The following is a 57,671-nucleotide window of genomic DNA, read 5'->3' as shown; positions in this document are numbered from 1 at the left end:
CAAACGGTAAGCCCGTTGTGCTCGAGTAATATCTTCCCCGAGGAAGGTACCAGGATGCGTTTTAGAACGGTTCGGCAAAATTCCATGTTCAATGAGTTGCATCACCCATTCCGGACTTTGGCCACATGCTTCAGAAAAGTGGAACAAATCAAAGGTACGATCATCCATGATTTCAGAGGGGATATAACCGTTGGAAAAGTTTTCTCTATATTGAATTGTAGTCATAGCTCTACTCCTTAAACAGCCAGGCTTGAGACATTCAGAAAGGAAGGTCGTCCTGAAGTAGGGGAATGCCATAATATTTTATGGCCGCTGCGCTGTGCCCTAACGGTATGGGATGCTATTTGAACCAGCATCCTACCTAGAAGAGGAACTCTTATCCTATGGAAATCCTGCTTGAACCTGAACAGCTCAGTCTGAGCAGGGAAACAAAGATCTAGGCGGGCATCTGTTTTTATAGTTTTATCTGTCATTTGCAAACCATCCGTTGTTTGCAACACACATTTACCCATGCCTATCAATTGAGGAATACATGTTGCATGGATACTCTGTTCCAGAGTCCGTAGCAGATTGAATTGCAGCTGAAGATAGATCATTGTGTGAATAAAAAATAACCGTCTTCGATTCATTATTATGAGTTTGGGCTAAGGGAAACAGTTTTTATTTGTACTTAATTGTTTCAAATCATAACCATTAAAAAAGCCCCTGAAACAGGGGCATGGAAAACTGAAAAAAATTAGTATTTTATCCAGGTAACACTGCGTCCGATAACCGAAACGCCTACATAACCACGCAGGGTCAGGCGTTTGCCATTAGCGCTTAAACGTGCTTTACCTTTGTAAACTTTACCGCTGATTGGATCAAGTACCTTGCCATCATGGAATTCGCGAGGTTTTTTTGGGTCTGCCTTAAAATCCCAGATAAATGGCAAGCCAATAAATGGTTTATTCTTAAGCTGTCCTGGACATTTGCTACAGATTCCCAGTTTTTCTGCACCTGGCAGGCTGCGGGTTTCTACGATAATTCCCTCATAGCTACCATCTGGTTTTTTGCGGATTTCGACATCAGCACGAGAATAACCGGATTGATCATCGATAGTCTTCCATTTCCCCAGTAGTGGATCTTCAGAAGCAAGGCTTAAACCTGCTACTGTTGCCAATGTGATCCCCATCATTAAGCGACTTAAAATTTTCTTCATAACATGCCTGTTGATCAATGATTATTCATATTAGACTTATTACTCTAATTTATTTATAAATTGTAACAAAATCAATAGTATAAATTGTGATGAGATTGGCATAAAATTAATGAATACATGTGAATTATCACATGAGATAAAAATAAAAAAGCTCCTTAGGAGCTTTTTTTCTTAATAGTCTGAATTCGAAACTAGTTTTTAATCCAGGTCATATTGCGTCCGACCGTTGCACCTTCAGCGCGGCTATGAATGGCGAGATGCCTGCCATTATTTTTCAGGCGGGCACGGGCCTGATAAAGCTGACCAGAAGCCGGGTCGAGCAGAGTGCCGTTGATAAATTCATTGCTATGGTCGGGATGACTACTCAATCCCTTGAGCATCGTCAGTCCAATGAGAGGCTGATCTTTCAATGCGCCTTTGCATAGAGTGCAAGTCTGCTGTCGAGCTGCCCCAGGAATCTCACGAACATACACAATTTTGGCAATATAGCGGTTCTGGGCATCCTTACTAATTACCACATCTGCCAAGGAATAACCGGTACGGTCATCAATGGTTTTCCAGTGGCCAAGTAATGGGTCACTGTTGGCGAAAGCAGATAGACTGATGGTGCTTGCTGCTGTAAGAATGATAGAACAAAGCAGTTTGAATCTCATTGCCACATTACCCCATGTTATTGAAAATATATTTAATTTCTTAAAGTCATAAAAAAATTATGGGATTAATATAACGTGAAAAATACACTAAATACCAGTCAATCATCACATTAAATTAAGAAAAATGAATATGAGTTAAAAATTACGTTCATTCATCCTAATGAGAGGGGGGAATATTTTCGTGATAAGGAATGGAATAAAGATAATGATTTTAAGCTGTCCAAGCCTTTGATCTGGTCAGACAGCTTACAGATGAGAATTTATAAAAAAATGAGGTTTATTTGACTTTCACCCAGGACACTGTACGTCCGAGCATGGGTGTACCTACATAGCCACGAAGCGTCAGCACATTGCCTCGGGAATTCAGCGTTGCCTTGCTTTTATAGACATTGCCGGTTAGTGGATCGAGAATTGAACCATTAACGAATTCATTTTTCTTTTCTGGATTTGGCTTTAGACCTGATAAGACAGAGAGACCCAGAATAGGTACATCTTTCAGTGCCTCCTTACATTTAGAGCAATGGGTATGTGCAGGACGATTTGGAATGGCATGAATACGAATGACTTTACCTTGGTAGGTACCATCATTGAGTTTACTGATTTCAACATCAGCACGCGCATAGCCCGTTTTGTCATCAATGGCTTTCCATGTGCCCGTGATTTCGGCTGCATAGCTGAAGCTCTGCACAGCACATAACATCACACCCATTAAATATCGAAATTTCATTTAAAATATTCCACTTATTTTTTTGATTTTTTTTACTTTGAAAATACCGTTGATCTTCTGATTCTATCGGTGTGCAAATTTTAATCATGGGGCAAGCTTGAAATTAAGTACATTTGTCTTTTTTATGAGAAATTTTGGTCAATATTTTATGAAAATATAAAATGAAAAAAGCACTCAATATTGAGTGCTTTTTTGAGTCGAACAGGGGCTGTTATTAACTGAGGTGTTCGCCAAACAGGCTCAAAGCTTCTTCAGCCGTAAAAATATAACGGCTATTACAGAACTGACAGTCCATCTCAATTGGATTCTGGAATTCTAAAGTTTCACGAACCGATTCTACACCAATCTGCTGTAAGGCAATCGCACAACGTTCTTTAGAACAGGTACAGCCAAACTGTAAATGTTCTACTTCTGGTAAGCGCACTTCTTCTTCGTTATATAAACGATAGAGAATTTCATTGGCCTCCAGAGTGACCAGTTCTTCTGTTTTTAATGTTTCAGTCAGCATAGTCAGACGTGGCCATAAGTCTTCATCGACACGGCGTTGTTCTTCTTCACTGTTACGCGGTAGCAATTGAATCAGCAAACCACCTGCACGGTTGTTGTCACTGGCCAGCACGATACGTGTCGGAATCTGGGCAGACAGGTCATAATATTGCATCAGACAGCCAGCCAAATTTTCCTGATCAAGCGGAACAATACCTTGATAACGCTCACCAAATTCAGGCTCGATATTGATAAACAGCACTGGATTAGTCAGTGATTTTAAAACTGTGCTGCTATCTTCTGCTGCCTGAAAATGCGGATCTTCTTCATAATCCGCCAGTGCACGTACTTCACCGCGATGGTTACATTCAGCCATTGCCCATTTAAATGTGCCTGAAGCCTGAATTTGCAGGCTGATACGCCCTTTAATTTTCAGGGTACTGGCCAATAGTGCAGTGGCACTCAGCATTTCACCTAACAGGATTTTTACTGCAGGCGCATAATCACGCTGGGCCAAAATTGTTTGTAAAGCTTCTTCAAGATGCACCACTTCACCACGAACAGGGCTATCTTCAATAAAAAAGCGTTGGCGTAAATCAGACATAAAATTCTCCATAACCCTGCTTTAATGGTGGCATTATTGTAAAACACAAGTTATGCCAGATCATCTCTTATGACATCAATTCCTGAAGCGTTGTTGTCCTGTTACGTGTCCGTATCCTGTTCCGATACTTTTTTTAGCTGATCCTGAGCAAAAAGATGCTCCAGTTCTGCCAGTGTACTCCTTGAGCCTGCGGAATTAAACGGGCTCTCCGTATCCGGATGAAATTGACTATTGAGCAGGTTTTCATCGTGAGTATGAAACTCATGGATCTTTTGTTGCACCTGTTCTTCAGACAACCCACTCAGCTGACCTAGCAGACCCTGACTTAGTTCTAGTGCAGAAGCATAGGTTTCTCGCCAGATTCGTTCCACGCCCAGCTCCTGAAGTAAATGGACATGATGCCGGTCACGTGCCCGTACCCATAAAGACATATCAGGATAATTTAATCGCAGATGTCGGACGGTCAGCAGTGAATCTTCAATATCATCAATGGCGACAATCGCATGCTGAACCGTATCCAGATGTGCCTGAGCTAAAGCCTCTGGCTCAGTCGCATTGGCCTGATAGAAGGTAATACCGTAAGAGGTCAGCAATTCAGTTGCTTCGATATTGCTGTCCATTACACTGAATTTTTGCTGTTGTTGCAGCAAAATACGGGCAATAATCTGGCCAAAACGGCCAAAACCGATTAATAAAATTGGTGCAGTATTTGGTGGAAGGCTTTCAATGTCAAAGGTCGCTGCCAAATGATTTTGCCGATCCAATCGTGGCAGAATCTGGTCATGCAATAACCAGTAAAATGCCGGTGTGAGTAGCATGGATAAACTTGCCATCCACATCAATGGGGAGAGCAGGGCGGGAGTAATGATCTGCTGTGAAAGTGCAATGATGAGTGCCAGAAAAGCGAACTCACCACTTTGTGCCACACTGGCAGCCAGTAGCGTACTGTTGCGCCAACTATGCTGATAATAACGTGCCAATCCTAAGGTAATCGCAAATTTAATCAGGATCAGCGAAAGTGTTCCAGCAATAATCAATCCAGGTTGCGTTAGTACATCGGCAAACTGCAATGACATGCCCAGACTGATGAAGGCTAGCCCAATCAATAATCCACTAAAAGGCTGCAGACTCTTTTCAATCGAAATCCGGAAATCAGAATCTGCTAGTAACATACCGGAAAATAATGCCGCCAGGTACAGATTCAGTCCCAGCGTATCCATCAGGACTAGTAAGCCCAGGAAAATGACAATAGCAACAATGCTGTGCAATTCATGACGACCACTTTTGGCAATCCAGCGATAAAGCGGCTGCATGAAATAGCGGTTACATAGAAATAAGCCAGTAAAGGTAGCCATCATGGCAGCAAAATAAGCTATGCCATGTTCTGTTGAACTGACGCCTGCAAAGAGCGGAATTGCTGCAATGACAGGAATTGCAATCAGTGCATGAATCAGGGTGTTGGCATAAGCGGATTGACCATAACTGGTCGCCAGTTGTTGCTGATTGTTTAAAAACTGCGTGACCAACGTCATGGCAGAGAGGCTGCCTGCCAGTCCGATAACAATACTGGAAACCAGATTATGATCGAGAAAGAACCAGGCCAGCAGGCCAAAAATCAGGGTCGTGCTCAGTACCTGTAAAATGGCCATAAACCACAGGGATTGTCTAAGCTGAAGAATTCGTTGTGGTCTGAGTTGTAGACCAATCCAGAACATTAGGGCCAACAGGCTGATTTGAATAAAAGTCTGCATCACCTCAGGAGCAGAGATCAGTGCTAAGGCACTCGGCCCAATGATTAAACCTGTCAGTAAATAGCCCAGCACTGTTGGCAGTCTGAGTTTATAGCTCAGTGGCACCATTAATAGTGCAATCACCAGAACCAGCGCTATTTGTAACAGTATCGACATTTTTCCGCCTTAAATTTTATTTTCATCCAGTCTTAAAGTTGAGCCTTTCTCAAATGAAGATGGGCTCAATATTTTTAGCTGAGTTCTTGTGGATCGATATCCAGTGTCAGCTTCATATTGGATGGCTTATCTTGTAACAGGTTTTGCCACCAGCTACGGACATAATAATGCAAACGGGCACGGTCTGCGGACAATAGCACCATATGGGATTGATAGCGTCCGGCCTTGCGTTCCATCGGAGCAGGAATAGGACCCCAGATGTCCAGCACCAGATCGGGATATTGCCTGAGCAGAGCAGCATGTTTCTGTAAGAATTCGGTATTTTGTACCTGATCTTTGGATTCACAGCGAATCAGCACGGCATAACGAAAAGGAGGCATCTGGGCGATTTGCCGTTCGGTCAAAGTCTGCTTGGCAAAGGCACGGTAATTTTCAGTGACTAAGGTATTCAGCAGCGCATGATCAGGTCTTAGGGTCTGTAAATATACATCCCCTTTATGTTCCCCACGTCCTGCACGACCTGCGACCTGTATGATCAATTGTGCTATACGTTCTGTGGCCCGGAAATCGACACTGAGAAGACCAGAATCGATATCCAGAATTGCAACCAGCGTGACATAAGGAAAATGATGGCCTTTGGCGAGCATCTGCGTGCCGAGCAGAATCGCAGGCTCACTTTTCTGAATCTTGTCATAGATCTTTTGCCAACTACCGACCCGGCTGGTTGAGTCACGATCGACCCGGATCACTTCAAAATCTGGAAAAAGCTCATTCAGATGTTCTTCAACTTTTCCAGTCCCCATGCCTAAAGTGGCCAACTCCTGATGCTGGCATTGCGGACACTGTTCAGGCATACGATGAATGGTGCCACAATGATGACAATGCAGATGCTGATAAGGTTGCCGGTGTACAGTGAAATTGGCATCACAGTTCGGACACTGCGCCTGCCAGCCACAACTGCCACAAATCAGTACGGGCGCATAACCACGACGATTCAGGAAAATGAGTACCTGTTCTTTTTTAGCCAGGCGCTTTTTGATTTCTTCAATCAGATGCAGGCTGATGCCATGCTGCTTTGGCGCTACTTTTAAATCCAGAATATGGATTTTCGGCATTAGCGCTGTACCCGCGCGTTGATTCAGTTCCAGTACCTGCATTTTACCTTGCTGCACCAGTGCATAACTGTCAATGCTGGGTGTTGCCGAACCCAAGAGTACTGGACATTGCTGTAAATGTCCCCGGTACAATGCCACATCACGGGCATGATAGCGAAAGCCTTCCTGCTGTTTAAAAGACAGGTCATGCTCTTCATCCAGAATGATCAGGCCTAGATTCGGCATCGGTGTATAAATCGCAGAACGGGTGCCAAGTACAATGGACGCTTTACCGGTTTCAGCGGCTTGCCAGGCTTGTAAGCGTTTACTGTCATTCAGGCCAGAGTGAAGCAGGGCGATATGACAATGGAAGCGGGATTGAAAGCGGCTAATGGTTTGTGGCGTCAGTCCGATTTCAGGCACCAGTACCAGCACCTGCTTGCCCTGTTTGAGTACCTGTTCCATGATCTGAAGATAGACTTCAGTTTTGCCACTGCCAGTCAGGCCATCGAGTAAAAAGGCCTGATATCGCTTGCGGTATTTCAGCACTTGCTGAATCGCATGCTTTTGTTCCGCATTGGCCGTTAATGGCATCTGGGCCAGTTGTACAGGTTGCGGGCTAAAATCCTGTGCTTCCAGTACACATTCGCAAATCCCTTTTTTTTCGAGTGCTTTTAAAGTCGCTGTTTCTATTCCGGCCAGATTTAAGAGATTCTCAGTTGTTCCCACCGGATGCAGTTTTAGAATCCGATAAGCTTCCTGTTGCCTCTCGGAACGGCGAACTTTGGCTTCAGCCTCATGATCCAGCAATTTCCAGTTTCGGGCCAGCAGGTTATAAGGTTTGCCCTGACGCAATAAGGTCGGCAAGGCAGTCTGGATCACTTCCCCAATGGGAAACTGGTAATACTGTGCTGACCAGGTCAATACACTTAAAACTTGGGAATTGATAATGGCACGGTCATCTAAAAGCTCGGTAATGGCTTTCAGTTTGAAACTGGGATCAATCGGAGCATCTAGCGGTAATTTTTCAGTAATTACGCCGACCAGATTTTGCCGGCCAAAAGAAACCGCGACTCGGGCACCCACTTCTGCCTGCTGATATTGTTCCTGACTCAAGCTATAGTCAAAACAGTCAAACAGATGCACCGGCACTGCAACACGAACACGATAAACAGGGGCAGTAACGGGAACAGAATTTGGCATAGTAACAGAGTGGGTCCTGATGAAATTTCGTCGTGCTCAAAGTTCAGTTATGTTAGAGTGAGCAGATAATTTATATTGAAGAATATGAATGATTTTGATGGTCTGACGCAACAGCGTTAAGCAAAATTTTGGAAAATTAGAGCATTACAATGCCTGCATATCAGTTTACTGCGCTTGACGCTTCAGGGAAGCAGCAAAAAGGCGTGCTTGAGGGGGATTCAGCACGACAAATCCGGCAACAGCTTCGGGATCAGGCGCTGATTCCGGTCTCTGTAGATCCAGTTGAGAAAAAAGACCAGCACTACCGTCGCAAATGGTTTGAAAAAAGCATTACTGCTTATGATTTGGCTCTTATGACCCGACAACTCTCGGTACTGGTCGCTGCCGCAATTCCGCTGGAAGAAGCTATTCGCGCCGTCGGCAAGCAGAGCGAAAAAGTTCATGTGCAAAATCTGCTGATGTCAGTACGTTCTAAAGTGCTGGAAGGACATAGCTTGGCTCAGGCGCTACAACAGTCTGGACGTTTTCCAGAGCTGTATATTGCCACTATTGCGGCTGGTGAACGTTCTGGTCACTTGGACCTGATCTTGGATCAGTTAGCTGACTATACCGAAAACCGTTTTGCTATGCAGAAAAAGATTCAAGGGGCGATGATCTATCCGATTATTTTGCTCTTGATGTCTTTTGCAATTGTGATGGGTCTGATGACCTATGTAGTACCGGATATCGTCAAGACCTTTGATCAAAGTAAAGATGCCTTGCCTTGGATTACAGTGACTTTAATGAAAGCCAGCGATTTTATCCGGATCGCGTGGCCATTTTTATTGATAGGGAGTGCGGTAGGTATTTTTCTTCTGGTACGGTTTTTAAGAACAACGGCTGGGCATTATGCTTTTGATCGCCTGACGCTGAAACTACCTTTATTCGGAAAATTATCACGTGGCATTAATGCTGCCCGTTTTGCCAGTACTCTATCGATTCTGACCCAGTCCGGTGTGCCATTGGTGGATGCCTTACGTATCGGGGCAGCGGTAAGTAATAACTGGGTGATTCGGGATTCGGTTAATCTGGCTGCTGAAAAAGTCACTGAAGGCGGGAACCTGGCTACCCAGCTGGAACGTAGTGGTTATTTCCCCCCGATGATGGTACAAATGATCAAAAGTGGTGAAGCCTCGGGGGAGCTGGATCGTATGCTGGAACGGGCATCGACCATGCAGGATCGGGAAGTGACCACGCTGATCTCGACATTACTCGCACTTCTAGAGCCGCTGATGCTGGTATTCATGGCCAGTATTGTGCTGGTAATTGTGATCGCAGTGATGCTGCCAATCGTGAATATGAATAATATGATTTAAATAACATGTGTAACGTCTACAAAGAATTGAAAGTGCCTGAAACTTTCTAAAGATGAATGAGAGATATTGAATGAAAAGGAATCCAAATCAAGCCAAAGACCCTTCAACTATAGCGGTTGAACCTACCGTACGTGTGAGCCAGTTACGTGCCCATCGTGCCTCAGGTTTTACCCTGATTGAAGTAATGGTGGTTATTGTTATTCTTGGCGTACTTGCAGCGCTGATTGTTCCAAATGTAATGGGACGCGGTGAAAAAGCTAAAGTGGATACTACCGTCATCAAATTGCAGAGTATTGCGGGTTCACTGGATCAATATAAGCTGGACAATGGCAAATATCCAAGCATGCAAGAAGGTGGTCTGGATGCACTGGTAAATCAGCCAGCAACAGCGAAGAATTGGTTGCCAGGTGGCTATGTGAAAGGAGGTTACCCAAAAGACAGCTGGGATAATGACCTGCAATACGTGATTCCAGGAACCAATGGTCGTGCTTTTGATTTGTACTCTTTTGGTGCCGATGGACAGGTAGGTGGGGAAGGAACTGATGCTGATATTTATTACCAACCTTAACTGATAATTATTATAAATTAGTAGGTTATTGAATATATCACTTCACTTGATTGGTTGTTTCAATATTGGGTGAAGTGATAATAACTCTCAATCATAAAATATAATATAAGTAGATGAATTTAATAATATTATTATAATATTGATGATTTGATAGTTATAATAAGAATTATTCCCATATTTATCTATTACAATTATCGTAAAATGTGAATAAATATAGACTTTCTATTTACAAAAAATAGCTCATAATATTCTTAATGGCCCTTTTTTAGCCAAAGGAGAATGGTATGAAAGCATTAATATTATCGGATGAAATAAACCAGTTTCATTGGTCGATGCTGAAATCTGTTCTTTTGGTTTTAAGCATTCTTCCAGCCAGTCAGGGAATTTTGCATTTATGGCAGACCACTGAAGGCAGCAGCCAGATTATGGTGGGTTTTTTTGCCATTAGCATGATGAGTACCTTATTCGTACTATGCTTCTGGTCAGCATTAAAAGCGTCTGTCGTACAGTTTGAACAGGAACAGGCTTCTGCATTTGAAAACGGAATTGTACAGGTCTATCGCTATATTCCAATGCTGTCACTGGCGAGCATGTTATCTTATCTGGTGATCCAGTTTTAATAACATATAGATAAAAAACCGAGGCATGAACCTCGGTTTTTTATAGCTCCTCCTTTTTAAAAGAGGGACTTTTGAGAGAATTATCTTCTCGACTTAAAGCTGATATCCACCTTACGTGGGCGGAAGCGCCAACCCAGTAATAATAACAATACGGAGAAAATCAATACTGGCCAGTCGCTAAGTTTCATGTAAAGCGTTTCACCCTGCATGGCGGGTAACTCACCGCGGAGTATAGCTTCTTTATCCATAGGTGCACGTTTCACAATATGGCCATTGTGGTCGATGAACGCAGTTACCCCAGTATTGGTAGCACGAATAAACCAGCGACCATTTTCCTTGGCCCGCATTTGTACCATCTGTAAATGTTGCTGTGGACCGGCAGTGCCAGTAAACCAGGCATCATTAGATACGGTCACCAGAAAATCGCTTTGGCTGGCATTACGACGAGTCAGGTTTGGATAAGCCACTTCATAGCAAATCGCTGCACCTAAAGGATGGTTTTTCACATTTAATGGTTTCTGGATATCCGCACCACGCGAGAAACCACTCACCGAAGGGTCGTTTTGCAGAGCTGGAAGTACCCAACTGAGTGCGCCAGAGAGTGGAATATATTCTCCAAAAGGCACCAGACGCTGCTTCTTATAAAGACCACTCGACTCATCACCAGTGGCCATGATGCTATTGTAATATTTTGGCGTGCCTGCTTCCTGTGACTCAGCCAGATCCCAGAACGGAATACCTGTGACCCAAGCTGTTCCAGATTTTTCTGCCTGAACTTTCATGGCATCCAAGAAAGGTTCGATATCAGTCTGGAACATCGGAATCGAAGATTCTGGCCAGACAATCAGGTCACGTCCCCATTCTGTCTTGCTCAGATTTGCATAGATCAGTAAGGTTTTTACCTGATATTCAGTTAACCATTTCAGGTCCTGAGGGATATTGCCCTGAATCAGAGAAACGGTGAGCGGCTTTTCATTTTTTTCTTGCACAAAAGTCAGTTGTGCAGCACCCCAAGCCCCCAATAACAGGAATGCAGAAGGAACGATCCAGAAGACCTGTTTACTTAAGATTTCAACCAGTGCACAGGCCAGAACAATCACTACAAAGGACACCCCAAATACACCGAATAAAGGCGCGTAGGCATCCAGATAGAGCTCAGTAAAAGCATAACCTGCAAAGAGCCATGGGAAACCGGTAAATACCCAGGTTTTGGCCCATTCAAAGATCACCCAAAGTGGTGCGAAGGTAAGAGGTGTTTCCGGGAAAAATCGACGATAAATGCAAGTCTGAAGCGCAGTAAACAGTCCCATGACAATCGCCATGATCAGGATCATGATTACGCTCAGGAAAGCACTGGTATCGCCATACACATGAATAGAGGTATAGAGCCAGAATGCACCCACAAACCACAATCCAATTCCATAAGCCCAGCCAATACCAAAGGCCTGTTTCGCACTACGACCACGGACGCAAGCATACAGTAAGGCAGGAGAGAGAATCGCCAGCCACCAGTAATGATAAGGTGCCAAAGCCAGGCTAAAAATAGCGCCGGCAAATAAGGCAATCAATACAGGATAAATTAAGGCTAACTGCTTTTGCTGCTGGGCTGGATTTAATAGCTTATCGAAATATGCTCTCATTGGCGCACAGCTCGAATTAAACGAATAGAACGTGAATCTGCCTCAAGAATGGTAAATTGCCAGTTTTCCAGTTCAATCGTCTGACTTTCCAGATCATTTACCAGACCGATTTCCTGCAATAACAAACCGCCCATGGTTTCAACTTCATCATCGGAGAAATTGGCATCCAGCATATTGTTAAAATGCTCGATTGGTGTCAGCGCTTGTACTACCCATGTATTGGCTGTTTTCGGGTCTTGGTCTGGAACAATATATTGTGCTTCTTCATCAGCAATATCATGTTCGTCTTCAATTTCACCCACAATTTCTTCGAGAATATCTTCTAGGGTTACCAGGCCTGAAGTTGTACCGTACTCATCAATTACTACCGCAATATGAGTCTGGGTATTTTTCAGCATACGCAGAACCTGGTCGGAACGCGCACTTTCCGGTACAAACAATGGCTGACGCATCAAGGCACGAATATCGACTTTGGAAGAAGGCTCGGTCAGGAAAGGAAGCAGATCTTTGGCCAGCAAAATACCAACTACATTATCCGGTTGATCCGATGAGAACACAGGGAATCGCGAATGCGCAGATTCAACTAAAACATGCAAAATTTCGAGAAGTTGGTCATCTTCCTGCAAGCTAATCATGGACGTTCTTGGCGTCATGACTTCACGAATTTTGGTGGCCGGCAGATCCAGTACGCCTTCCAGCATTGCAACAGTATCGGGTTCTAAAAATCGACGTGAATCTTGTACTAATTTTAGCAGTTCGTCGCGAGTTTCGGGTGCAGTTCCCAGCCATTTACGTAAGCCGCGCATACCCCACGACGGGCCTGATTCCTCGTGCATGATCTTTCCTAAAGACTCTTAATATCTAAAAAAACGTGATTTTATCATACCGCAGAAAATACGCTTGTCTATTGTAATTATGCTGCGCAGACTTGATCTTACGGGTCAGTCTGGTTTTGTGAACTGGCTCAAAGCGTGGGCTGCAATGCCATAGCCGCTTTATGCTAAAATAAGGCTGATCTTGAATTCCTGAGTCTGTCGATGTCTGAAGCCGAAATTACGCCAAGCCTGCAATTGAATACCCGTGGATTACGCTGCCCTGAGCCAGTCATGATGTTGCATCAAGCCATCCGTAAGTCTAAAGCTGGTGATGTAGTTGAAGTTTTTGCTACGGATAATTCGACCTCTTGGGATATTCCAAAATTCTGTATGCATCTCGGCCATGAACTACTGCTCCAAGAAGAGCGTCTGGATGAAAATGGCAATAAAGAGTTCCATTATCTGGTGAAAAAAGGCGGTTAAAAGATTTTTTTGGGTAGATGAGTGATTCATTTGCCCATATTTTTGAAAGATTAGGGTCTGTTGACATTTACTGTTCATAATTAAACCTATAAAGGTAGCCATAAAAATATACAGGCTAAGGCAACAGCACTTTGATAATTTCTTTTGAGCTTGTCATATCGAGTAGCTATTCCTCTAAATTGCTTTAATCTACAAAACATATTTTCAACTAAATGCCTGATTTTATATAAATACCAGTCCATATGATCATTGTTCGATTGGCTATTTATTTTCTTTGGTATATTCGCTTTTGTCCCTGTTTTTCTGACCTGTTCACGCAGTGGTTCTGAATCATAGCCTTTATCTGCGCAGACCACTTTTGTCTCTTTTAAGTCTAATGTTGATATTAAATCAGGTGCAACTTTGACGTCATGTGTGGTTCCATCGGTAATCATGAAATCAACAGGATTGCCATTTGCATCAACAATCAAATGTATTTTTGAGGAGTTTCCTCCTACACTTTTAGAAATGGAACGCCAATCTCAACTTAAAATAAGATTTTCGAATTGAATTGGTGAATGACCAAGCTTTTTATTTAGCACCACACAAATTGTATGCGACAGAATTTTACGAGTTATGCGGTGGGTTAAATGCCATAGATCTTTTGCCCTCACTTTCTGAATGTGAAAGCGATCTGTTAATTGACCAATCACTGTTTCAATCTTTCTTCTGGCTTTCATCAGTATTTGCAGTGTCTCTTTAGGTCTGAAATCTATCATGTTTTTTCTAAAGGGTGTTTGTAAATCAATACCCTGATATTCATAATATCGTTTCAATTCTGGTCTTAAATAGCCCTTATCTGCTCCCAGTAAACCGTAAATATCATTCGTAATTTCAGGTGCAACATCTCGCTCATCACAATGAGCAGGTGCAAAGGTATAACCCGAAATCATGCCTGAAAGATTAATGACGATATGAGCTTTGAAACCATAATATTTTTCTTGTTTTGCAGCACAATAACTAAAACCTGCGTATTCTTTAAAGTTTTTATGCTTTCTAGCTCTGGTATAACTACAGACAGGGAGTGGGAAGCCATCAATAAAGTGAATGTTATCTGAACCATAACGCTGAATGAGCTGTGCCATAATGGATTGACTGACATGCCACAGGTTTGCACAATGTTTACAGAAATTGGGATAAGATCCTAATTTTGGAAACCATTCTAACCAATTGTTTTTGAAATACATCCAAATATTTTTGTCTGTATCTAAACCAAGAAATTCACCTACTATTTGCATAGTGATGATTTCTGCATCAGTAACAGCAGGCGGAAAACCACGAGTTCTCAGGGGCTGAGTAACAACAATGGGATAAAGTTCTTCTATGATTACATAGACAAAAATGATAAATTCTTCAATGGACATAACTTTGCTTTAATTTCTTGGTGGAAACTAAAATAGGGTTATGTCCTTTTTATTTCAATCACTTAAAAAGTTGAGATTGGGGTAAATGGATTGATTCGCTATACCGGCAGAATGTTGATGAGCACGTACGTGAGAGCCATCAATAAAAATCCACTCCATATCGGGGCATGATGCTAATAATTTGAATAATCTAAGCAACTTACCACTGCTTGACCAACGATTAAAACGTTTGAAAATAGAGTTTGATTGACCGAAATAGGAAGGAATATCTCGCCACGGACAGCCTGTTCTAATTCTATAGAGAATAGCTTCAATAAAATTACGTAAGTTTGAGTTGTGATGAATGGATAAATTACGCAAAATAGTTTTCAACTTTTGCCAGTGTTGATCTGTCAGCATGGTACGAGGCATAGCGAATAGTAAAATTGGGTTTGGCGATTTGATTTTACTACTTCGCTATTTTTTAAGCTAAAAGTGTCAACACACCCTAAAATTAAAAAAACTATTTTTTTGAATACTTGATCGGCTTGAAATTCCTGACTTTCAGAAAATAAAAAATTTGATATTCAAGCCTCTTCCAGAATTACAGTGATGAATCGGAACCATGGCCAGACCAATGAACCTAGGCTGGATATAAATAATTCACTATAATGCCGTAAAAATATTTATAACAATTAAAAATGATAAAAAATCATATCGCTCAAGTATTAGAGCAATTGGGTTTTAGTGCACAGAAGCGTGCTTTGCTTGTTCAGTTTTCCCATCAAAAACTTAATTCCGAAGTTTTTCTGCAACGTATTGATGGCCAACATGCCCTGAATCAGGGACTAAAGATTGAGCTGATTTGTGTGTCGACTAATGCCTTGATTCCCCTTAAAGAATTTATTGGAACTCAAGTAGCGATAGATCAGGTTACGGATCAAAGACAGTTATTTCGCAGTTCCGGAATTATTACTGCAGCAACTCAGGGACAGAGTGATGGCGCATTAACGCTTTATAAACTCATCCTAGAAGATGCAACGTCGCTATGGCATAAACGCCGTAATAGTCGTGTGTTCATGGACAAAAGTGTCCGAGAGATTACTGAAATCTTATTCAAAGAATGGCAGCGTAAGAGTCCATTGTTTGCGGCTGCACTCAAGCTGGATTTATCCGGTTTGCAGCAAACTTATGATGTGCGTCCTTTTACTATGCAATTGAATGAAAGCGACTATGACTTTTTAACCCGTTTATGGCGTAGTGAAGGGATTAACTGGTTGATTGATGAGTCTGAGTTTATAGTCGTGCATTCATCTGCACAGATTGCAGCGCAAAAGCTTAGATTAGTTGATGATAATAGCCACTACCAAGCTTTAAGCCGCAGGGCGATCCGTTTCCATCGTTCCAGTGCTACTGAACAAGAAGATAGCATTACCAGTATTATTGCAAAACGACAGTTGCAGCCGACCGCTGTACATATCCAGCGCTGGCATGCGGACCACTTGAATCAGGAAGAAGGCGTTGGTTCAGTACAAAGCAAGCACCAGCAGAGTCAGGTTCAGGATAATGCCAGCCTGGCATTGCAACAGGCCTGGAACATCAGTCCGGCATGGGTCACTGATCTCAGGCATGCAGATCAGGCAACCCCAGCCTCAGATGCACAAATCGAAAAAATAAACCAAAATTTGCAGCATTTCTATGCTGCACAGGCCAAACAATTTTTAGCAACATCCACAGTACGTGATGCCCAAGTGGGTTACTGGTTTCGGCTGGATCAGCATCCTGAAATTGACCAGCATCCAGCAGTAGATAAAGAATTTTTAATCATCTTCAAGAAATTTTATAACCAGAATAATTTGCCTAAAGACTTAAATGAGCAGGTCCATGCTTTAATTCAGCAAAGCTGCTGGAAGATGACAGAATTCAAGGACGCAGGTGAGCGTCAGGCCAACCAGCTAGTCTTACAACGTCGCCATATCCACTTGGTCCCTGAATACCAGCCTTTATTGCAGCGGCCACAGGCCTATCCGCAACGCGCCAAGGTAGTCGGGCCAGAAGATGAAGAAATTTATGTGGATGAATGGGGGCGGATCAAAATCCGTTTTCTGTTCACTCGTCCGAATGACCATGCTCACGATGGTGGCGCAGGCAGCAATGACAGTGATACAGATTCAGCCTGGGTAGATGTTCTGACCCCGTGGGCAAGTATAGGTTATGGGGTCCGTTTCTTGCCACGCATTGGTGAAATTGTGGCCGTCGACTTTTTCGATGGCAATATTGATCGGCCTTTTGTGGTAGGTCGGATTCATGAAGGCCAGCGTTCTCCGACGAAGTTTGATCAAAAAGGACAACTACCAGACACCAAAAAACTCAGTGGTATTCGCTCGCAAGAAGTACAGGGGCAAGGCTTTAACCAGCTACGTTTTGATGATACGACTGGCCAGATCAGTATACAGTTATATAGTAATCAAGCTGCCAGTCAGCTCAATCTGGGTAACTTGAGTCATCCGAAAGAACAGGCGGAAAGTGAAGGGCGGGGTGAAGGTTTTGAACTTAGAACTGATCAATCAGGTGCAGTCCGTGCAGGTGAAGGGTTATTGATTTCGGCTCATAAACAGCAAGCTGCAGATGGTTCACATATGGATGCTGAACCAGCGAAAAGCCAGCTTGAATCAGGCTTGCAGATGAGCCAAGCACTGAGTGATGTTGCTAAAAACCAGCAAACTGATCCGCTTGAAATCTTTGAGACCCTAAAAAGCTTTATTGAGCAAATTGAACAGCAAGATCAAGACAAAGCAGCTGCCTTTAAACAGGCAATCATGATTCTGACAGCACCAAAATCCATTGCGCTGAGTACTCAGCAGGATATTCATTTGTTTGCGGAAGGTCAAATTAGCCACCAGGCAGCGGACAGTATTAACCTAAGTTCGCAGAAAAAGATTATTGGTCATGCCTCTTCTAAAGTGAGTCTGTTTGCAGCCCAACAAGGCTTAAGAGCTTATGCCGCAAAAGGCAAAGTTGAACTACAGGCGCAAAATGATGGGATGGATATTAATGCGCGTAAAGGTATCAAAGTTGTTTCTACTGAAGATCAGATCGAAATTACAGCAGCGAAGGAAATTGTTTTAACTGCGGGCGGTTCTCAAATTGAAATCAGTAGTGCCGGAATTTTGCCGACGACAGGTGGTCAGTTTGAGATGAAGGCAGGACAACATCAATTTTTATCAGGGGAAAAGGTAATAAATGATATTCCCTATCTCCCTGCCTCACATAATAGTTCCTATGTTTTAGAGTTCGATGTGCGACATAAAATAAACAATAAATTATTAGAAAGCTCTCCAATTTTTAGTCTTATCGATTCTAAGGAGAATGTACGAACAGGAGAGATTCCCAAAGATGGAATTATTAGAGTTACTTCAGAAAATAAGGAAGAAAAATATACGGTTATGGTGCATAAATATGATGCAGAGATATCGGAGTTAGAAGAATGACTTATACGGCTCGTTTAAAAGTATTCTGTGATAATAAAGACCTTTTATCAAAATTAAGCTATACCTTACTAAATACGACAACTCAAAAAAGTTATGGAGGAAAAATTGATCCGAATGGTTGTACCAAAATCTATAATTGCAATAAATTAGATTTAATCTTTATAGAGTTAATTTTAAATAATTCAAAAATCGCCAGAGTGCGTGTTCCCGCACTAGAAAATGGCGAATTTAATAAATCGATATATAAATTAAAATCAACTACAGGTACAACAAAACAAGCAGAATCAAATAAAGTACCTGTTAAAGTTAAAAATGAATTAGAAATAGCACTTGAAGCTTTACATGGTACAGCACTTTACTTTAGTAATAACTTTTTAGATCATGATAGCTCCTTAAGAATTGCTTATATGAAAGCAATTAAAAAAATGAGTCATGATTACTTAAAGGATGTCGAAAATAGAAGAATGACTGTAAAAGACGCTTCGAAAGAGGCTCATACATTAAGAAATGATATTTTAGAACAGACTAGGAAAAAGAATTCTCCAATCGCGTTAGCAGTATCACAAAAAGAAAAAATAGCGGCTAAAAGTTTAGATCAATTCTTAGAATATTATGCATTGAAATTAAAAGATCCTGATAAATGGAAAAAACTGAAAGATCAGTCAAGACAAACCTTGGATAATTATGTAAAAGCATCAATAGGTACAAGAAATTCATATTTTCAGGCGCTTTCAACAGCAGATAAAAATAAAGTTTTTTATAGTGTAGTTAAAGGATCAGGGTCATCCCATGGAACCTTTGATAAAGCAGCAAAGTATATGAAACCACTAGGCAGAGTAATTGTAGTTATTTCAATTTCCTATGCTTGGTATGAGATTTATTCAGCTGAGAATAAAGAAAAGGAATTTTATAAAGAAGTCGCAACCATAGGCTCAGGAGTGGCAGCTGGCGCTGTGAGCGGCGCTATTGCAGGAGGAATTTGTGGCCCCGGGTCTCCCATATGTTCAACAGTAGGTGTAATAATTGGCAGTCTAGCGGGAGGGTATGGAGCATATAAATTAGTTGAAGCTTATGATGAAGAGTTGGAAGCTTTTACAGAATGGACTTTATTTTAATTCCAGTAGGTAGCCTGTATGTTTAAGTTTTTTAAAAGGTTAGTAAGAAAAGAAGCTAATAAAAATTTAGATGCGAATAATTATAAAACTAAAATTAAAAATTTTAGCCTAGAGCATGATCAGATTGTGGGTGTAAATATAGATGATGTAATAATAAAAATACCTTATATAGACATAGTAAGGATATCTATTATGGTTTATGAGGAAGATTTACTCCCTCAACCAATCTGGACTGTGCAAACAATAAAAGACATTATTGATATACCGAATGAATTAAATAATACAGATAAATTATTTTTTGAGGTTCTTAATAAAAAAATAGAAGGTTACAACTCAGTTCAAACCCAAGCAGAAATATTAAAAGCTATGAATGGTACCCATAACAGCCTATTTCATATTTGGCAGCGCCATGATGCAGATAAAATATTTAAATCTATTAAATACTAATTTTTTCTTGCACAAAAAAATTTAATGATGTTTATTTCATAATCTTATAAATATAAAAAAAGCCTCTAAAGTAATTAATTATTTTAGAGGCTTATGCAAGCTAACTAAGTATTACATATTCGGGTAGTTCGGACCACCGCCACCTTCCGGTGTTACCCAGGTGATATTCTGAGATGGATCTTTGATGTCACAGGTCTTGCAGTGCACACAGTTCGCTGCATTGATCTGGAAACGTTTTGAACCGTCATCATTCTCCATGATTTCGTAAACACCCGCCGGGCAGTAGCGCTGTGCAGGCTCATCCCATTTTGGCAAGTTGACATCTACTGGAATCGAAGCATTGGTCAGTTTTAAATGCGCAGGCTGGTTTTCTTCATGCACCGTATTCGATACAAACACAGAAGACAGACGGTCAAAGGTCAGCTTGCCATCCGGTTTTGGATAGTTCGGCTTGAAGTTCACTGCATCAACCGTTTTCAGAGTTTTAAAGTCTGGCACCAGATCATGCAGGGTGAATGGCACTTTAAACACGTTCTGGTCGATGAAGTTGAATGCACCACCCATCCATTGACCGAACTTGTGCATTGCCGGGCCAAAGTTACGTGCGCTATATAACTCTTCTTTCAGCCAGCTGTTGTTGAACTTGTCTGGATAAGCAGTCAACTCTTTTACAAAGAAGTCTTCACCTTCAGTCACACGTGCAATCGCCAGGTCACCACCTTTTTCCACACCGGCAGCAATCGCTTCAAATACCGCTTCACCGCAGAGCATGCCGGATTTCATGGCAGTATGTGAGCCTTTGATCTTGGCAAAGTTCAGGAAGCCCGCATCATCACCAATGAGTGAACCACCCGGGAAGGTGAATTTCGGCAGAGAGTTAAAGCCACCTTTAGTTACCGCACGCGCACCATAAGAAATACGCTTACCGCCTTCCAAGTACTGTTTAATCAGAGGATGGGTTTTCCAGCGCTGCATTTCCATGAATGGATACATGTGTGGATTTTCATAAGAAAGATCCACAATCATGCCTAACGTCACCTGGTTATTTTCAGCATGGTATAACCACCAGCCACCTGAAGAACCAGTTTCAGATAAAGGCCAGCCAGCACCGTGCATTACCAGGCCTGGTTTATGCTTGGCAGGATCAATTTCCCAGAGTTCTTTAATGCCGATACCGTAGTGCTGTGGATCAGCATCTTTGTCCAGATTGAATTTCTGGATTAGACGTTTGCCTAAGTGACCGCGACAGCCTTCAGCAAAAATGGTGTATTTGGCATGCAACTCATAACCTGGCGCAAAGTTATGTGTTGGTTCGCCATCTTTACCAATCCCCATGTCACCGGTTTGGATACCTTTCACCGTACCATCTTCATGATACAGAATTTCTGAAGCAGCAAAGCCCGGGAAGATCGATACTTCCAGCTCTTCAGCTTTCTGGCCTAACCAGCGCACCACGTTGCCCAGAGAGATGACATAGTTGCCATCATTGTGCATGGTTTTCGGCACCATCCAGTGCGGGGCTTCTTGTGATTTTTCATCTGAAAGAAGGAAGAAAGTTTTATCTTCTGTGACTGGCACATTTAAAGGCGCACCTTCTTCTTTCCAGTTCGGGAACAGCTCGTTCATGGCACGTGGTTCAAGCACAGCACCTGAAAGAATATGTGCACCGACTTCGGAGCCTTTTTCTACGACACAAACGGACAGATCATTTAAATTGTTTTCAATTGCAAGTTGACGGATCTTGATTGCAGCAGACAGGCCGGCAGGACCCGCACCTACGATCACAACGTCAAACTCCATCGATTCACGTTCGATGTGTTCCATGTAGGACTCCTCATATTTCTATTCGGTGGCAACCATAATCGGATGATTGGGTGCTGCCATGAGTGTTCTGAATTCCTAGACACAAAAATAGTAGTGTCTTTAAGCATCTGGGCTAGTATAGTTTTAAACCCAGGTTAAGCCAATTGGCTGAAACATATTATTTTTCCGTCATCAAGGTCTTCTTTATATGAATAAGTCAGCACCCGAGAAAAATCCGACGAAAAAAGTAGCTTCTAGCGATGATAAAAATTTAATGGATATCGCACAATACTTAAAAGATGCACAGGGCAGTCACAAAAGGTCAATCCCGCCTTTGGATCAATGGCAGCCAAAGCATTGTGGGGCAATGGATCTCAAGGTTTTGGCCAATGGAGAATGGTGGCACGAAGGTCAATTGATTAAGCGTCAGCCGATGATAGACCTGTTTTCAACGGTACTCTGGAAAGAAGAAGGAAAATTCTATCTAAAAACGCCGGTTGAAATGATTGAAATCGAGGTCGAAGATGAACCTTTGTTTGTGAATCAGGTGGATCAGGTCGAGATTGAAGGCAAGACTTACCTGCAATTAACCACCACAACTCAGGACATCATTATTGTCGATAGCGAACATCCTATCTTTATGCGTCAGTATCAGGATGAATTGCGTCCTTATGTGCATGTCCGTTTTGGAATCAATGCGCTGATTCAGCGGGCTGCTTTTTTACATCTGGTGGAGATGGGCGAGCTCGGTGAAAATGCTGCTGGAGAGACGGTTTTAAGCTTGAAAAGTGGTGATTTAGACTTGCATTTAAGCACCTGAGGTTTAAGCTTTGTCGCAAGGTCATTTGAAACAAGCAACTAGCAACGTTATGAGCGCTATCCAACCGATTTATCCCTTAGTAGATCCCATGCCTAAAGCCAGTGCTGATGCACCTATCGGGATCTTTGATTCTGGTGTAGGAGGGTTATCGGTTGCTTTGGAAATTGCCCGGTATTTGCCCAATGAGCGCTTTGTTTATTATGCCGACACGGCTTACGTACCTTACGGACCGCGTAAAGATCAGGAAATCCGTGACCTGACTGCGCGAGCGATTGAATGGCTGTATCGTGAAGGCTGTAAAGTTGCAGTCGTCGCCTGTAATACCGCTTCTGCTTTTAGCCTGGATTATTTACGTGAGCATTACGGTGAAAACTTTCCGATCATTGGTCTGGTGCCAGCGCTAAAACCTGCAGTCCTCAATACCCAATCCAAAACGGTGGCCGTTCTGGCCACACCTGCAACCTTTCGTGGCCAGCTGATTAAGGATGTCATGACCCGTTTTGCCGAGCCGGCAAAGGTCAAAGTGATTCCGGTGACCTGTCTGGATCTGGTGCCTTTTGTAGAAGCCGGCCAACAGATGAGTCCTGAGTGTCTAGCGACATTAACTCAGATTTTACAACCGGTTGTTGATCAGGGTGCTGATTATTTAGTGCTAGGATGTACACATTACCCCTTCCTAAAATCGTCAATTCAGTATATTTTTGGTCAAAAGCTGACATTAATTGACTCAGGATTCGCGGTTGCGAGACAAACGGCCCGAATTTTGATTAAAAATGGGTTATTATTTGAACATGAGTGCAAGGACAGTCTGAAAATCCGACTTGTGGTTAGTGGTCAAAATGCTGAACAGCTCCAGCCGATTTTAGGGCATCTGATTCCAGCCGATATTAAATGGCAGGTCAGCAATATGGAGACAGAAGTCAGCTAGGCGACCATCACTCATCTTATAATTTTCAAAGATATATTTTTATACTGGGGTCGTCATATTGTGTCAGGGCAGGGTGTAGCCGGCCAGATCAATGCGCAGTAAAAGAGGATAATCAATGCTCGATAAACGTTATCAGGTGTTTATCTCCACCTCTGGTGCAGAAATGCAGCCAGAGCGGATCATCTTGTCACAAACTTTGGTCGGCATGGGTTTCTTTTCCTGGGGGCTGGAACAACGCACTCCTTTAAATACTGCATTTGCGCGTCGCCAGATTGATGACTGTGATTATGTGGTGATTCTGCTGGGTAGCCAGTATGGTGAGCAGTCGGTTTCCGGTGTGGGTTATATGCACCTGGAATATATTTATGCTGTGACCAAGCAGAAACCGATTATTGTATTTATGCATGAAGATCCGGCTTCACGTGATCCTTCATTGCACGATACGAAACCTGAATTACAAGAAAAATTTAAAGAATTTCGTCAGTTATTGCAGCAGGAAGCTGATCAGGTCTTTTGCTATCGCACCTTGCGTGATCTGGAAATGGCGGTACGTTTGAACATGCCGCAAATGCTGGAACGCTATCCGGTAAGTGGCTGGGTACGTCCGCAGAATACTCAAGCCTTGCATGACGAGATTGACCAGCTCAAAGCCAAAGTGGCCCAACTGGAACGCGATGGGGGGACACGTGAAGTGGATCCTTTCCTGAGCCTGCCGAAAGTGTCTATGCATGAAGTTTTCTCTTTCGAATACCGTATGCATGCTTATCAGGATGGTAACTTTAAAGAGCTGAAAGTTGAGAAAAGACTGACCTGGGCACAATTGCTGGCTATTCTTGGTTCTACATTCATTAATCCAACGCCGGAGGAATTTTTCTCCAAGCGTATGAATGAGTATTTGAATGAAACCGGTCTGGCAGATGCACGAGCGGAAATGCCGCGCGCGCATGCTGTAGCCCGTGCCCAGATTAATATCCGTGCCCTGCATAGCCTGAAATTGCAAATGCGCCAGAATGACTGGATTATACCGTCGGGCCGTGATGACCGCCAACGTCTGCTTTGGCAGATTACGCCTAAGGCACAGAAGCTGCTAGACAGTAACTTGCTGGATAAAGATCGTACTTTTCAATATAAGTCAGTGTATTAATCCATATAGAGAATAAGTAAAAAGCTGTTAAAGTAAGCAGGTTGATACTACGACGGGCGTACTGCATGTTTTCTACAGCTAAACCGAAAGTTACGATTATATTGGCAAATTTAGGCACACCTGATGCACCGACTGTGCCGGCAGTACGCGATTTCCTGAAGCAGTTTTTATCTGATCAGCGTGTCATTGAAATTCCCAAGCCAATCTGGCAACTCATCCTGCGTTTATTTATTTTACCGTTCCGTCCTAAGCGGGTTTCCCGTGCCTATGCACAGGTCTGGGGCCAGGATTCACCGATGCGTGAGATTCTGCTGCAGCAGGTAAGTCAAGTAAAGGCTAAGCTCATTGAACAATATCCGCAATTTGAACTGAATGTGGTACCTGCCATGACCTATGGCAATCCCAATATTCAGGCTGTTCTTGATCAGATTTCGGCTCAACCGCAAGATCATATTATTCTGTTTCCGTTATTCCCCCAGTATTCAGCGACTTCTACCGCACCTCTGTATGATGCGGTCGCAAAATGGGTGCTGAAACAGCGCAATCTACCTGGTCTGTCGATTATCCGCGATTATTATCAGCATCCTTTATTTATCCAGTCACTGGCACAAAGTGTTCGGGATTATCAGGCGATTCATGGGCAGCCAGAAAAACTGTTGATGTCATTTCATGGTATCCCGCAGCCCTATGCCGATAAAGGTGATCCTTATGCGGATCGTTGCCGGATCACAGGCAAACTGGTTGCAGAAGCTTTAGGTCTATCTGAAGATCAATATGCAATTAGTTTCCAGTCCCGGTTTGGTAAACAGGAGTGGGTTAAGCCTTATACGGATGCCTTAATTGAAGAGTGGGGCAAACAGGGCGTGAAATCAATTCAGGTGATGAGTCCGGCTTTTTCGGCTGACTGTCTGGAAACACTGGAAGAGCTGGCCATGGAAAATGGGGAGACCTTCAAGGCCAATGGCGGGGAAAGCTACAGTTATATTCCGGCTTTGAACAACCGTGAAGATCATGTGCAATTGCTCAATACGCTGTTACAGGCTAATCTTGAAGCATTGAATCAGACGCTTGCCCATTAATCTTTTGAGGTTTCTTATCCTATGTTACAAGTCAAAATTGTTCCTGTGACTGCATTTCAGCAAAACTGCTCGATTCTTTGGGATAGTGACAGTAAAGAGGCTGTTTTGATTGATGCAGGGGGCGAACCTGAGAAATTAAAAGCGGAAGTAGAAGCACTGGGCTTAACAGTCAAGGCTTTATGGCTGACTCATGGTCATCTCGATCATGCTGGAGCAGTTGGTGCTTTAAAAAAAGTTTGGGATGTGCCGGTGATTGGTCCGCATAAGGACGATGCATTCTGGCTGGATATGATTCAGGAAGTGTCTGCCCGTTATGGCTTTCCGATTCCGGAAAAAGTAGAAGTCACGCAATGGCTGGAAGGTGGAGAAGTTCTCAAGCTGGGTGATGAAGAGTTTGAAGTACGTTTTGCCCCAGGCCATACTCCAGGTCATGTAATGTTCTATAACAAGAATCATGCTTTGTTATGGACAGGGGATGTACTGTTTAAAGGTTCAATTGGGCGGACAGATTTCCCGCGTGTCGATCACCAGCAGTTAATCGATTCAATCCAGCGCGAATGTTTTAGCCTGCCGGATGAAACCCAATTTATTTCAGGACATGGTCCGATCAGCAATATTGGTTTTGAAAAGCAGCATAACCCTTTCGTTGCAGGAAAAGCGGGTTAAAGTAGATAAAAAGATCAGCCTAGCTGGTCTTTTTATTTGTTAAAAGGATTATTTAAAGACTGACGGGTTTGTGCGTAGATCAGCCAAGTCATAATGGCAAGGAGAATTCCAACAACAATAAATAAGCCATCCTGTTGGAAAATGCCTATTCCTAATGACAATATCGCAAGTATTCCTACCCCAATTAAAATAATCTTTAGAATAATGTAGCCCATATTCTTGCTCTAAAATAATGTGATATTTCTGCGTAAGAACATAGTATTAAACTGGCATATGTGCTGTTAACTTGTGTTGGGTTTCTACAAGCCTTTTATAAAAATCATGTAATTATTTAGGATATGCTTAATGTGATAGGATCTTCTAAAAGGTTCAGTCTTCTTCAGAAGATTCAACCGCTGGAGCATCTTGGGTTGGCAGTTTGTATTCTTCGCTGGCCCAAGCGCCAAGGTCAATCATTTTGCATCGTTCCGAGCAGAAAGGGCGAAATTCATTATTTTCCCAAGTGGTCAGTTTGCCACAGCGTGGACATTTTAAAGTGGTCGACATCAGCGCACTCCCTAGAAAAATAAAGCTTCGATTAGGCAAATATAACTGCACTTGTTAGACTTATACAGTTTTTATTAGTTTGATCTGATTATGTCGATTCGTCAATTTCAAGCACAGCGTATGCATGCGCCTCGTGATTTCCAAAGTATCAGTTTTGAACCGGTTTGTGTGGAAATCGGTGCGGGCAAAGGTAAACATGCTTTGCTCTTCACTCAGACCAATCCGAACAGCAAGCTGATTGCGATCGAGCGAACTCGAGAGAAATTTTTGGCCATGCAAAAACAGCATGCGCTGGAAGGACAGCCGAATTTACAAACGGTTCATGCTGATGCCTTGCCTTGGATTGTGCATGCTCTCTATCCAGCGCAAGTCGAACAGTTCTTTATTTTATATCCGAACCCTGAGCCGCATAACCCGGCACAGCGCTGGCTGAATATGCCATTTTTTGAGTTTTTATTATCGCGTTTAAAAACTGGTGGCACGATCACTTTAGCGAGTAATATTCCTGAATATATTGAGGAGGCAGAGCAGCAGGTTCAAAATCTGTGGAAATTGCCTTTCGTTAAAGAAGTCATTGGCCAAGACTCGGCAAGAACTCATTTTGAAATTAAATATCTAGAACGTGGTGAGTTGTGCCAGCAATTGATTATTAGTAAACCGGAAGGCTATACAACGCGTTTTGATGAGTTTCAGCCGCTACAAGGGCAGAATACGAGTTCAGCGGAATAAGCCATGACGAAGCGCATTGCAATTGTGGGTGCTGGCCCGGCAGGCTTGATGGCTGCAGAAGTTCTGAGTCAGTCTGATTATGAGGTGCATGTTTTTGAACAAAAGCCTTCGGCTGCACGCAAATTCCTAATGGCTGGGAAAACTGGTCTAAATATTTCCCATGCCGAGCTAGTCGAACAGTTTGTGCAACGTTATGATCAAGTGGACTGGTTAGCGCCTTGGATCAAACGTTGGGATGCCGTATGGATTCAAAACTGGATGAGAGATCTTGGTATTGAACCTTATATTGGTTCTTCAGGTCGAGTTTTTCCTACAGAAATGAAGGCCGCTCCACTATTGCGTGCCTGGCTAAAACGTCTGACCGAGCATGACATCCAGTTTCATTATCGCCATCAAATTCTAGATCTAAAAAATCATCAGCTGCAGATTCATGATTTGAAAAATGATCGCACATTCACAGAAAACTTTGATGCGATTGTTTTGGCTTGTGGTGCAGTGTCATGGTCAAAACTCGGCAGTGATGGCAAATGGCGAGCATGGCTTGATTGCAGCGAGATTGAACCTTTCCAAGCCAGTAATGCGGGTGTGGAATATCCATGGTCCAAGTTTATGCAACCTGTATTCGGTCAGCCACTGAAACGGGTCGAAGCTTGGGTTGATGGCGGTGACAAGACTATGGGTGATATTGTGATCAGTCACTATGGTCTGGAAAGTGGTCTGATCTATAAACAAGGCCGGGGGCTGCGTCAACAGCTGAAACAGGGGCAGCCAATGCAGCTGAATCTGGATCTTTTTCCGGATCAAACCGTAGAACAATTAGCTAAAAAATTACAGCCAAGTAAAAAACAGTCTTTGAATAATATCTGGCGCAAAGCAGGCTTAGAGGGCGCAAAAGCTGCTCTAGTGCGTGAACTGGTACCAAAACCACTTTGGCAAGAAGCAGCTGAGCTAGCACAGCAAGTGAAGCATCTAAAAATATTATTAACAGGTTTCCGTCCTATGCAGGAAGCGATTAGCTGTGCAGGTGGGGTTAAACGCGAGGTTCTGTCAGAGCAGCTTCAGCTTAAATCCAATCCCCATGTGTTCTTATGTGGTGAGATGCTGGACTGGGATGCGCCTACAGGAGGCTATTTACTCACTGCCTGTTTTGCCACTGGACGTGCAGCCGCAGAAGGGGTGCAGCACTATCTGGTTCAAGCTCAATAATACGCATTCTTCAGAAAGTGAAAGTTAAATCTTAGAACTGCATATAAAATTTCAGGAAGCGTCTGCTTCCTGAACTGTATTATTTATTGTGCTGGGGCTTTATTTGCGGTAGTCATCTCTGGATATTGCGAACGCCAGCGTTCCAGTTGCTCCTGGGCATGTAGATATTTGCCTAGACCTTTTACATTTTCACTGGCTTCATTCACAGTAGTGACCTGAGATTTCGAACTATTCACCAGTTTTTCCTGATGTTCCCAGTATTGATACATTAAACCCTGAATATAACGGCCCTGTTCAGTTTTCAGCTCCAGATCTTTGAGCATATTTAGCGAAGACTGGACATGATCGCGTTGACGTTGCTGGACAAATTCCGGAGTCAGATTGTCATCATTGCGCATGCCATTGAGCTCAGCTTCCAGATCCGCGCTCATTTCCTGAAAACGTTCTTCATAGTCATTCAAGACAGCAATATCATGGGGATCATCTTCCGTTTTAGGGAAGTTTTTCACGGGTCCAGTTTTCAATTCCTGCATGATTTCCTCTGATGCAGAGTCTTCTGTTGCTTGCTGTTCTACAGATTGTGAACTTTTCTGGTCACAGGCCATCAAAAACATGGCAGCAGTGAAAAGTGCAGTTCGTGACATCAATTGAATGGTGTGCATGATTGAATCCTGTTCCTAATTATTTTTCTTGAATACATAAACATAGGTAATATAAGGGAAATTAATCATATCTTCTGCACCCTTGTCCGTATAGTTTTTGATAATTTGTTCGAATTGCTGCTTGAGCTGCTGTTGCTGTTCTTTTGGTAGTGCGGCAATAAAGCTGGTTGACAATAAGCGTTTGGAAACTACCTGCTCGACAGGGCCATGCTGCAGCTGGCGCATTTGCGTTTCAGCATAAGGCTGAAAGAGATTCTGTTCTTCAAATACTTTACGCCAGGCACCACTATGATAGCGTGGTGTATCGCCTTCCAGTGGTGCAATATAATCTGCCAGGGCTTTGACCCAGTCGACTGTAATATCTCGTTGGTTCCAGACCAGTACCAGAAAGCCTTGAGGTTTAAGTACCCGATCTAGCTCCTTTAAGGTTTCCAGATTGGAAAACCAGTGAAATGACTGTGCACAAAACACGGCATTCACGCTATGATCGGGCAGGGGAAGCTGGTGGCTCATCCCTTCTAGGGTATGAATATCCGGATGTGCCAGTTTTAACTGGGCCAGCATTTCAGGGACAGGATCAATGGCGGTGATGTGGCTGCTGAGTGGAAGCAAATAGGGAATAAATTTACCTGTTCCTGTTCCCAAATCGACAAGATCTGCATCTACAGGCAATGACAGTGTCTCGGCAAGCCATGGGCTAAGATCTGCCGGATAGTCAGGGCGTACCTGCTGATAAAGCTCAGCCGCTGCACTAAACCCCTGTTGAGCTGCAGGATGCAGTGATTGTGTCATATTTTGCGCTTTTTAATCTTTTTCATCGATATAAAATAGCATATTCACTTTTTCGGCCCTATTCATTGAGTGAATTGTTGCCGAAAAGTTAGATTCACCAGCACGGGAAAGTTATGGATAAGCAGATTGTTTTTGAAGATGAGCATATACGCGCAATTTTTATGCCGGGGTCATCTTCAGAATTGATTTTTTCATTTGGAGATTTGATTACCCGTGCCAAGGGCTTGAGCATCAATGCCGAAAAATCATTAGCGAAATTTGAATTTAATGTTTTGGGAATCATGCCCAAACAGAAATCCTGGTTTCCCAAAAGTTCCATGTGGAACATGTTGCAAGCGATTGCTGAGCTGATTGCGCCGTTTCAGCAGCGCATTGCCTATGGTGGTTCTATGGGTGGCTATGCCGCGATTAAATATTCCAATCTGCTGAATGTTCAGCGTGTGGTCGCGATGGTGCCGCAATATTCGATCGATCCGGAAGATGTCGAAGATGCCCGCTACAACATGTTTTACCAGCCCGAGCTAAATGAGGGCATGCGGATTGAGGCAGAAGATGTCAGTCCGGAACGGGAATATATTCTGGTTTATGACCCGTATTGTACCGAAGACCGGGCACATTACCTGAAACTGGAAGCCGTACTTCCGCAGCATCATGTACTGCATCTGCCATTTACTGGCCATGATGCCATCGCTGTTCTGGCCAGCTCCGAGCTGCTGTATGACTTTTTATTGCATGAATATGATGAAAGTTATTTCTACCAGAAAATGCGTCGGGTCAAGAAAAACAGCAAGTTCTATTATCGCAAGGTGATTGAGAATATCTTGCCGAGGCATCGTTTTGCTTTAGGACGTATCCTGAAAAATAATGATCTGCTGCTGGATACCCAGTTTTTTGATGCAGCGCAAAAACAGGTGATTTTGCGTGAATTGCTGAGTAATAAACAGGTCGATCAGCAGGATCTGCTCAAGCTTGGGATTCACGTCAATCTGCCGCAGGAAAAGCGTCAGTTATTGCTGGATGCCTATGGTCATGCGCTGGTCTTTAATGTCATCAGCAACAAGATCGAAAGCTATACCGGTGATGCGATTGCACTGAACCATAAATTCCTGATTCCGATTTATGCCAAAGGTAATGGCTTGCTGACCATTAACCTAAATGATGAGCGCTATCTAGTAGTGATGAATGACCGGCATATCATGAAACTGGTCAAGGAGCAGGATGAATTAAATGTAGGCATGCATCCGATTATCATGAAACGCTATGCTGATTTTTATATGTTCAGCTATAAGCATCTAAATTTGCATACAGATGAATACGGCGCTTCCGGTTTCGTTGACGCAAGTGACAAAAATACACAGTTTGTGACACGAAGTGAAATGAACTAACGAAAAATTTTTCTAAAAAACAAATACTTGACTTATGTTTGCTAAAGGCTAATATGGTCTTAGGCGGTATGATAAATAGTCACACCGCTCCCGGTTGTTTATATGACAAGGGAGTAAATATATGCAATCCATACGAGTTACGAGTATTTGTTTTATTCTTGGACTGATGCTGCCTAATTTTGCACACGCGGAAAGTGTGCATCCTGCAATGATCTTGCTCAGTTCTTCTCTTATTTTTCTGATCTTTCTCAGTGTATATGTGATTTATAAGGTGCGCCGTTCTTTGCGTAACCATATTGATAAGTCTGTAGATTAACCACTTCTGACAGTAAGTTGCTTGAAAACCCTGCAGGACTTGTTTTAAATGGCAATCAAAATAAATTGTCAAACAAGGTTGAGGGTAGCGCCATGAAAGCCGCTTATTTAGATTATGCTTCTTTAGACCAACAGGATTTGGACTTTCAGGCACTTCATGCAGTATTTGATCAGCTGCTCTTATACCCGGCCACATCGGCTACAGAGATTCAGTCCCTTGTGGCCGATGTCGATGTCATCATTACCAACAAAGTCATGATTGACGCGGCAACCATCCAGCAATGTCCTCAACTGAAACTGATCCTGATTTCTGCCACAGGCACTAATAATGTCGATCTGGCTGCGGCCAAGGCACGTGGTATTGTGGTGTGTAACTGTCAGGCTTATGGTACCTCTGCTGTCGCTCAGCATACCCTTATGCTGATGCTCACTCTGGCCACTTCATTTCTGACTTATCAGCGTGCAGTACAGCAGGGTGAATGGCAAAAGGCCAGCCAGTTCTGTCTATTAGGTGCGCCAATTGTAGAATTGGCAGGTAAGACCTTAGGTATTGTTGGTTATGGTGAACTAGGTCATGCTGTTGCCAGACTGGCAGAAGCCTTTGGCATGAAAGTATTAGTTGCCGCTTTGCCCAACCGTCCGGCAGATGACTCACGTATTCCATTTGCCGATTTATTGCCACAAGTGGATTTTTTAAGCCTACATTGCCCTTTAACGGAAGATACCCGTCATTTAATCAGTCATGCTGAACTGGATGCGATGAAACCAAGCGCATTTTTAATTAACTGTGCACGTGGTGGAATTGTCGATGAACAGGCGTTGGCTCAGGCCTTACGCGAAGGCAAAATTGCCGGTGCTGCGACGGATGTGCTTACCGTGGAGCCTCCGAAAGAGGGCAATGTATTGCTCGACGCCTCAATTTCTAACCTGATTGTTACACCGCACAATGCCTGGGGCAGTGTCGATGCGCGTCAACGCATTGTGGATCAGATGGTGGAAAATGTAGCAGCCTTTAAGCAAGGTCAGCCCATCCGTCAGGTAAATTAAAAATTATTAAATAAAAACTAAATGCTGATCGAATTCGATCAGCATTTTTTTCGGTTTTCTGGCGTAATATATTTATCTAATAGTTTTAAAAATTCACTCTGAACCAGTGCAGACCGGGGGTTAAATATAATTTCCTGATAGACGCGCTTAAATTCGGGTACCCGTTCATCGGGACGCTTGTCATAAGATGTTCGATAATGGGTTTCAAACATATAAATCAGATGATTCTGCGAGAAATAGGTAGTTCGATAGCTATAAATATCATCTCCCTGAGCCCCGATTCTTAATTTACACATATCCTTGATCCGATACAGGTCGGCATTATTGCCAGAGGCGGGTCTAAATTATGCTTGATCAAGGTTTTGAATATGCTGGATTTTTTCGCCTTCGGTTTTGTGGTTATAAGAGGCAGCCCTAGACAGGCTCGGGATGGAAGATAATTCATCATCAATCGCAGCAATTGAGGTCACGGTTTCACCTGAAACCAGTAAAGTGATGTACAGGATGGCTACGCCACACAGAATGCCGACGATAAAGCTGAAAAGAATTTTTCTCATTTTTATTATCTTCTCATGATTTTATTTGAGCTCAGTCTAAAGAAAGGCTCAACTATCTTCAATGCTTAAAAGAAAAAGCCCGTAATGGGCTTTTTTCAATGCGATGATTTAGAGATCATCTACTGCATAACTGGTCGCTGCATCGGAACTTGATTGGGGTTGTGATACCGATGAATTTTGAGTTGCGGTAGATGGCTGACTCAAAGGTTGCTGCACGATCGGCGCCTGTTGTGAATTGCCGCGCCAGACTTCCCGAGTTTGCTGAATTTTCTGACCCGTTTGCTGTGCTGCCTGAGTCGCACCCTCATCTACTTTCTGGATGGTATCTGATGCCACAGACTTGGTATTGCCCCAGGCACGGTCTACACCCGGTTTGATTTTGGCAATGCCTTTTTCAGTGACTTCACCTACTTTTTCAGCGGTATTGATGACACCTTCCTGTGCTTTATAGGCAAACACATGCAGCAGGTTCGGATTCTCACCATAAGGCGCAATCGGTTTGGTGGTCTGAGTGGTTTCGGTCTGTGCAAATACAGGTGCGCAGAACATTAAAGCTGTCGTTAAAATAATTGGGGTTTTGATATTCATTATGGATCGACCTCGAATTCGTCAAAGAGCGGTCTGAGTTTGGTTTTCAGTGTAACGGATAATCAGCCAAAAACAATGAATAAGCTGTGAAGAGAGTATAGGTTCAGCGTAGTATGATGCGAGGATTTTATAATTTTTAAGGGGAAGAAGAAATAGGTCAAATCAGAAGAAAGATTAAATTTCTATTCATTCAAATAAATAGCCCCATTTTCAAAAAAACAGGGCGATCTATTTAGTCACATTGTGTCAGGGCATCTTTAGCAAAATGATTGCGCAGAGTCACAAAGTTCTTTTGTACCGCCGCATCATGCAGGTCAAATTTTTGTGCTGTGCTGGTTCCGTCGCGTTGGAAAGTGGCTGAACCGGCATCAATCAGGGTCAGTCCTTTAAATGACCATTGTTCAACTGAACGGTTGTTGCCGATGTCGCCAGTAAATTCAATCACGCATTTGTCGAGGAATTTGGTCAGTTTCGCCTTATTGTTGGTTGTTTCTGGAATAACTTCGAGATTTTGTACTTCCTGTAATACACCCAGTTCCAGTTGTGGAATGGTGGGTTGAGATGTACATGCTGTAAGTGCGATACCCGCAAGAGTCGTCATAATGAGTGTTTGAAATTTCATGCGCTTCTTTCTTGTTGAGTGTTGTTAGGGTGAGTATATGAAATATATAGGGATATGCCTATAGCAATTGATTCTAGTATTAGATTCATTACTGAGTTACTAAATAGTGATTCACTTCGTCAAAAGTATTTTCTTCTTCAAGAATCCCTAAACTTATTAGGGGAGAATTTGATAGTAAATGATTAGTCTTAATCAGACTTATAAATTTTTCATCTAATGGAAAAATGTCATAATCAGAGCGGTAAGCATTAATATGCTCTGAATTAAATTTTTTATAATTATTTAAAATATATAATTGAATATAAATGACTACAATAATTGTGGAGGCTCTAAAGAGAGTTGAAAAGTATAAGGCTTCTTCATGATCTCCTGTAAAATCCGGATTAGGAACTACTTTTATTTTACCATGAGCTAATAAGTTTCTAATATTTGTCAAAAGATAAAAAGATGTTGATACATGATTTGAGGCTTCCTTATTATTAATAAATTTTTCAATCTTTTGATCGTTTAAGTAATTTAGCTGTAATCCTCTTTTTATAACAGCTATGTATTTTTCACAATATTTTTCCGTATATATTGGATAGCTATCTATTGAGTATTTTTCTATATTGTTTCTGAACTTAGGTATGTCAGGTTGATATTGATTTTCTTTTTTAGGAGCTATGTATTCTAGAATGTTATATAAATACATGAAGCGCGTAAGTTCCAGCATATACTTTTCATAATATTTATCATCTTCTCTGTTGAATTCATATAGATCGCATAGATAAGTTTCTAGTTCTTGATGTTCATAACTGTCAAATTTGATATCTGTTAATGCTGAGGCTAGCCTTGACCAAAGAGCTATATGTTCTAATTCTTCGATAGATTCAAGGACAAACCTTAAGTTTGTAATAGCCTGTCGTATATTGTTGTTATTTGAGAAACATATTAGGCAAGATTTATTAATTTTTTTCATATGATTTTTAAAAAGAAAACCCCACTAATTTATAGCGAGGTTTTCATTAACTTACAAGAAGTTATAACTTAGTGCTGTAACACTGAAATATCTGCAACTTTAGTGAACAGATCACGCAACTGAGCAAGTAGACGTAAACGGTTTACTTTTAGTTCAGCATCATCAGCCATCACCATTACGCCGTCAAAGAATGCATCTACTGGCGCACGCAGGGCAGCCAATGCAGACAGCGCAGCAGTGTAATCTTTAGAAGCAAACAGCGGCTCAACCACCGGTGTGATTTTTTGCAGTTCAGCGAACAATGCTTTTTCAGCATCTTCCACCAGATTGGCTTCAACCACAGCACCTTCAGGTGCAGCTTCTTTTGCAAGAATATTCGCCACACGCTTATTCGCAGCAGCAAGTGCAGCAGCTTCAGGCAATGCACGGAAGTGATTTACCGCATTTACACGTTTGTCAAAATCAAGTGGAGATTTTGGTGATAACGCTTGAACTGCTTGAATCACGTCAACATCAACGCCTTGGTCTTCGTATTTCGCACGGTAACGACCTTCAAGGAAGGTAACCGCATCTGCCAGAGTCTTGTCGTGGTCTTTCAATACATCGCCATACGCAGCTAGAGCAAGCTTAATTAGATCTTCAATTGATACATCAAGTTCGTTTTCAGTGACCAGACGCAGGATACCAATCGCAGAACGACGTAGCGCAAACGGGTCTTTAGAACCTGTAGGTGCCTGACCAATACCGAAAATACCAGTTAAAGTATCTAGACGATCCGCAAGCGCAATCGTTGTACCAGTTTTGGTTTTAGGCAGAACGTCACCTGCGAATTTAGGTAAGTATTGCTCACCTAAAGATTCAGCCACTTCATCATTTTCGCCTTCAAGACGTGCGTAGTAAGTACCCGCGATGCCTTGAAGTTCTGGGAATTCACCCACCAGCTCAGAAGTTAAGTCACATTTAGCGAGAAGAGCCGCTTTTTTAGCATCTTCATCTTTTGCTCCCGTAATCGGAGCAAGTGCGACAGCCAGTTTGGCAATACGTTCAGACTTGTTCCACAAAGTACCCAGTTGTGCCTGGAATACCATGTTTGCCAGTTTCTCTTTACGAGAAGCTAATGGCTGTTTCTGGTCTTGCAGGAAGAAGAACTCAGCATCTGACAGACGCGGACGAACCACTTTCTCGTTACCTTCAATAATTTGAGTCGGATCTTTAGACTCAATGTTTGAAACGGTAATGAAGTAAGGCTGTAATTTGTTTTCAGCATTCACCAGACAGAAATACTTCTGGTTATCCTGCATGGTAGTGATCAGGGCTTCTTGAGGAACGGTAAGGAAGCGTTCTTCAAAGCTGGCACGTAAAGCTACCGGCCATTCAACCAGAGCAGTGACCTCGTCGCGAAGATCAGCAGGAACAATCGCAATCGCATTCACTTCATCTGCTAATGCTTTTACTTGCTGATCAATGATCGCTTGACGCTCCTCAAAAGATGCAATCACTTTCGCAGCGCGAAGGGCATCCAGATACGCATCTGCATTGGTCAGGATAATCGCTTCAGGCGCATGGAAACGGTGACCATAAGTCACGTTACCTGCTTTGTGATCCTGAATGTTTGCATCAATCACATTGCTGTCTTTTAACAACACAACCCATTTCACCGGACGAACAAATTCGGTACGGCTAGCAGCAGAACGCATGCGTTTTGCGATTGGCAATTGATCCAGAGCATGTTGCAGGATTTGTGGCAGTAAAACGTCCAGACTTTGGCCTTTGACATCTTTCAGGTAGCAGACTTTTTCAACTTTACCGGCTTGGAAAGTAGAAACCTGATCAACCGTAATGCCTTGACCGCGCATAAAGCCTTCAAGCGCTTTAGTCGGTTTACCTTCAGCATCATAAGCAGCTTGAACAGCAGGGCCGTCAAAACGTTTTTGCGTATCTGCTTGAGCAGCATCAACGTTGATGATTTTTAGTGCCAGACGACGCGGTGCTGCATAAGCTTCGATTGCGTCGAAAGCAAGACCGGCATCTTTTAAGCCTTTTTCAGTTTCAGCTTTTAAAGCGTCACGTAATTTTTTCAGGCTTTTTGGTGGAAGTTCTTCACAGCCAAGTTCAAATAAAACTGTATGTTTAGACATTATTTGTTCTCCGCTGATTTTTCTGCTTGAGCCGCTTCTGCTTCAACTTGTGCTTTAAGCTGAGCCAGGACTTCGTCACGTAGGTGAGGTTCTGCCATTGGGAAACCAAGTTTCGCACGTGCAGCCACATAGCTAGTCGCGATTGAACGTGCCAGAGTACGAACACGCAGGATATAACGCTGACGTTCAGTCACAGAGATCGCACCACGCGCATCCAGCAGGTTAAAGCTGTGTGATGCTTTAATTACTTGCTCATAAGCAGGCAATGGCAGTTCAGCTTCGATTAAACGCGTTGCTTCAGCTTCGTAGAAGTCGAACAGTTCGAACATTTTTTCTACTGGTGCATATTCGAAGTTATAAGTCGATTGTTCTACTTCATTTTGATGGAACACATCGCCATAAGTCACAGTACCGAACTGACCTTTGGTCCAAACCAAGTCATAAACCGAGTCTACACCTTGCAGGTACATGGCCAGACGTTCCAGACCGTAAGTGATTTCACCAGTAACTGGGTAGCATTCAACACCACCGACTTGCTGGAAGTAAGTGAACTGAGTCACTTCCATACCGTTTAGCCAAACTTCCCAGCCTAGACCCCACGCGCCCAGTGTTGGAGATTCCCAGTTATCTTCCACGAAACGGATGTCGTGAACTAAAGGATCAATACCGATTGCCTTTAAGGAATCCAGGTACAACTGCTGGATATTGTCCGGGTTTGGCTTAAGCACAACCTGGAACTGGTAGTAGTGTTGCAGACGGTTCGGGTTCTCACCATAACGGCCATCTTTCGGACGGCGTGATGGCTGAACATAAGCGGCATTCCAGGTTTCAGGACCTAGTGCACGAAGGAATGTTGCAGTGTGGAATGTCCCTGCACCCATTTCCATGTCGTAAGGCTGTAACACGACGCAGCCTTGCTCCGCCCAGTAGTTTTGTAAGGCAAGAATTAAGCCTTGGAAGGTATCAATATGCGATATGGCGCGACTCATGGTCATCCACTTAAAATTAGAGAAAAATTGTGCTTGATTATAAGGATTTTACAGGGGAGTGGCAAAGGGTTAATACGCTGAAAATATTTTGGAAAAAATTAAAATGGTCTTCATTCATGCCAGATTTTGCGCGGCTTTGCTGCAATTTTATGCTGGAATAGCAATGGGGTGAGATCTAAAAATCAGGAATAAATCAGATGTATAGCATCCTGGTCACTGAAGCGCGATAAAGTTAAACTGATCTCATACGATTGGGGTCTTAGAATTAGTTTAATCTTCACACAATATAATAATGCCTAATAATAAGGAACTTCATGGCCACTTACCAAATTCAGTGCCATTTAAAATACAAGATTGTGCAACCTACCGAATTTATTTTTATGGTTCAGGTCGCCCATCATCCCGATCAGAATATTCTCGAAGAACAGCTCACCATGAATATGCCGGTCAAGTGGCATCAATTTCGGGATGCTCAGCATCAAAACCGCCATATCCGGTTGCAACTCGAGCCCTGTGAAGCATTTGAACTGAATTATAGCGCGACAGTTACCCGTCAGCCGTGCATTCCGGTTGATCTGAGGCAAAATCTGAATGAAGTCAAAATTCCAGACCTGCCGGATGAAGTACTACCTTATTTGCTGGCCAGCCGCTATTGCAATTCAGATTTAATACTTGAAATGGCGAAACGTTCATTTGGCTGGATGACACCCGGCTATACGCGTGTAAAAGCCATTGAACAGTGGATTTATAACAATATTTTTTATGTCTCTGGCTGCTCTGACCAGTTTACGACTGCAACAGATGTACTGGTCCACCGGGCAGGGGTATGCCGTGACTTTGCCCATTTAGGTATTGCACTATGCCGTGCTTTAGGAATTCCGGCACGCATGGTGGTCGGTTATGTGGAAATTGAAAAATTTTTACCCGATTTTCATGCCATTTTTGAAGCCTATCTGGAAGGAGGATGGGTGCAGTTTGATCCGACCCGTTTGGCTCCGGTTGACGAGCTGATTCGCATTGGCACCGGGGTAGATGCCGGAGATGTGGCCTTCTCAACCTATTATGGTCAGGTCGAACTGCTCAAAATCGAACCTCTGATTAAACCTGATTCTCATAGCGAAGCTAAGGCTAAAATCACCTGACATGAATTATCTCATTGAAAATTCTATGAGGGATTGAACCGTAAAAGAGGACTAGATGGATGGCTGTCGCCTAGAGAGAGATTTAGATTTTTAAACAGCATCCATTTAAGTGTAATTAAAAGATATAAAATGAATACATCTTTAAAGCGACTAGTTTTATAATGCGCAAAATCTGTAAACATTAAAATCAGGCGCGCCGTGTTCCATTCCAATCTCGACTGGCTCAATACCTTAAAACCGAATTTTAAAGTTCTTCCACTCAAAGACCGTTTACTCTGCGGTATTGGGGCACTACTGGGTCTCACGGTATCGTCATTACTGAGTTTATGGATTCTGGGGGATTTTGAAGCCTGGTATATCGCGCCGATGGGGGCGTCATCTGTGCTGCTGTTTGCGGTTCCGGCCAGTCCCTTGGCACAGCCCTGGAATATTCTGGTAGGTAATACTATTGCTGCTGTGGTGGGTGTGACCTGTGCCTTGTTTATTGCCAGTCCGACCGAAGCTTTTAGTCTGGCAGTGGCATTAGCAATCATTTTAATGATGACCACAGATTCCCTGCATCCACCGAGTGGTGCTGTGGCTATTACAGCGGTACTCGGCGGCAATGCGGTGCATGAACTCGGCTATGCTTTTGTTTTCTATCCGGTGCTGCTGAATTCGATTTTATTGATGGTGATTGCTATCGTCTTTAACCGAATGATTGGCAAGCATTATCCGCAGCAGGCGCAATTAAATACCCGTTCCAAAGATCCGACCCCGACCCAGAAAGTCACCATTCAGCCACAGGATATTCAGGAAGTACTGGATCAGCAAACCGAGCTGCTGGACATTAGTGAATATGACCTGCAAAAGATTATTCTGGAAGCGCAGGACCGAGCCAATGCCCGTGCGGTCAACCAGTTTACCTGTCAGGACATTATGACCAAAGACGTGGTGACCCTGCATGCCAATGATGATATTCAGCATGCACTGGACAAGTTTAAGCAAATGAACCTGATGAGCCTGCCAGTGGTTAATGCGGAAGGCAAGCTGGTGGGGACGCTGGCCATGTATCAGGTGGTAGAATGGTTTAAACGTGCTGCAGATGTGCGCAGCAGCTGGGAACATCAGGTCAAACATATTATGACCCGCAAGGTAGTTACTGTGCAGCCATTACAGCCGATTCAGGATCTGGTGCCCTATTTTGTGGAGCGTTCCTTTAACTATATTCCGGTGGTGAGTGAACAGCGTCTGGTCGGAATTATTAGCCGCGCAGATATCATCGCTGCCCTGAATCAGGAACTGAACCATTTTAAAATGAGAACTTAAGAACTCTTATATAAATAATTCTGAAAAAAGCACCCTTGGGTGCTTTTTTATTTGGAATCTGGATTTATCTCAACTTAGATAAAGAACCAGTAAATAAACAGGGAAACCAAGAAAATACACATGATATTCAGGACAAAGCCGACTTTCATCATTTCACTTTGCTGAATATGACCAGTCCCAAATACAATGGCATTCGGTGGTGTCGCCACAGGTAGCATAAAGGCACAAGAAGCACCGATCCCGATCACAATCACCAGAATCTCTTTAGGCATACCCATCTGGTCGGCAATGGCGGCAAAGACCGGAACCAGTAAGGCAGCCGAGGCAGTATTACTGGTAAATTCAGTAAGGAAGATGATGAAGGTTGCCACCACAAAGATAATCACGAGAGGAGAGGAGTCACCGAAAGCATTCGCCAGCGTCTGACCTAAGACCAGAGAACTCCCTGAATCCTTCAAGACAGCACTTAAGGTCAAGCCGCCACCAAACAGGTAGAGCACACCCCAATCGGTATTTTCAGCAACCTGTTTCCATGTAGCCGTACCCAGAATCACTACCATGCAGGCCGCCAGAATCGCGATCCAGGTATCGGGCTGTGTAATGCCGAAATTTTCAGTCAATTTTTTACTGAAAATCCAGGCAGTCGCGGTACAAAGGAATAAAATCATGGTGGCAATACGGGTCGTAGTCCAGGGAATATTTTCAGTGACAAAATTCACCTTATGATTCAGTTTTGGACGTAGCACCAGATACAGGCTTACTAACATTGCCGGAAGGATAATGAACATCATCGGCAGGCCAACTTTCATCCAGTCGGCGAAGTCATAACCGAGGGCTTTGGCTGCAATCGCATTCGGTGGAGAACCGACGATAGTGCCCAAGCCACCAATACTGGCCGAATAGGCAATCCCAAGCAGAATAAACACAAAGGTTTTACGATCTTTTTCAACATCCAGATGCGAAAGTAAACCCAGCGCTAGGGGCAACATCATGGCTGCGGTGGCGGTATTGGAAATCCACATCGACAGTGCAGCAGTCACTAAAAAGATAGCCAGTACTGACGCACCGAGATGTCCACCGGAAAGCGAGATAATCCACGTGGCAATTTTCTTGTCCAGTTTCTGGATATGCAACGCCGAGGCCAGGGCAAAACCACCAAAAAACAAGAAGATGGTGGGGTCTGCGAAAGTGGTGAGTGCTGCTTGTGTGGTAATTGGTTCCAGTTCATCGCCTTTGGCCATGGGCATGGCGAGGACGACGGCCAGTATAGGTATCAGCAGGGCAGTAATGGTGATATGAATCGCTTCGGTCAGCCATAAAATGGCGATAAAGGTCAGTAGGGCCAATCCCTTATTGGCATTTTCGTCATAAGGTAAAATATGATACAAGCCATAAGAGACCACTGCAGCGATCACAATTAAAATCCAGCCCTTTCGAATTCCTTTTGGCATGGCATCAGTCGGGGTGCGTAAAGGGTCGTTCATACAACCTCCTTGCTCAACTTTTTTATTTAAAAGCGTTTTTGAAATTCTTATAAAAGTAAATATGTGGTTTGATTAAAAAAGATATTATTTAAACAGTATAGTAGAGTGTTGTAATAATCCCACACTTTGCCAAAGTGCGTAAATCCCCAGTCCAAATAGAAAAAACAGCACCAGATATTTGAAATGTTGCTGGGAAAGTCGATGCCGTATTTTTCCCCCTAACCACACACCGATGAGAGCAAATAACGTGATTCCAAGCAGGATATGTTGCTGATGGGTTTGCAAAGAAATGAGAATCGGGAAGAGTAAGGTCAACTGCACCAGTTTGCTGGCAATAAAGTTAAGATTACTGATAATCACAATATCGGTTTTGGAGAGCTGACAGCTAAGCAGATACATCATCAGGAAGGGTGCCATGGCATTGGTTGCACCTCCAATCATGCCGGCCAGTAAACCGAATCCCAGCATACTAAGCTGACTGCTACTGACCCGAAGCGGAGTAGAGCGTAACTGATCCAGTATATAGAAAATAATCACCAGACCCAGTAATAATTTAAGATAGCCTTCATTGATCCAGATGAGTAATTTGACCCCCAGCACACTACCGACCAAGCTGCTGAGCATGAGTGGCCAATAGCGTGAGACATAATAGCGAATGCTCTGCAACAGGCTATGTTTTGGATCGCTATTGAGCATCCAAAGGTTCAGTAACAGGCAGGGGAGAATCACCAAAGTGACTGCTGTACTTAAGGCATATTCACTGGATAAGGCAGCCGTACTTAGCATAGGAAAGCCAAAACCACTGACCCCATGCAGTAATGCTGCGATCGCACACAGCCAAAGTACAACCCATTCTGCCTGCGTCATCTGAAATCCATTTCAAGTAGAAAGTATCACCTTAGCCTGAATAGGCGAGCAGGGTAAAGCGTAAAAAAGTAATAAGGCCAAAACCTAAAAATCAGGCAAAAAAAAACCACGATCTTTTGGGGGAAGGACCGTGGCATAAAAATTTCACCATATGAATATTTAGGTGAAAGAGGAAACGATTTTATCGGTAGTCTTTATCCTGATTCACGGTACGCACAGGACGTTCATAATCAGTTCTGCTCGCAGCATAATCAGGCATAGAATTCTTTTTTGGCATCACTAACCATAGAACCAGATAAACTAAGATACCCGGGAAAGCGGCACTCATGATCGAAATAATCACAAAGATCAGGCGTAATAAATTTGCGTTCCAACCAAAACGTTCAGCAATACCACCCATTACACCTGCAATCATGTTTGAGCGGTTAGAGCGATATAAACCAACATTGGCCATCCAAGTCTCCTGATAGAAAAAATAAGATTGAGTCTAAAAAATGACTCATATTTATAAGAATGGAGTTTTATCTAAATTTTTAAAGTATCTATTGAAAATAAATTCGTTAAGTAATGTTACGGGAGATTAAATAATCCTTAAAAAATCACTAAGATCATAAAAATTCCATTGAATTCATTATTAAAACTTATAAGTTTTCAGTGAGTCGTCTGCCTATATAGATGTGCACCCCTTCAGGTATATTTTTAAAATGAAATCGAATGTATCGCATCATTTAAGTGGTTTATGCCGGCTTGGATTTGTGCTGGGAAGTGTTGCAGGACTGATTGCCTGTGATGATCATCAAAGCAAACCCTTACCTGATACTACGAAAACTTTGGCACAAGATGGCGTAGTCATCTCCGCCGCCAATGAAAGTTATGACACCCGTAATGCTAAATCGCTCACCCAGACTGCAACCTATAATGCATTGCCTGTAGAACCAAATGTCGATCCTAAACCTGTACCGGATTATGCCAAAAGCTATGTCGGGCGTTATCTTACCCAGATTGATTGTGACGGGCGGTTTGCGCCTTGTACGGAAGGGAAGTCGGTATTTATTTTGACTTTATTGCCAGATGGTACAGTGCATCGCAGTATCGTGCATTATGGCAAAGTCTTTGTGAATAATTCCAGACGGGTTCAGACCGAAAGCAATATGACCTATCGTAAGGACCGCTGGACGATTAATCCGGAACAAACTGAACTGATCGTGGACCGTAAAGAAGGAGCAAAGTTCTACTATATGATTAAAAGCCCAACGCATCTGGTCATGAATCTGGAAAAAATTTATGACGAAAAGGAACGGACAAACCAGCAATTATTTGATCAGGGTTATCCTGCGCCTTCTAAAGCGTATGAACTGGTCAAAGATTCTGAATTTAAAATCACTGAATAAAAGCGATAAGGTTTCTAAAGAATTTAAAAACAGCATAAATGAAAATGACGATTTTAAAATTGTCAGGATGAATTGCGCTTAAATAAAAAGAATGAACTGAATAATATAGAAATATTATAAGAATATTGAAAGAAGAAGATAGATATAGAGGGGAGAATGGTGGGCCGTCCGCGACTCGAACGCGGGACCAATGGATTAAAAGTCCACTGCTCTACCAACTGAGCTAACGGCCCATTCGGGTAATCAAAGCTACTTTGATTGAATTTTCTAAAAAGAGATTTTAGAAATGATGGTGGGCCGTCCGCGACTCGAACGCGGGACCAATGGATTAAAAGTCCACTGCTCTACCAACTGAGCTAACGGCCCATCAGGGGATATCAAATTTAATGGTGGGCCGTCCGCGACTCGAACGCGGGACCAATGGATTAAAAGTCCACTGCTCTACCAACTGAGCTAACGGCCCTGAACCAACAATTAAGCAAGACTTAATTGTGCAGTGCAAGAGAAACTAAAAAAGTTCTGAAAGCACCACTTTGTTTGATGGAGCGTATTGTAGCAAGATCTCATTGCAGCGCAAGTAAAAAATAACAAAGTTGCCTATGTTTGATTATAAATACAACAATTCTGCTTTATCTAAACAAAAAATAGGCAACTTCGGCACTTAGAAGCGATATTGATAGGCTTGAATGTTCTCAAAAATTTCTTGAGTCAGCTCACAATACGCATCGCTCCCTGGCAATAAAACCAGCAGGCGTTCATCGGTCTTGTTTGGATCAAAAGCCTGTTCTTTCAGTTTGTTTTTCTGATACTTGAAGGTACCGGTCGTTTCTACTTGCTTTTGAATGCGTAGAAAAACCGGAACTGCATATGTAGGCAGACAACGTTTAAAGGTGCTGACCATATTTTTCAGGTCTTGCTCATTTAGGGTGCTTCCCGATTGCAGGGTAATTGCAGCCATGCCTGCACGGCCATTTGTATTCGGAATTTCTACGCCATAAACCACAGCTTCGATAATTTTGTCATACTCGTTCAGCATGTTTTCGACTTCAGTCGTTGAAACATTTTCACCTTTCCAGCGAAAGGTATCACCGAGACGGTCGACAAACTGAGCATGACGGAAACCGATATTACGCACCAGATCGCCCGTATTGAAGTAGGAATCACCTTTGCTGAACACGTCATGCATGGTGACCGCCTTGTTCTTTTCCGGATCGGTATAGCCATCGAAAGGGGAGCGGCGGGTAATTTTACCAATCAATAAACCGGTTTCACCTTTTTTTACTCGTTTGCAGCGGCCTTTGGCATCACGCACAAGCTCATTTTTATCTTTGTCAAATTCGATAATGGCATAAGGCGTTGGTGAGAAACCGACAGTATTGTCAAAGTTAAAGACATTGCTGAAACCGACATTACCTTCACTGGAGGCATACAGTTCCAGTACTTCCTTGATGCCAAAACGGGATTTGAATTTATCCCAGATGTTCGGGCGCATGCCATTACCAATCATCTTGGTAACGCGATGGCCTTTTTCCAGTTCAGACGGTGGTGCATCCATCAGGTAGCGGCAAAGTTCACCGACATAACCAATCGCAGAAGCATCGAACTTTTTGACATCTTTCCAGAAGGAAGAGGTGGAGAATTTACGGCGGATGGCAAAAGTACTGCTTCCGGCAATCACCCCACACCAGCACACCACAATGCCTGTCGCATGATAAAGCGGCAGGGTGCAGTACATCACATCATCTTTATTCAGGTTCAGAACATGACCATAGGTGCCATAGGCGAGTGTCCAGCGGCTATTGGTAAAGACCACCGCTTTAGGTAAGCCAGTAGTACCTGAAGTATAGATATAGAACAGGCCGTCTTTACCCTGTACCGAATGTGTGGTCGGTGTATTGAATTTAGGGAACTGGTCAATCTGCTCTGCCAGGTTAATAAAACCTTCAGGTGCCTGTCCGGCATTTTCTTGTGTGTTCTGATCGGCAAACCAGTGAAAACGGTCAGCGGCAATATTGAGATCATGACGGATTTCATCAACCGCAGCACGGCACTCTTCACCGACAATGACCGCAATCGGTTTCACCAGATTAATACTATGTGTCAGGACTTTGCCGACCTGAGAAGTATTCACCAGCGCAATCGTGATGCCCAGCTTGGCTAGACCAATCACGCTGGCAATAAACTCCGGACGGTTCTCGACCATCACGGCCACCACATCACCTTTCTGTGCACCGAGAGAGAGGTAGAAATGTGCGATCTGGTTCGCCCAGCCATTTAGGTGAGCATAGGTATAGGACTGATCCTCAAAACGTAATGCAATACCTTCAGGATTACGCTGTGTTGCTTTTTCAAAAGCTAAACCCAGGCCTGCGGGCGTATTGGGAGTACGTAAATAAGCCTGTCGCAGTCCGTTCAGCAGATTAGGGACCTTACTGATGAAGGCAGGGATTTTGGCTGCGACATCTGCAATGCCAATAAGATCGGGTTGGTTCGTCTGGGTCATGGGCGTCCTATTATTTTTCGTATCCAATGCGTTTAATTTATATGCAATAAACGGATGATAGCCATCTTTTAGCGTGTTGAAACTAGAGTAATCAACCTATTCTGACAAAATCTAGCAAAAAAAACCTAGCCACCGAAATGACTAGGTTTTTTAGTCAACTGCAATTGGGTGAATTATGACTCAGTTGCAGTATTGGTTTTTTTCGGTGGACGGCCACGTGGACGACGTGGGCGGGCAGCCGGTTTTTCAGCTTTTGCTACAGTTTCTTCAGCTTTATCGGCTTCCGGAGTTTCAGTAGGCGCAGCTTCGTTTTCTGCTGGAGTTGCTTCAGCTGTAGCCGTTTCAGTGGCTTCTTCAACTGGAGCCTGTTCAGCGTTCGCAGTTTCTACAGGCGCTTCAGCAGCTGGCTCAGGAGTTTGAGTCGCTTCAGTTGTATCAGCACTTTCTACTGCGGCTACCGGAGCTTCAGCAGGTGCAGCTTCAGTATTTTCAGCTTTCGCCTCTTCCGCTGGAGCCGTTGCTTCTGCAGCAGGTTCAGCTGCAGTAGATTCTGCTTCAGCTTGTGCTTGCTGTTTAGCCTGCTGTAATGCTTGCTCGGCAGCCAGTTTAGCGAGACGACGACGCTCACGTGGATCATTCGCCACACGTTTCTCTGAAACCGGTGCAGGCGGAGTTAAATCCAGCACAGGTGCAGGTTCTGCTTCAGGTTGTGCTTTGCTGACTTCTACATCACGAGTTACAGGTTTTTTCTCTGTGGTCGCGGTCGAAACCGTTGCTAAAGTCGCATTATATTCCTGCGTGAACTTTTGCAATGCGCGGTTAAACGTTGGCAACAGACCAAACTGTTCAATCAGGACTGAACAGTCTTCGCCATAAACATGGCGAATCAGACTGCCAATGGTGTATTGGCCAAGTGTTGGCACCTGTGATGGGGTCAATTGCTGAGTTTTCGCCTGTTGGCCGTGTGCAGCACGGCGGCGGTCACGACGACGTTGACGTGGGTCATTGCTGGCACGCTGTTTTGATGATGACTGAGTTTCCGGTGCTTTCTCTGCAGGAGCAGATGCAGTCACTTCAGCCAGGAACTCTTCCGCAGCTGGCGCTTCTACAGGAGCATCGGCAGGGGCAGTCACATCAACAGCAGGTTTTGCGACTGGAGCAGTGTCATTCAATGCCACAATTTCGCTTTTCGCCTCGTCAATATTTACCACCATTGCTGTTGGCATCACTTCTTTACGAGGAGCATCGACCAGTTCTACACGCACTTGCTTTTCATTGACTGCTGGAGCTTCAACGGCAGCAGGTGCTTGAGGTACAGCTTGCTCATTCAGAACACTTGGATCGCGGTGGCGATTTGGACGTTCTGGACGTTGCTGGTTGCGACGGTCACGACGTGGCACGTTTTGCTGTTGCTCATTGCCGTGAGTATCGCTTTGCTGTGCAGACTCGTTGTGGTGCTGACGGCGAGAGTTGCGTTTGTTTTCACGCGCTTCCTGACGAGAAACCTGAACCACTTCTTCATGCATCTGATGTTGTGATACATTATCAGACTGCGCCTGTTCACGTGGCTCTTTGTGCTTGTTGCTACGTGCTTTTTTGTTATGACGCTGTGATTTCTCTTCACGTTCAGTTTTTTCAGACTGATCACGCTCTGGTTTATGTGCCACAGTCGAAGGCGCCAGATAAGCATTGCCGGTAGTTGCCGGTGCTACAACAGCTGCTGGCTGTGCAGATACTGCTGGTGTTACAGGAGCAACCTGGCCGAACTGACCACGACTCACTGCACCGCCATTCACCATCTGTTCGATGGCAGCAGCAGCATTGTTCGCCGTGCGAGACTGATCAACAGTAGTTGCCTGTTTTTGTACGAACAGGTTTTCTAACCATGCACATGGGCTTGCTGCAGGTGCCGCAACTTGGGCAGGTGCCTGTTGTGCAACAGGTGCTTGCTGTACATTTTGCTGGTTCTGGTTATTGCGGCGTTTATTGTTTTTGCCGTTGTTTTGCTGCTGAGCAGGTGCTGGTGCAGCGGTATGCGTATGTTCTTCTTCTAAATGCCACTCAGATGACTCATAACCCAGTTCTTTTTCGCTTGAACGGGTTGCTTCAGTACGCTCATAACTTGTCGGTGCGAAACCTTCAGGGTTATACGAAATTTCGTAGTGGGGTGTTTCCAAGTGTGGATGTGGAAGTACAGTCACACGTGTATTTGAAGTTTGTTCCAGATATACCAGGCTGTGACGTTTTTCATTCAGCATGAATGCTGCAATTTCTACTGGTACTTCAACCTGAACTTCACCATGACGTTCACGTAGCGCGATTTCTTCCACTTTACGCATAATTGAAAGTGAGAGAGAACGTAAGTCACGCACCATACCGGTACCATGACAGCGTGGGCAGACATAACCAGTCGCTTCTTCTAACGATGGGCGCAGACGTTGACGGCTCATTTCCATCAGGCCGAAACGAGACAGTTGGCCGAACTGGATCCGTGCACGGTCACTTTGTGTTGCTTCACGCAGTTTCGCTTCTACCATACGCTGGTTGCGGTCTTTGGTCATGTCGATGAAGTCGATAACAACTAAGCCACCGATATCACGTAAACGTAATTGACGAGCAATTTCTTCAGCAGCTTCAAGGTTGGTATTTAACGCTGTATCTTCAACGTCCTGACCACGAGTTGATTTTGCTGAGTTAATATCGATTGAAACTAAAGCTTCAGTTTGGTCGATCACGATCGAACCGCCTGAAGGCAGTTTCACTTCACGTTCATAAGCAGTCTGGATTTGGCTTTCGATACCGAAATGCGCAAACAAAGGCTCATTCAATGTATAAGTTTTCAGTTTGTCTAACTGAAGCGGCATTACTGCTTTAACAAAGTTATATGCTTCGTTATAGGCTTGCTCAGAATCAATCAGGATTTCTGCTACATCATCACGCAGGTAATCACGGATCGCACGAGTTACCACACCTGCTTCCTGATGGACCAACATAGGCGATGGGCCTGAATTTGCAGTGCTTTGAATTTGTGCCCAAAGGTCTAGCAAATGTTGCAGATCAAGCTGTAGTTCTTCTTGAGAACGGCCAATGCCTGCGGTACGAACAATGACGCTCATACCACGTGGCACATTTAAAGAAGCCAGCATTTCTTTCAGTTCTTCACGTACTGAACCGGAAATCTGACGGCTGATACCGCCACCTTTCGGGTTGTTTGGCATCAGAACCAGATAACGACCAGCTAAAGAGATGAAAGTTGAAAGGGCAGCGCCTTTATTGCCGCGCTCTTCTTTTTCCACCTGAACCAGAAGTTCAGTGCCTTCAGTAATCAGTTCACGGATATTTGAAGTTTGACGAGGATCGGCTTTGTAGTAAGAGTTTGCGATTTCACGCATAGACAGGAAGCCTTGGCGACCTGCGCCGTATTCAACGAATACAGCTTCTAAAGAAGGTTCAACGCGAGTTACGTGACCTTTATAGATATTAGATTTTTTTTGTTCACGGGTACGATTCTCTAAATCGAAATCGTAAAGACGCTGACCAGTGACAAGTGCAACGCGAATTTCTTCGGCATGTGTTGCATTAATCAACATACGTTTCATGGGTGTAACACCTTATAGTGATACACAGCAAAAAATCGCTATTCACGTAGCGAACATCACACATCACGGATCAATGGCCCAGATCTCCAATGAGTTTCATTGTGGTCTGAGTCTTTTATTCCCGGCGTCTAATTGAATATAGATCAGCTTCGGTATTTTGATTCACGTATTGATGATGGCAATACGGCTTCAATCTTTAAACGATTAAAGTCACCTGAACGTTTCACTGGCGGACAAGCGGTGCATTAGATGTGAGTAACTTTCACTGTCACATTGCTCGAAGATCATCCCTTCTTTATAGAAAGTGTCTTGATACGGAATTGTCGTCGTATCTTTACAAACTGTGCAGATCCAATGCATCAAACGCTGTAGCCTGAAGTCGTCTTCAGGGTGCGACTAATCTGATGTGTATCAGTTTACGTTTAAAAACCAACTAGGTTGGCGGCATATTTTTTCAGACAAACTGATTTATGTACCTGAGGTACAATTAAACGCAACAGTTTGCTTTGTTTGCCGATATAATAAGCCTTCGGCGTCGGCATAATTCTTTTGGGACCTTCCCGTATCATGTGAGTCTTTAATTGAATAATCAAGTTCAGAGAAATCTGAAATGCTTCAACTTTTACTCACAAACGATGGTTTCCGTGCGCTGACTATATCAAACCTTGCATCATCTGCCTATGGGCTAAGCTTATGTTTCTTGTGTAAAGCATAACCTAAGTGATCATTTTTTAATCAATTTTAGTATTTTTGGGTCATAGTAACTGTATGAATTCTACACAACAATGGCAAAGCGTCACTTGGTTTGAAGTGGATGAACATCAAGATGGACAGCGAATCGATAATTTCCTGTTCAGTCGTCTGAAAGGGGTGCCTAAAAATCGGATTTATCGTCTGATTCGTGAAGGACAGGTTCGCGTCAATAAAAAACGCATTAAGGCCGAAACCAAACTGGCGATTGGCGACCAGATTCGCCTAGCACCGATTCGTTATGAACAAAAAGATGAGTCAGAAGCGCCGATTTCGGACAAGGTGGCTCAAGGTCTTCTGTCCCGTGTGGTATATGAAGATGAAGGCTTGATGGTCGTCAACAAGCCATCAGGAATTGCCGTGCATGGTGGTAGCGGTGTGGCATATGGTCTGATTGAAGGTTTGCGTGCTGCAACCGGTAAAAAATACCTGGAACTGATTCACCGTATTGACCGTGATACCTCTGGTCTGGTGATGATCTCGAAAAAGCGTAGTACCTTAAAAACGCTACAAGATTTATTACGTGAACATAAGATTAAAAAAACTTATGCCGCTGTCGTGAAAGGACAGGTAACGCTGGATAAGCAACTTATTGATGCACCTTTGCATCGTTATGAACTTTCTAATGGTGAGCGTCGTGTACGTGTCTCTAAGGAAGGCAAAGAGTCTAAAACCCAGTGGAATGTAGCAGAGCGTTTTATGCATGCGACACTGGTGTATGCATCTCCACTTTCTGGTCGTACCCATCAGATTCGTGTGCATGGCTTGAGCATTGGTCATCCGCTGGTAGGCGATGAGAAATATGGTCATGAGACTGAATATCGTGGGCCAAAGCCACGCCGTTTATGTTTGCATGCAATGCGTTTGGAAATTCCAGGTTATCCGACCATTGAAGCGCCTTTGCCTGAAGATATGCAAAGCTTGGTGGCACAACTTCGTGCACAAAAGGCGGATAAAGTTGTACCAATTGCTGAAGATGACGAGTAATTTTTAGCTTTTAAGTTAACCCTCTCCCTGAGCAGCACTGCTGCGCAAGTCTCCTTTCTTGCACGAATTTTAAAAGCAATGCTTTAAAATTCGCTCAGGAGAGGGAACGTTGAGTTCGCATGTGTTAGTGATAAGTCAAAATAGCTAAGAATTTATCTTTATTATTTAGTTACTGTACGTTGTTCAGTAATGAATTCTCCCTCTCCTTTTAGGAGAGGGCTGGGGTGAGGTAAAAGTAAAGCACAGCCGAGTTTTGTAGTTATAAAATCAAATTTCATCGCGTAGGCAGTGTTTTACTTTTGACGGGGGCAAAAGTAACAAAACCCCTTCTGTTGATCTGATGGCATGTCCCTATGCCACAGATCAACGGCGACATCCATGTCGCCATTGGATAGCCAATAGCTGTTGTGATATCACAATAAAAGTTATTTTGTGATAAAACTCTCCCTCCTTTGAAAAAGGAGGGTCGGGGTGGATTAGTACTGAATCAAATACTAGGAACCTTATATGAATTCACCTATAAAACTGGTCATTTTTGATTGGGATGGCACTTTATTTGATTCAGTGGGTCAGATCGTGTCGAGTTTACAGTTTGCTGCGCAACAGTTTCAGCAACCGCTGACTGATGCAGATGCGAAAAGCATTATCGGGCTGGGTTTGCCAGAAGTCGCACAACGGCTATTCCCAAGTGTGCCAGAATTACATGCGGATATTTTGCAGGCCTATTCAGAACACTATGTGGCGAATTCTGTTGAAGATGCCTGGTTTGAGGGCGTAGCTGAGATGCTGTATAGCTTAAAAGATGAAGGGATTAAGCTAGCGGTGGCAACAGGTAAAAGCCGTAAAGGTTTAGACCGGGTACTAAAACAAACGAATAGTCTGGAACTATTCCATGCCACTCGTGCTGCCAGTGAAACCCGTTCTAAACCAGATCCTTTAATGCTGGCTGAAATTCTGACTGAAACTGGTATTAGTGCGCATGAAGCGATTATGGTCGGTGACACTTCTTATGATCTGGAAATGGCGATGAACATTGCCATGCCAAGTGTAGGTGTGGCTTATGGCGTGCATACACCGGAAACCTTGGCGCAGTTTAATCCACTGTCGATTGTGAATGATGTCAGCAGTTTGCATGACTTTTTATTGGCTAAAGTCCAATGGAAAGAAGCCATTTAATTCAGTATCTTAGTCATTATCCAAGATCCAGCATTTTCTGAAATAGAAGATGCGGATCAATGCTGTAGATTTGAACAACTGGTCTTATCTTTTAGTCTAAAGTTGTGATTACAGTGGTTTTGTTCTGTCATGATTGTTGAGCTATTTAGTTGGATATAACTTAATTCATAATTATAAGATTATGTTTTTAATTGATTTTTATAAATTTAATTTATAGATAATAGCTATTGCAAAAAATAAAATAACTATTGGCATTCACGTCGTATTTTTCTCATCCTAAAACTGTTTATTCATATGCCCATACTAGGCGCAATTGTTTATTGGAATGATCGAAATGATCAGACCAGAACATTTTGCCTGTCTTAGTTCTCGGCATAAGCCTCATTTTTGCAGTTTAAGGAAACATTGATGTCGAATTCTGCTGTTGTTGAATCAGTTGCACAAGCATTACGTACTGCTAACCTCTCAAAAACTGCGATCGCACCGATTCGCCCGGAACTTGGTGGTGAAAGTGCTGACGTAGATATTGCCTATGCCGTTCAGGAAGTAAATACCGAGCGTGCTCTGGCGGAAGGTCGCCGTCTGGTAGGTCGTAAAATTGGTTTGACATCGAAAGTGGTTCAAGCACAGCTTGGCGTAGATCAGCCTGACTTCGGTATGCTGTTTGCCGACATGGCCTATGGCGATGGTGAAGCAATCTCTGTAGGTTTGCTGATTCAACCGAAAGTTGAAGCTGAAATCGCATTGGTCATCAAAGAAGATCTGACTAAAGCAAAACACACCTATGCAGACATCATTAGTGCAACTGACTATGCACTTCCTGCTGTAGAAGTGGTCGATAGCCGTATCGAAAACTGGAAAATCAGCCTGATCGATACTGTGGCTGATAACGCATCTTCTGCTGCATTCGTTCTGGGCTCTAAGCCTGTCAAACTGGAAAACCTTGATCTTGTGAACTGCAAGATGGTCATGACACGTGGCGACGAAGTGGTTTCTCAAGGCGTGGGTAAAGCATGTCTGGCAAATCCATTAAATGCTGCGGTATGGCTGGCAGACGAAATGGTACGCCGTGGCCGTCCATTATTAAAAGGCGACATTATTTTGACTGGTGCTTTAGGTCCAATGGTCGTGGCTCAGCCGGGCGATGAATTCAAAGTTGAAATTGAAGGCTTTGGTTCAGTAACAGCTGCTTTTGCTGCTGAATAAGGGAATACAAGAGAGTACATTCATGAAAAAGATTAAATGTGCATTGATCGGTCCAGGTAACATTGGTACTGACTTGCTTTATAAACTGCAACGCAGCGAATGGTTAGAACCAGTATGGATGGTGGGGAACGACCCGACTTCTGGAGGTCTGGCACGTGCAGCGAAAATGGGTTTAAAAACTACGGCTGAAGGTGTAGACGGTCTGCTTCCTCATGTTGTTGAAGACGATATCAAAATTGCATTTGATGCAACTTCTGCTTATGTACATGCTGAAAACAGCCGTAAGCTGAACGAGCTTGGCGTGTTAATGATTGACTTGACTCCTGCTGCAATCGGCCCTTACTGTGTACCACCAGTAAACCTTGAAGCTTTACTTGAACAAGGTGAAGTACCAAACGTAAACATGGTAACTTGTGGTGGTCAGACTACTATTCCTATGGTTGCAGCGATTTCTCGCGTTCAGCCTGTGAACTATGGTGAAATCATCGCGACTGTATCTACTAAATCAGTAGGTCCAGGTACACGTAAAAACATCGACGAATTCACGCGTACTACTGCTGGTGCGATTGAAAAAGTGGGTGGTGCAAAACAAGGTAAAGCGATCATCATCATTAACCCTGCTGAGCCACCACTGATGATGCGCGACACTGTTCACTGTCTAGTTGAAGGTGAACCAGATCAAGCGGCAATCACTGAATCTGTACACGCGATGATCAAAGAAGTTCAGAAATACGTACCAAGTTACAAACTGGTGAATGGTCCAGTATTTGATGGCAACCGCGTATCGATCTTCCTTGAAGTTGAAGGTCTGGGGGACTTCCTGCCTAAATATGCAGGTAACCTCGACATTATGACTGCAGCAGCTGCACGTACCGCAGAAATGTTCGCAGAACGTGTTTTAAATACAGTTGAAGCTTAAGGAGCACCTTCATGTCTAAGATTATTATTAATGATATGACTTTACGTGATGGTATGCATCCAATGCGCCATCAAACTACACCTGAGCAAATGGTTGCGATTGCAACTGCTTTGGATGGTGCAGGTGTACCTTTAATCGAAGTCACACACGGTGACGGCCTTGGCGGTAACTCTGTAAACTACGGTTTCGCAGCTGCAACTGATGAAGAATACCTGAAAGCAGTGATTCCAAACCTGAAACAGGCGAAAGTATCTGCGCTGTTACTTCCTGGTATTGGTACTGTTGATCACCTGAAAATGGCGCATGATGTAGGTGTAGCAACTATCCGTGTTGCAACTCACTCTACTGAAGCAGACGTGTCTGAACAGCACATTACGGTTGCTCGTAAACTGGGTATGGACACTGTGGGCTTCCTGATGATGGCGCACATGGCTTCTCCAGAAAAACTTCTTGAAGAAGCGCAAAAAATGGTGTCATACGGTGCCAACTGTATCTATGTGACTGACTCTGCGGGTTACATGCTTCCGCAAGACGTGACTGACCGTGTAGGTATCTTACGTGCTAACCTGGGTTCAGACATCGAAATTGGTTTCCACGGTCACCATAACCTAGGTATGGGTGTTGCCAACTCTGTTTCTGCTGTACAAGCAGGTGCAACACGTGTTGACTTGGCATCAGCTGGTCTAGGTGCTGATGCGGGTAATACTCCACTTGAACTGTTTGTTGCGGTTGCAAACCGTATGCAAATGGAAACTGGTGTTGACCTGTTTAAAGTACAAGACGTTGCAGAAGATCTGATCATTCCAATGATGACTCATCAGATCCGTGCTGACCGTGATGCTGCAACTTTAGGTTATGCGGGTGTTTATTCTTCATTCCTGCTGTTCGCTAAACGTGCTGAAGCAAAATATGGCGTATCTGCTCGTGAAATTCTGCTTGAGCTTGGTCGTCGTGGTACCGTTGGTGGTCAGGAAGATATGATTGAAGATTTGGCATTGACTATGTCTAAAGCGAAAGAGCTTCAAGCTTAATAGTTAAAAGCTAAATTTTAAAAAAAGCGTCCGAAAGGGCGCTTTTTTATTTATTGGAATAAAATGAATAAGATATTAAAACGATGGAATAAGATATTTTAATTATTACTATTTATTTTAAGAAAATAATCACGCACATTTCCTTAAACATAAAAACGATAAATAAAAAGTTATTTTTAAATAATAGACATCTTGCGAAAGTATCGTTTTACCTAATTTTTGAATTGGCTAAAACCTTATAAAATGTAGCTTTGGGCTGTTTAAATTTTGACTAACGCAAGAAGTCTAATAAAAAAATAATAGCTGTTTATATAATAGAAAACATGGATTTATATTGATTATCTGGTTAATTTTTTATTTTAGCTAATTGTTGATAAATATAAGTCTTTTTCAAATTTCAGCATACTTATTCTATCTATAGAGATTAATAGAAAAATTTTAATACTGTAGTCGGATTTTTAAAAAAACTAGAGTTGAGCATGATAGCGGCATAGCTTAATTTGATTACTAGGAATAAGCCATGCGTCGTCAAAACTTATGGATAGC

Annotated in this window: 52 protein-coding genes, 3 tRNA genes and 2 pseudogenes (2 of these 57 only partly in view); 26 read left to right on the top strand and 31 right to left on the bottom strand. The window is 43.2% G+C overall.

All coding sequences use genetic code 11. The features are described from left to right. The 7 genes from C3F22_RS12965 to C3F22_RS12930 all read right to left on the bottom strand — a co-directional run. Positions 1 to 225: the 5' portion of a chaperone modulator CbpM gene (locus C3F22_RS12965; protein ID WP_004781729.1), read on the bottom strand. The gene continues 105 nt to the left of window position 1, outside the view; only the first 225 of its 330 coding nucleotides appear in the window; its start codon is at positions 223 to 225; its stop codon lies off the left edge, out of view. A 511-nt stretch (positions 226 to 736) separates the two neighbouring features. Then, positions 737 to 1,198, bottom strand: a complete 462-nt coding sequence (locus C3F22_RS12955) for a DUF2147 domain-containing protein (protein WP_004781731.1) — start codon at positions 1,196 to 1,198, stop codon at positions 737 to 739. Between the two features lie 191 nt (positions 1,199 to 1,389). Further along, complete coding sequence (locus C3F22_RS12950; protein WP_004781732.1) at positions 1,390 to 1,851, bottom strand: DUF2147 domain-containing protein; 462 nt, start codon at positions 1,849 to 1,851, stop codon at positions 1,390 to 1,392. Positions 1,852 to 2,128: 277 nt separating this feature from the next. Next, positions 2,129 to 2,578, bottom strand: coding sequence for a DUF2147 domain-containing protein (locus C3F22_RS12945; RefSeq protein ID WP_104426677.1), 450 nt, complete (start codon positions 2,576 to 2,578; stop codon positions 2,129 to 2,131). A gap of 214 nt (positions 2,579 to 2,792) precedes the next feature. Next, a complete protein-coding gene (gene hslO / locus C3F22_RS12940; RefSeq protein WP_004781734.1) occupies positions 2,793 to 3,668 on the bottom strand; it encodes an Hsp33 family molecular chaperone HslO in 876 nt (291 codons plus the stop codon). A gap of 101 nt (positions 3,669 to 3,769) precedes the next feature. Beyond that, positions 3,770 to 5,575, bottom strand: coding sequence for a cation:proton antiporter (locus tag C3F22_RS12935; protein WP_104426676.1), 1,806 nt, complete (start codon positions 5,573 to 5,575; stop codon positions 3,770 to 3,772). A gap of 74 nt (positions 5,576 to 5,649) precedes the next feature. After that, the gene (locus C3F22_RS12930) at positions 5,650 to 7,872 is read right to left on the bottom strand and encodes a primosomal protein N' (RefSeq protein WP_104426675.1); all 2,223 of its coding nucleotides are present in this window, start codon (positions 7,870 to 7,872) and stop codon (positions 5,650 to 5,652) included. 149 nt (positions 7,873 to 8,021) lie between these two features. Between C3F22_RS12930 and gspF the strand changes: the two genes are divergently transcribed. The 3 genes from gspF to C3F22_RS12915 all read left to right on the top strand — a co-directional run bounded on the left by gspF (position 8,022) and on the right by C3F22_RS12915 (position 10,415). After that, a complete protein-coding gene (gene gspF, locus C3F22_RS12925) occupies positions 8,022 to 9,227 on the top strand; it encodes a type II secretion system inner membrane protein GspF (protein ID WP_004781737.1) in 1,206 nt (401 codons plus the stop codon). A 70-nt stretch (positions 9,228 to 9,297) separates the two neighbouring features. Then, positions 9,298 to 9,795, top strand: a complete 498-nt coding sequence (gene gspG, locus C3F22_RS12920; protein ID WP_104426674.1) for a type II secretion system major pseudopilin GspG — start codon at positions 9,298 to 9,300, stop codon at positions 9,793 to 9,795. 284 nt (positions 9,796 to 10,079) lie between these two features. Further along, positions 10,080 to 10,415 carry a hypothetical protein gene (locus C3F22_RS12915; RefSeq protein WP_104426673.1) on the top strand — a complete coding sequence of 112 codons (336 nt, stop codon included), beginning with the start codon at positions 10,080 to 10,082 and terminating at the stop codon, positions 10,413 to 10,415. Between the two features lie 80 nt (positions 10,416 to 10,495). Here C3F22_RS12915 and lnt read toward each other — a convergent pair whose 3' ends face one another. Further along, entirely contained in the window at positions 10,496 to 12,055 is a 1,560-nt protein-coding gene (gene lnt / locus C3F22_RS12910; protein ID WP_104426672.1) for an apolipoprotein N-acyltransferase, read from the bottom strand. Next, entirely contained in the window at positions 12,052 to 12,891 is an 840-nt protein-coding gene (locus C3F22_RS12905; protein WP_104426671.1) for an HlyC/CorC family transporter, read from the bottom strand. The genes lnt and C3F22_RS12905 overlap by 4 nt, the downstream gene beginning before the upstream one ends. Positions 12,892 to 13,092: 201 nt before the next feature. Here C3F22_RS12905 and tusA point away from each other — a divergent pair, with 201 nt between their 5' ends. Then, the gene (gene tusA, locus C3F22_RS12900) at positions 13,093 to 13,353 is read left to right on the top strand and encodes a sulfurtransferase TusA (protein ID WP_004781744.1); all 261 of its coding nucleotides are present in this window, start codon (positions 13,093 to 13,095) and stop codon (positions 13,351 to 13,353) included. Positions 13,354 to 13,439: 86 nt separating this feature from the next. On the opposite strand, the pseudogene C3F22_RS12895 reads toward tusA, so the two are convergent. The 3 genes and pseudogenes from C3F22_RS12895 to C3F22_RS12885 form a co-directional block, all read right to left on the bottom strand. Next, positions 13,440 to 13,868: pseudogene (locus C3F22_RS12895) on the bottom strand (IS5 family transposase); the annotation flags it as partial. Positions 13,869 to 13,874: 6 nt separating this feature from the next. Beyond that, complete coding sequence (locus C3F22_RS12890) at positions 13,875 to 14,756, bottom strand: IS982-like element ISAba9 family transposase (protein ID WP_004282326.1); 882 nt, start codon at positions 14,754 to 14,756, stop codon at positions 13,875 to 13,877. An 84-nt stretch (positions 14,757 to 14,840) separates the two neighbouring features. Further along, positions 14,841 to 15,167, bottom strand: a pseudogene (locus tag C3F22_RS12885) (transposase); the annotation flags it as partial. 269 nt (positions 15,168 to 15,436) lie between these two features. Here C3F22_RS12885 and C3F22_RS12880 point away from each other — a divergent pair. The 3 genes from C3F22_RS12880 to C3F22_RS12870 are packed head-to-tail and all read left to right on the top strand — an operon-like array spanning position 15,437 to position 19,788. Further along, positions 15,437 to 18,226 (top strand): type VI secretion system Vgr family protein, encoded by a 2,790-nt coding sequence (locus C3F22_RS12880; protein ID WP_104426670.1) that lies wholly within the window; start codon positions 15,437 to 15,439, stop codon positions 18,224 to 18,226. Further along, the gene (locus C3F22_RS12875; protein WP_104426669.1) at positions 18,223 to 19,341 is read left to right on the top strand and encodes a hypothetical protein; all 1,119 of its coding nucleotides are present in this window, start codon (positions 18,223 to 18,225) and stop codon (positions 19,339 to 19,341) included. Before C3F22_RS12880 ends, C3F22_RS12875 begins: the two co-directional genes overlap by 4 nt. A gap of 18 nt (positions 19,342 to 19,359) precedes the next feature. Next, a complete protein-coding gene (locus C3F22_RS12870) occupies positions 19,360 to 19,788 on the top strand; it encodes a hypothetical protein (RefSeq protein ID WP_004781752.1) in 429 nt (142 codons plus the stop codon). A gap of 111 nt (positions 19,789 to 19,899) precedes the next feature. On the opposite strand, the gene C3F22_RS12865 is transcribed toward C3F22_RS12870, so the two are convergent. Further along, positions 19,900 to 21,612: an electron transfer flavoprotein-ubiquinone oxidoreductase gene (locus C3F22_RS12865; RefSeq protein ID WP_104426668.1), complete on the bottom strand. Its 1,713-nt coding sequence runs from the start codon at positions 21,610 to 21,612 to the stop codon at positions 19,900 to 19,902. 187 nt (positions 21,613 to 21,799) lie between these two features. On the opposite strand from C3F22_RS12865, the gene C3F22_RS12860 reads away from it, so the two are divergent. The 5 genes from C3F22_RS12860 to C3F22_RS12840 all read left to right on the top strand — a co-directional run bounded on the left by C3F22_RS12860 (position 21,800) and on the right by C3F22_RS12840 (position 26,228). Continuing rightward, complete coding sequence (locus C3F22_RS12860) at positions 21,800 to 22,411, top strand: DUF1285 domain-containing protein (RefSeq protein WP_004781755.1); 612 nt, start codon at positions 21,800 to 21,802, stop codon at positions 22,409 to 22,411. A gap of 49 nt (positions 22,412 to 22,460) precedes the next feature. Further along, a complete protein-coding gene (gene murI / locus C3F22_RS12855) occupies positions 22,461 to 23,339 on the top strand; it encodes a glutamate racemase (protein WP_034169818.1) in 879 nt (292 codons plus the stop codon). Between the two features lie 115 nt (positions 23,340 to 23,454). Then, on the top strand, positions 23,455 to 24,483 hold the full coding sequence (locus C3F22_RS12850; protein WP_004781759.1) for a DUF4062 domain-containing protein: 1,029 nt from the start codon (positions 23,455 to 23,457) through the stop codon (positions 24,481 to 24,483). Positions 24,484 to 24,548: 65 nt separating this feature from the next. Beyond that, positions 24,549 to 25,562, top strand: coding sequence for a ferrochelatase (gene hemH, locus C3F22_RS12845; RefSeq protein ID WP_004781761.1), 1,014 nt, complete (start codon positions 24,549 to 24,551; stop codon positions 25,560 to 25,562). Positions 25,563 to 25,583: 21 nt separating this feature from the next. Next, positions 25,584 to 26,228: an MBL fold metallo-hydrolase gene (locus C3F22_RS12840; RefSeq protein ID WP_104426667.1), complete on the top strand. Its 645-nt coding sequence runs from the start codon at positions 25,584 to 25,586 to the stop codon at positions 26,226 to 26,228. 32 nt (positions 26,229 to 26,260) lie between these two features. Here the strand turns inward: C3F22_RS12840 and C3F22_RS12835 are convergent, their stop codons facing one another. After that, positions 26,261 to 26,443, bottom strand: a complete 183-nt coding sequence (locus tag C3F22_RS12835) for a hypothetical protein (protein ID WP_104426666.1) — start codon at positions 26,441 to 26,443, stop codon at positions 26,261 to 26,263. 154 nt (positions 26,444 to 26,597) lie between these two features. After that, complete coding sequence (locus tag C3F22_RS12830) at positions 26,598 to 26,774, bottom strand: DNA gyrase inhibitor YacG (RefSeq protein ID WP_104426665.1); 177 nt, start codon at positions 26,772 to 26,774, stop codon at positions 26,598 to 26,600. Between the two features lie 84 nt (positions 26,775 to 26,858). Between C3F22_RS12830 and C3F22_RS12825 the strand changes: the two genes are divergently transcribed. Beyond that, entirely contained in the window at positions 26,859 to 27,503 is a 645-nt protein-coding gene (locus C3F22_RS12825) for an SAM-dependent methyltransferase (protein WP_171284756.1), read from the top strand. 3 nt (positions 27,504 to 27,506) lie between these two features. After that, positions 27,507 to 28,709 (top strand): TIGR03862 family flavoprotein, encoded by a 1,203-nt coding sequence (locus tag C3F22_RS12820; RefSeq protein WP_104426663.1) that lies wholly within the window; start codon positions 27,507 to 27,509, stop codon positions 28,707 to 28,709. An 83-nt stretch (positions 28,710 to 28,792) separates the two neighbouring features. On the opposite strand, the gene C3F22_RS12815 is transcribed toward C3F22_RS12820, so the two are convergent. Beyond that, a complete protein-coding gene (locus tag C3F22_RS12815; protein WP_104426662.1) occupies positions 28,793 to 29,371 on the bottom strand; it encodes a hypothetical protein in 579 nt (192 codons plus the stop codon). A gap of 15 nt (positions 29,372 to 29,386) precedes the next feature. Continuing rightward, complete coding sequence (locus C3F22_RS12810; protein ID WP_104426661.1) at positions 29,387 to 30,163, bottom strand: class I SAM-dependent methyltransferase; 777 nt, start codon at positions 30,161 to 30,163, stop codon at positions 29,387 to 29,389. 113 nt (positions 30,164 to 30,276) lie between these two features. Here C3F22_RS12810 and C3F22_RS12805 point away from each other — a divergent pair, with 113 nt between their 5' ends. The 3 genes from C3F22_RS12805 (at position 30,277) to C3F22_RS12795 (ending at position 32,910) form a co-directional block, all read left to right on the top strand. Beyond that, positions 30,277 to 31,548 carry a hypothetical protein gene (locus tag C3F22_RS12805; protein ID WP_104426660.1) on the top strand — a complete coding sequence of 424 codons (1,272 nt, stop codon included), beginning with the start codon at positions 30,277 to 30,279 and terminating at the stop codon, positions 31,546 to 31,548. 121 nt (positions 31,549 to 31,669) lie between these two features. Next, positions 31,670 to 31,864, top strand: coding sequence for a hypothetical protein (locus C3F22_RS12800; protein WP_034169824.1), 195 nt, complete (start codon positions 31,670 to 31,672; stop codon positions 31,862 to 31,864). Between the two features lie 92 nt (positions 31,865 to 31,956). Then, positions 31,957 to 32,910, top strand: coding sequence for a 2-hydroxyacid dehydrogenase (locus C3F22_RS12795; RefSeq protein ID WP_104426659.1), 954 nt, complete (start codon positions 31,957 to 31,959; stop codon positions 32,908 to 32,910). 344 nt (positions 32,911 to 33,254) lie between these two features. Here C3F22_RS12795 and C3F22_RS18600 read toward each other — a convergent pair whose 3' ends face one another. The 6 genes from C3F22_RS18600 to glyQ form a co-directional block, all read right to left on the bottom strand. After that, a complete protein-coding gene (locus C3F22_RS18600) occupies positions 33,255 to 33,467 on the bottom strand; it encodes a hypothetical protein (RefSeq protein WP_228203548.1) in 213 nt (70 codons plus the stop codon). Positions 33,468 to 33,575: 108 nt separating this feature from the next. Further along, positions 33,576 to 34,055, bottom strand: coding sequence for a hypothetical protein (locus tag C3F22_RS12785; protein ID WP_104426658.1), 480 nt, complete (start codon positions 34,053 to 34,055; stop codon positions 33,576 to 33,578). A gap of 232 nt (positions 34,056 to 34,287) precedes the next feature. Next, positions 34,288 to 34,677 carry a hypothetical protein gene (locus tag C3F22_RS12780; RefSeq protein ID WP_104426657.1) on the bottom strand — a complete coding sequence of 130 codons (390 nt, stop codon included), beginning with the start codon at positions 34,675 to 34,677 and terminating at the stop codon, positions 34,288 to 34,290. Between the two features lie 88 nt (positions 34,678 to 34,765). Further along, positions 34,766 to 35,635 carry a hypothetical protein gene (locus tag C3F22_RS12775; RefSeq protein WP_104426656.1) on the bottom strand — a complete coding sequence of 290 codons (870 nt, stop codon included), beginning with the start codon at positions 35,633 to 35,635 and terminating at the stop codon, positions 34,766 to 34,768. 68 nt (positions 35,636 to 35,703) lie between these two features. Next, the gene (gene glyS / locus C3F22_RS12770) at positions 35,704 to 37,773 is read right to left on the bottom strand and encodes a glycine--tRNA ligase subunit beta (protein WP_104426655.1); all 2,070 of its coding nucleotides are present in this window, start codon (positions 37,771 to 37,773) and stop codon (positions 35,704 to 35,706) included. Next, positions 37,773 to 38,762: a glycine--tRNA ligase subunit alpha gene (gene glyQ, locus C3F22_RS12765; protein ID WP_005232423.1), complete on the bottom strand. Its 990-nt coding sequence runs from the start codon at positions 38,760 to 38,762 to the stop codon at positions 37,773 to 37,775. The genes glyS and glyQ overlap by 1 nt, the downstream gene beginning before the upstream one ends. A gap of 314 nt (positions 38,763 to 39,076) precedes the next feature. Between glyQ and C3F22_RS12760 the strand changes: the two genes are divergently transcribed. Beyond that, entirely contained in the window at positions 39,077 to 39,904 is an 828-nt protein-coding gene (locus C3F22_RS12760; protein WP_104426654.1) for a transglutaminase-like domain-containing protein, read from the top strand. A gap of 198 nt (positions 39,905 to 40,102) precedes the next feature. Continuing rightward, positions 40,103 to 41,212 (top strand): HPP family protein, encoded by a 1,110-nt coding sequence (locus tag C3F22_RS12755; protein WP_104426653.1) that lies wholly within the window; start codon positions 40,103 to 40,105, stop codon positions 41,210 to 41,212. Between the two features lie 74 nt (positions 41,213 to 41,286). Here C3F22_RS12755 and C3F22_RS12750 read toward each other — a convergent pair whose 3' ends face one another. From C3F22_RS12750 to C3F22_RS12740, 3 genes are all read right to left on the bottom strand, one after another. Further along, positions 41,287 to 42,696 carry an SLC13 family permease gene (locus tag C3F22_RS12750; protein WP_005232417.1) on the bottom strand — a complete coding sequence of 470 codons (1,410 nt, stop codon included), beginning with the start codon at positions 42,694 to 42,696 and terminating at the stop codon, positions 41,287 to 41,289. A gap of 84 nt (positions 42,697 to 42,780) precedes the next feature. Continuing rightward, entirely contained in the window at positions 42,781 to 43,563 is a 783-nt protein-coding gene (locus C3F22_RS12745; protein WP_104426652.1) for a sulfite exporter TauE/SafE family protein, read from the bottom strand. A gap of 181 nt (positions 43,564 to 43,744) precedes the next feature. Next, positions 43,745 to 44,017, bottom strand: a complete 273-nt coding sequence (locus C3F22_RS12740) for a PspC domain-containing protein (RefSeq protein ID WP_104426651.1) — start codon at positions 44,015 to 44,017, stop codon at positions 43,745 to 43,747. A 250-nt stretch (positions 44,018 to 44,267) separates the two neighbouring features. On the opposite strand from C3F22_RS12740, the gene C3F22_RS12735 reads away from it, so the two are divergent. After that, positions 44,268 to 44,954, top strand: coding sequence for a hypothetical protein (locus tag C3F22_RS12735; protein ID WP_034169836.1), 687 nt, complete (start codon positions 44,268 to 44,270; stop codon positions 44,952 to 44,954). Positions 44,955 to 45,111: 157 nt separating this feature from the next. On the opposite strand, the gene C3F22_RS12730 is transcribed toward C3F22_RS12735, so the two are convergent. From C3F22_RS12730 to C3F22_RS12710, 5 genes are all read right to left on the bottom strand, one after another. Continuing rightward, positions 45,112 to 45,187, bottom strand: a tRNA-Lys gene (locus C3F22_RS12730). Positions 45,188 to 45,244: 57 nt separating this feature from the next. After that, positions 45,245 to 45,320: transfer RNA gene (locus tag C3F22_RS12725), tRNA-Lys, on the bottom strand. Between the two features lie 21 nt (positions 45,321 to 45,341). Then, positions 45,342 to 45,417, bottom strand: a tRNA-Lys gene (locus tag C3F22_RS12720). Between the two features lie 198 nt (positions 45,418 to 45,615). Further along, positions 45,616 to 47,457, bottom strand: a complete 1,842-nt coding sequence (locus C3F22_RS12715) for a long-chain-acyl-CoA synthetase (protein WP_104426650.1) — start codon at positions 47,455 to 47,457, stop codon at positions 45,616 to 45,618. 173 nt (positions 47,458 to 47,630) lie between these two features. Next, positions 47,631 to 51,056: an Rne/Rng family ribonuclease gene (locus C3F22_RS12710; protein WP_104426649.1), complete on the bottom strand. Its 3,426-nt coding sequence runs from the start codon at positions 51,054 to 51,056 to the stop codon at positions 47,631 to 47,633. Positions 51,057 to 51,824: 768 nt separating this feature from the next. On the opposite strand from C3F22_RS12710, the gene C3F22_RS12700 reads away from it, so the two are divergent. From C3F22_RS12700 to C3F22_RS12675, 6 genes are all read left to right on the top strand, one after another. Further along, positions 51,825 to 52,793, top strand: coding sequence for an RluA family pseudouridine synthase (locus C3F22_RS12700; RefSeq protein ID WP_104426648.1), 969 nt, complete (start codon positions 51,825 to 51,827; stop codon positions 52,791 to 52,793). A 507-nt stretch (positions 52,794 to 53,300) separates the two neighbouring features. Further along, the gene (locus C3F22_RS12695; protein WP_104426647.1) at positions 53,301 to 53,969 is read left to right on the top strand and encodes an HAD-IA family hydrolase; all 669 of its coding nucleotides are present in this window, start codon (positions 53,301 to 53,303) and stop codon (positions 53,967 to 53,969) included. A gap of 408 nt (positions 53,970 to 54,377) precedes the next feature. Then, the gene (locus C3F22_RS12690) at positions 54,378 to 55,175 is read left to right on the top strand and encodes a 2-keto-4-pentenoate hydratase (RefSeq protein WP_104426646.1); all 798 of its coding nucleotides are present in this window, start codon (positions 54,378 to 54,380) and stop codon (positions 55,173 to 55,175) included. Positions 55,176 to 55,197: 22 nt separating this feature from the next. Then, positions 55,198 to 56,094 (top strand): acetaldehyde dehydrogenase (acetylating), encoded by an 897-nt coding sequence (locus tag C3F22_RS12685; protein ID WP_104426645.1) that lies wholly within the window; start codon positions 55,198 to 55,200, stop codon positions 56,092 to 56,094. An 11-nt stretch (positions 56,095 to 56,105) separates the two neighbouring features. Continuing rightward, positions 56,106 to 57,125, top strand: coding sequence for a 4-hydroxy-2-oxovalerate aldolase (gene dmpG / locus C3F22_RS12680; RefSeq protein WP_104426644.1), 1,020 nt, complete (start codon positions 56,106 to 56,108; stop codon positions 57,123 to 57,125). 520 nt (positions 57,126 to 57,645) lie between these two features. After that, positions 57,646 to 57,671, top strand: partial view of an OprD family outer membrane porin gene (locus C3F22_RS12675; RefSeq protein ID WP_104426643.1) — the 5' end (the start) only. Its footprint extends 1,234 nt past the window's final position; 26 of the gene's 1,260 nt are visible here — the first part of the coding sequence; the start codon lies at positions 57,646 to 57,648; the stop codon falls past the right edge of the window.

Origin of the sequence: Acinetobacter sp. ACNIH1, from assembly GCF_002934695.1 — a bacterium.
In the GTDB taxonomy this organism is placed as follows: domain Bacteria; phylum Pseudomonadota; class Gammaproteobacteria; order Pseudomonadales; family Moraxellaceae; genus Acinetobacter; species Acinetobacter variabilis.
The sequence above is the reverse complement of the archived record's forward strand: the minus strand, read 5'-3'. Positions and strand labels throughout refer to the sequence as shown.

Bases quoted from the DNA above. Each gene is read 5' to 3' on its own strand.
- C3F22_RS12785 (WP_104426658.1), bottom strand. From the start codon at position 34,055: ATGAATATCAAAACCCCAATTATTTTAACGACAGCTTTAATGTTCTGC.
- C3F22_RS12880 (WP_104426670.1), top strand. From the start codon at position 15,437: ATGATAAAAAATCATATCGCTCAAGTATTAGAGCAATTGGGTTTTAGT.
- C3F22_RS12775 (WP_104426656.1), bottom strand. From the start codon at position 35,635: ATGAAAAAAATTAATAAATCTTGCCTAATATGTTTCTCAAATAACAAC.
- C3F22_RS12795 (WP_104426659.1), top strand. From the start codon at position 31,957: ATGAAAGCCGCTTATTTAGATTATGCTTCTTTAGACCAACAGGATTTG.
- lnt (WP_104426672.1), bottom strand. From the start codon at position 12,055: ATGAGAGCATATTTCGATAAGCTATTAAATCCAGCCCAGCAGCAAAAG.
- C3F22_RS12875 (WP_104426669.1), top strand. From the start codon at position 18,223: ATGACTTATACGGCTCGTTTAAAAGTATTCTGTGATAATAAAGACCTT.
- C3F22_RS12915 (WP_104426673.1), top strand. From the start codon at position 10,080: ATGAAAGCATTAATATTATCGGATGAAATAAACCAGTTTCATTGGTCG.
- C3F22_RS12690 (WP_104426646.1), top strand. From the start codon at position 54,378: ATGTCGAATTCTGCTGTTGTTGAATCAGTTGCACAAGCATTACGTACT.
- glyS (WP_104426655.1), bottom strand. From the start codon at position 37,773: ATGTCTAAACATACAGTTTTATTTGAACTTGGCTGTGAAGAACTTCCA.
- C3F22_RS12695 (WP_104426647.1), top strand. From the start codon at position 53,301: ATGAATTCACCTATAAAACTGGTCATTTTTGATTGGGATGGCACTTTA.
- C3F22_RS12950 (WP_004781732.1), bottom strand. From the start codon at position 1,851: ATGAGATTCAAACTGCTTTGTTCTATCATTCTTACAGCAGCAAGCACC.
- hslO (WP_004781734.1), bottom strand. From the start codon at position 3,668: ATGTCTGATTTACGCCAACGCTTTTTTATTGAAGATAGCCCTGTTCGT.
- C3F22_RS12860 (WP_004781755.1), top strand. From the start codon at position 21,800: ATGAATAAGTCAGCACCCGAGAAAAATCCGACGAAAAAAGTAGCTTCT.
- C3F22_RS12700 (WP_104426648.1), top strand. From the start codon at position 51,825: ATGAATTCTACACAACAATGGCAAAGCGTCACTTGGTTTGAAGTGGAT.
- C3F22_RS12760 (WP_104426654.1), top strand. From the start codon at position 39,077: ATGGCCACTTACCAAATTCAGTGCCATTTAAAATACAAGATTGTGCAA.
- C3F22_RS18600 (WP_228203548.1), bottom strand. From the start codon at position 33,467: ATGAGAAAAATTCTTTTCAGCTTTATCGTCGGCATTCTGTGTGGCGTA.
- C3F22_RS12805 (WP_104426660.1), top strand. From the start codon at position 30,277: ATGGATAAGCAGATTGTTTTTGAAGATGAGCATATACGCGCAATTTTT.
- gspG (WP_104426674.1), top strand. From the start codon at position 9,298: ATGAAAAGGAATCCAAATCAAGCCAAAGACCCTTCAACTATAGCGGTT.
- C3F22_RS12835 (WP_104426666.1), bottom strand. From the start codon at position 26,443: ATGGGCTACATTATTCTAAAGATTATTTTAATTGGGGTAGGAATACTT.
- C3F22_RS12840 (WP_104426667.1), top strand. From the start codon at position 25,584: ATGTTACAAGTCAAAATTGTTCCTGTGACTGCATTTCAGCAAAACTGC.
- C3F22_RS12815 (WP_104426662.1), bottom strand. From the start codon at position 29,371: ATGCACACCATTCAATTGATGTCACGAACTGCACTTTTCACTGCTGCC.
- C3F22_RS12955 (WP_004781731.1), bottom strand. From the start codon at position 1,198: ATGAAGAAAATTTTAAGTCGCTTAATGATGGGGATCACATTGGCAACA.
- murI (WP_034169818.1), top strand. From the start codon at position 22,461: ATGAGCGCTATCCAACCGATTTATCCCTTAGTAGATCCCATGCCTAAA.
- C3F22_RS12750 (WP_005232417.1), bottom strand. From the start codon at position 42,696: ATGAACGACCCTTTACGCACCCCGACTGATGCCATGCCAAAAGGAATT.
- C3F22_RS12905 (WP_104426671.1), bottom strand. From the start codon at position 12,891: ATGCACGAGGAATCAGGCCCGTCGTGGGGTATGCGCGGCTTACGTAAA.
- C3F22_RS12945 (WP_104426677.1), bottom strand. From the start codon at position 2,578: ATGAAATTTCGATATTTAATGGGTGTGATGTTATGTGCTGTGCAGAGC.
- C3F22_RS12800 (WP_034169824.1), top strand. From the start codon at position 31,670: ATGCAATCCATACGAGTTACGAGTATTTGTTTTATTCTTGGACTGATG.
- C3F22_RS12780 (WP_104426657.1), bottom strand. From the start codon at position 34,677: ATGAAATTTCAAACACTCATTATGACGACTCTTGCGGGTATCGCACTT.
- tusA (WP_004781744.1), top strand. From the start codon at position 13,093: ATGTCTGAAGCCGAAATTACGCCAAGCCTGCAATTGAATACCCGTGGA.
- C3F22_RS12740 (WP_104426651.1), bottom strand. From the start codon at position 44,017: ATGGCCAATGTTGGTTTATATCGCTCTAACCGCTCAAACATGATTGCA.
- gspF (WP_004781737.1), top strand. From the start codon at position 8,022: ATGCCTGCATATCAGTTTACTGCGCTTGACGCTTCAGGGAAGCAGCAA.
- C3F22_RS12850 (WP_004781759.1), top strand. From the start codon at position 23,455: ATGCTCGATAAACGTTATCAGGTGTTTATCTCCACCTCTGGTGCAGAA.
- dmpG (WP_104426644.1), top strand. From the start codon at position 56,106: ATGTCTAAGATTATTATTAATGATATGACTTTACGTGATGGTATGCAT.
- C3F22_RS12870 (WP_004781752.1), top strand. From the start codon at position 19,360: ATGTTTAAGTTTTTTAAAAGGTTAGTAAGAAAAGAAGCTAATAAAAAT.
- C3F22_RS12830 (WP_104426665.1), bottom strand. From the start codon at position 26,774: ATGTCGACCACTTTAAAATGTCCACGCTGTGGCAAACTGACCACTTGG.
- C3F22_RS12745 (WP_104426652.1), bottom strand. From the start codon at position 43,563: ATGACGCAGGCAGAATGGGTTGTACTTTGGCTGTGTGCGATCGCAGCA.
- glyQ (WP_005232423.1), bottom strand. From the start codon at position 38,762: ATGAGTCGCGCCATATCGCATATTGATACCTTCCAAGGCTTAATTCTT.
- C3F22_RS12820 (WP_104426663.1), top strand. From the start codon at position 27,507: ATGACGAAGCGCATTGCAATTGTGGGTGCTGGCCCGGCAGGCTTGATG.
- C3F22_RS12710 (WP_104426649.1), bottom strand. From the start codon at position 51,056: ATGAAACGTATGTTGATTAATGCAACACATGCCGAAGAAATTCGCGTT.
- C3F22_RS12685 (WP_104426645.1), top strand. From the start codon at position 55,198: ATGAAAAAGATTAAATGTGCATTGATCGGTCCAGGTAACATTGGTACT.
- C3F22_RS12810 (WP_104426661.1), bottom strand. From the start codon at position 30,163: ATGACACAATCACTGCATCCTGCAGCTCAACAGGGGTTTAGTGCAGCG.
- C3F22_RS12890 (WP_004282326.1), bottom strand. From the start codon at position 14,756: ATGTCCATTGAAGAATTTATCATTTTTGTCTATGTAATCATAGAAGAA.
- C3F22_RS12715 (WP_104426650.1), bottom strand. From the start codon at position 47,457: ATGACCCAGACGAACCAACCCGATCTTATTGGCATTGCAGATGTCGCA.
- C3F22_RS12865 (WP_104426668.1), bottom strand. From the start codon at position 21,612: ATGGAACACATCGAACGTGAATCGATGGAGTTTGACGTTGTGATCGTA.
- C3F22_RS12735 (WP_034169836.1), top strand. From the start codon at position 44,268: ATGAAATCGAATGTATCGCATCATTTAAGTGGTTTATGCCGGCTTGGA.
- C3F22_RS12930 (WP_104426675.1), bottom strand. From the start codon at position 7,872: ATGCCAAATTCTGTTCCCGTTACTGCCCCTGTTTATCGTGTTCGTGTT.
- C3F22_RS12935 (WP_104426676.1), bottom strand. From the start codon at position 5,575: ATGTCGATACTGTTACAAATAGCGCTGGTTCTGGTGATTGCACTATTA.
- hemH (WP_004781761.1), top strand. From the start codon at position 24,549: ATGTTTTCTACAGCTAAACCGAAAGTTACGATTATATTGGCAAATTTA.